This window comes from Accumulibacter sp. (genome assembly GCF_029255145.1).
Classification (GTDB): Bacteria; Pseudomonadota; Gammaproteobacteria; order Burkholderiales; family Rhodocyclaceae; genus Accumulibacter.
Genome location: NZ_JAPUVQ010000145.1, coordinates 1 through 56,145 on the forward strand (window position 1 = coordinate 1; position 56,145 = coordinate 56,145).

The 56,145-nt window shown below is 63.6% G+C and carries 58 protein-coding genes and 1 tRNA gene (1 of these 59 only partly in view); 34 read left to right on the forward strand and 25 right to left on the reverse strand.

Annotation, left to right across the window (positions count from 1 at the left end):
* Positions 1-120: 120 nt before the first annotated feature.
* The 5 genes from ilvN to Q1L50_RS17975 form a co-directional block, all read right to left on the reverse strand.
* On the reverse strand, positions 121-429 hold the full coding sequence (gene ilvN, locus Q1L50_RS17955) for an acetolactate synthase small subunit (protein WP_300341448.1): 309 nt from the start codon (positions 427-429) through the stop codon (positions 121-123).
* A gap of 3 nt (positions 430-432) precedes the next feature.
* Positions 433-2,115 (reverse strand): acetolactate synthase large subunit, encoded by a 1,683-nt coding sequence (gene ilvB / locus Q1L50_RS17960; protein ID WP_300341450.1) that lies wholly within the window; start codon positions 2,113-2,115, stop codon positions 433-435.
* A 431-nt stretch (positions 2,116-2,546) separates the two neighbouring features.
* Positions 2,547-3,821, reverse strand: a complete 1,275-nt coding sequence (locus Q1L50_RS17965) for a cation:proton antiporter (protein ID WP_300341452.1) — start codon at positions 3,819-3,821, stop codon at positions 2,547-2,549.
* 367 nt (positions 3,822-4,188) lie between these two features.
* A complete protein-coding gene (locus Q1L50_RS17970) occupies positions 4,189-4,650 on the reverse strand; it encodes a CBS domain-containing protein (RefSeq protein ID WP_300341453.1) in 462 nt (153 codons plus the stop codon).
* A gap of 107 nt (positions 4,651-4,757) precedes the next feature.
* Entirely contained in the window at positions 4,758-5,393 is a 636-nt protein-coding gene (locus Q1L50_RS17975; protein ID WP_300341455.1) for a c-type cytochrome, read from the reverse strand.
* Positions 5,394-5,513: 120 nt separating this feature from the next.
* On the opposite strand from Q1L50_RS17975, the gene yihA reads away from it, so the two are divergent.
* Positions 5,514-6,224 carry a ribosome biogenesis GTP-binding protein YihA/YsxC gene (gene yihA, locus Q1L50_RS17980; protein WP_300341457.1) on the forward strand — a complete coding sequence of 237 codons (711 nt, stop codon included), beginning with the start codon at positions 5,514-5,516 and terminating at the stop codon, positions 6,222-6,224.
* Positions 6,225-6,405: 181 nt separating this feature from the next.
* A complete protein-coding gene (hemB, locus tag Q1L50_RS17985) occupies positions 6,406-7,422 on the forward strand; it encodes a porphobilinogen synthase (RefSeq protein ID WP_300341459.1) in 1,017 nt (338 codons plus the stop codon).
* On the opposite strand, the gene Q1L50_RS17990 is transcribed toward hemB, so the two are convergent.
* The 4 genes from Q1L50_RS17990 to argB all read right to left on the reverse strand — a co-directional run bounded on the left by Q1L50_RS17990 (position 7,419) and on the right by argB (position 13,490).
* Entirely contained in the window at positions 7,419-8,483 is a 1,065-nt protein-coding gene (locus Q1L50_RS17990; RefSeq protein ID WP_300341461.1) for an acyltransferase, read from the reverse strand. The two genes, hemB and Q1L50_RS17990, sit on opposite strands and share 4 nt — an antisense overlap.
* Before the next feature lie 6 nt (positions 8,484-8,489).
* The gene (locus Q1L50_RS17995) at positions 8,490-11,723 is read right to left on the reverse strand and encodes a PAS domain S-box protein (protein WP_300341631.1); all 3,234 of its coding nucleotides are present in this window, start codon (positions 11,721-11,723) and stop codon (positions 8,490-8,492) included.
* Positions 11,724-11,923: 200 nt separating this feature from the next.
* Positions 11,924-12,589, reverse strand: a complete 666-nt coding sequence (locus Q1L50_RS18000; protein WP_300341633.1) for a pyrimidine 5'-nucleotidase — start codon at positions 12,587-12,589, stop codon at positions 11,924-11,926.
* Between the two features lie 13 nt (positions 12,590-12,602).
* Positions 12,603-13,490 (reverse strand): acetylglutamate kinase, encoded by an 888-nt coding sequence (argB, locus tag Q1L50_RS18005; RefSeq protein ID WP_300341462.1) that lies wholly within the window; start codon positions 13,488-13,490, stop codon positions 12,603-12,605.
* Between the two features lie 16 nt (positions 13,491-13,506).
* Between argB and Q1L50_RS18010 the strand changes: the two genes are divergently transcribed.
* Positions 13,507-13,656 carry a hypothetical protein gene (locus Q1L50_RS18010; RefSeq protein ID WP_300341464.1) on the forward strand — a complete coding sequence of 50 codons (150 nt, stop codon included), beginning with the start codon at positions 13,507-13,509 and terminating at the stop codon, positions 13,654-13,656.
* Entirely contained in the window at positions 13,646-14,599 is a 954-nt protein-coding gene (gluQRS, locus tag Q1L50_RS18015) for a tRNA glutamyl-Q(34) synthetase GluQRS (RefSeq protein WP_300341466.1), read from the forward strand. The genes Q1L50_RS18010 and gluQRS overlap by 11 nt, the downstream gene beginning before the upstream one ends.
* On the opposite strand, the gene clsB is transcribed toward gluQRS, so the two are convergent.
* Complete coding sequence (clsB, locus tag Q1L50_RS18020; RefSeq protein WP_300341468.1) at positions 14,596-15,756, reverse strand: cardiolipin synthase ClsB; 1,161 nt, start codon at positions 15,754-15,756, stop codon at positions 14,596-14,598. The genes gluQRS and clsB overlap by 4 nt on opposite strands.
* A 543-nt stretch (positions 15,757-16,299) precedes the next feature.
* Here clsB and nirJ point away from each other — a divergent pair.
* The 6 genes from nirJ to Q1L50_RS18050 all read left to right on the forward strand — a co-directional run bounded on the left by nirJ (position 16,300) and on the right by Q1L50_RS18050 (position 22,315).
* Positions 16,300-17,496: a heme d1 biosynthesis radical SAM protein NirJ gene (gene nirJ, locus Q1L50_RS18025; RefSeq protein ID WP_300341470.1), complete on the forward strand. Its 1,197-nt coding sequence runs from the start codon at positions 16,300-16,302 to the stop codon at positions 17,494-17,496.
* On the forward strand, positions 17,493-19,094 hold the full coding sequence (locus tag Q1L50_RS18030; RefSeq protein WP_300341473.1) for a nitrite reductase: 1,602 nt from the start codon (positions 17,493-17,495) through the stop codon (positions 19,092-19,094). The genes nirJ and Q1L50_RS18030 overlap by 4 nt, the downstream gene beginning before the upstream one ends.
* A gap of 97 nt (positions 19,095-19,191) precedes the next feature.
* Positions 19,192-19,473 (forward strand): hypothetical protein, encoded by a 282-nt coding sequence (locus tag Q1L50_RS18035; RefSeq protein ID WP_300341475.1) that lies wholly within the window; start codon positions 19,192-19,194, stop codon positions 19,471-19,473.
* A 124-nt stretch (positions 19,474-19,597) separates the two neighbouring features.
* The gene (locus tag Q1L50_RS18040) at positions 19,598-20,035 is read left to right on the forward strand and encodes a DUF192 domain-containing protein (RefSeq protein ID WP_300341477.1); all 438 of its coding nucleotides are present in this window, start codon (positions 19,598-19,600) and stop codon (positions 20,033-20,035) included.
* Between the two features lie 26 nt (positions 20,036-20,061).
* Positions 20,062-20,658, forward strand: a complete 597-nt coding sequence (locus Q1L50_RS18045; RefSeq protein WP_300341480.1) for a chorismate lyase — start codon at positions 20,062-20,064, stop codon at positions 20,656-20,658.
* A 268-nt stretch (positions 20,659-20,926) separates the two neighbouring features.
* A complete protein-coding gene (locus Q1L50_RS18050) occupies positions 20,927-22,315 on the forward strand; it encodes a DEAD/DEAH box helicase (RefSeq protein WP_300341481.1) in 1,389 nt (462 codons plus the stop codon).
* 84 nt (positions 22,316-22,399) lie between these two features.
* Here Q1L50_RS18050 and Q1L50_RS18055 read toward each other — a convergent pair whose 3' ends face one another.
* From Q1L50_RS18055 to tpx, 9 genes are all read right to left on the reverse strand, one after another.
* Positions 22,400-22,924, reverse strand: coding sequence for a LapA family protein (locus Q1L50_RS18055; protein WP_300341483.1), 525 nt, complete (start codon positions 22,922-22,924; stop codon positions 22,400-22,402).
* Positions 22,925-23,060: 136 nt separating this feature from the next.
* Positions 23,061-23,756 carry a monofunctional biosynthetic peptidoglycan transglycosylase gene (gene mtgA, locus Q1L50_RS18060; protein WP_300341485.1) on the reverse strand — a complete coding sequence of 232 codons (696 nt, stop codon included), beginning with the start codon at positions 23,754-23,756 and terminating at the stop codon, positions 23,061-23,063.
* A 10-nt stretch (positions 23,757-23,766) separates the two neighbouring features.
* On the reverse strand, positions 23,767-24,591 hold the full coding sequence (gene aroE, locus Q1L50_RS18065; protein ID WP_300341486.1) for a shikimate dehydrogenase: 825 nt from the start codon (positions 24,589-24,591) through the stop codon (positions 23,767-23,769).
* A gap of 4 nt (positions 24,592-24,595) precedes the next feature.
* Entirely contained in the window at positions 24,596-25,480 is an 885-nt protein-coding gene (locus Q1L50_RS18070) for a TonB family protein (RefSeq protein ID WP_300341635.1), read from the reverse strand.
* Between the two features lies 1 nt (position 25,481).
* A complete protein-coding gene (locus tag Q1L50_RS18075) occupies positions 25,482-27,398 on the reverse strand; it encodes an RNB domain-containing ribonuclease (RefSeq protein ID WP_300341488.1) in 1,917 nt (638 codons plus the stop codon).
* 8 nt (positions 27,399-27,406) lie between these two features.
* Complete coding sequence (locus Q1L50_RS18080; RefSeq protein WP_300341490.1) at positions 27,407-27,979, reverse strand: YqiA/YcfP family alpha/beta fold hydrolase; 573 nt, start codon at positions 27,977-27,979, stop codon at positions 27,407-27,409.
* 1 nt (position 27,980) lies between these two features.
* Positions 27,981-28,805, reverse strand: coding sequence for an undecaprenyl-diphosphate phosphatase (locus Q1L50_RS18085; protein WP_300341492.1), 825 nt, complete (start codon positions 28,803-28,805; stop codon positions 27,981-27,983).
* Positions 28,806-29,089: 284 nt separating this feature from the next.
* Positions 29,090-29,971, reverse strand: a complete 882-nt coding sequence (locus Q1L50_RS18095) for an IclR family transcriptional regulator (protein WP_300341496.1) — start codon at positions 29,969-29,971, stop codon at positions 29,090-29,092.
* 108 nt (positions 29,972-30,079) lie between these two features.
* Positions 30,080-30,583, reverse strand: coding sequence for a thiol peroxidase (tpx, locus tag Q1L50_RS18100; RefSeq protein ID WP_300341637.1), 504 nt, complete (start codon positions 30,581-30,583; stop codon positions 30,080-30,082).
* Between the two features lie 272 nt (positions 30,584-30,855).
* On the opposite strand from tpx, the gene Q1L50_RS18105 reads away from it, so the two are divergent.
* Entirely contained in the window at positions 30,856-31,074 is a 219-nt protein-coding gene (locus Q1L50_RS18105) for a hypothetical protein (RefSeq protein WP_300341498.1), read from the forward strand.
* On the opposite strand, the gene Q1L50_RS18110 is transcribed toward Q1L50_RS18105, so the two are convergent.
* Positions 31,059-35,207 carry an autotransporter domain-containing protein gene (locus Q1L50_RS18110; protein ID WP_300341500.1) on the reverse strand — a complete coding sequence of 1,383 codons (4,149 nt, stop codon included), beginning with the start codon at positions 35,205-35,207 and terminating at the stop codon, positions 31,059-31,061. The genes Q1L50_RS18105 and Q1L50_RS18110 overlap by 16 nt on opposite strands.
* 28 nt (positions 35,208-35,235) lie before the next feature.
* Here Q1L50_RS18110 and Q1L50_RS18115 point away from each other — a divergent pair, with 28 nt between their 5' ends.
* Positions 35,236-35,439 carry a hypothetical protein gene (locus Q1L50_RS18115; protein ID WP_300341502.1) on the forward strand — a complete coding sequence of 68 codons (204 nt, stop codon included), beginning with the start codon at positions 35,236-35,238 and terminating at the stop codon, positions 35,437-35,439.
* Positions 35,440-35,592: 153 nt separating this feature from the next.
* Complete coding sequence (locus Q1L50_RS18120) at positions 35,593-36,453, forward strand: alpha/beta hydrolase (protein WP_300341503.1); 861 nt, start codon at positions 35,593-35,595, stop codon at positions 36,451-36,453.
* A 26-nt stretch (positions 36,454-36,479) separates the two neighbouring features.
* On the opposite strand, the gene Q1L50_RS18125 is transcribed toward Q1L50_RS18120, so the two are convergent.
* The 3 genes from Q1L50_RS18125 to Q1L50_RS18135 are packed head-to-tail and all read right to left on the reverse strand — an operon-like array spanning position 36,480 to position 38,808.
* Complete coding sequence (locus Q1L50_RS18125; protein ID WP_300341505.1) at positions 36,480-37,040, reverse strand: 3'-5' exoribonuclease; 561 nt, start codon at positions 37,038-37,040, stop codon at positions 36,480-36,482.
* A 31-nt stretch (positions 37,041-37,071) separates the two neighbouring features.
* Entirely contained in the window at positions 37,072-37,551 is a 480-nt protein-coding gene (ssb, locus tag Q1L50_RS18130) for a single-stranded DNA-binding protein (protein ID WP_300341507.1), read from the reverse strand.
* Positions 37,552-37,593: 42 nt separating this feature from the next.
* The gene (locus Q1L50_RS18135) at positions 37,594-38,808 is read right to left on the reverse strand and encodes an MFS transporter (protein ID WP_300341509.1); all 1,215 of its coding nucleotides are present in this window, start codon (positions 38,806-38,808) and stop codon (positions 37,594-37,596) included.
* A 94-nt stretch (positions 38,809-38,902) separates the two neighbouring features.
* Here Q1L50_RS18135 and uvrA point away from each other — a divergent pair, with 94 nt between their 5' ends.
* The 4 genes from uvrA (at position 38,903) to Q1L50_RS18155 (ending at position 43,139) form a co-directional block, all read left to right on the forward strand.
* Positions 38,903-41,788: an excinuclease ABC subunit UvrA gene (gene uvrA / locus Q1L50_RS18140; protein WP_300341639.1), complete on the forward strand. Its 2,886-nt coding sequence runs from the start codon at positions 38,903-38,905 to the stop codon at positions 41,786-41,788.
* Between the two features lie 195 nt (positions 41,789-41,983).
* Positions 41,984-42,265: an HU family DNA-binding protein gene (locus Q1L50_RS18145; protein ID WP_300341641.1), complete on the forward strand. Its 282-nt coding sequence runs from the start codon at positions 41,984-41,986 to the stop codon at positions 42,263-42,265.
* Positions 42,266-42,364: 99 nt separating this feature from the next.
* Positions 42,365-42,970, forward strand: coding sequence for a hypothetical protein (locus Q1L50_RS18150; RefSeq protein WP_300341511.1), 606 nt, complete (start codon positions 42,365-42,367; stop codon positions 42,968-42,970).
* 93 nt (positions 42,971-43,063) lie between these two features.
* Positions 43,064-43,139, forward strand: a tRNA-Ala gene (locus Q1L50_RS18155).
* A gap of 263 nt (positions 43,140-43,402) precedes the next feature.
* On the opposite strand, the gene Q1L50_RS18160 is transcribed toward Q1L50_RS18155, so the two are convergent.
* Positions 43,403-44,359 (reverse strand): hypothetical protein, encoded by a 957-nt coding sequence (locus Q1L50_RS18160; protein ID WP_300341512.1) that lies wholly within the window; start codon positions 44,357-44,359, stop codon positions 43,403-43,405.
* Positions 44,360-44,362: 3 nt separating this feature from the next.
* Complete coding sequence (locus Q1L50_RS18165; RefSeq protein ID WP_300341514.1) at positions 44,363-45,598, reverse strand: hypothetical protein; 1,236 nt, start codon at positions 45,596-45,598, stop codon at positions 44,363-44,365.
* 239 nt (positions 45,599-45,837) lie between these two features.
* Here Q1L50_RS18165 and Q1L50_RS18170 point away from each other — a divergent pair, with 239 nt between their 5' ends.
* From Q1L50_RS18170 to Q1L50_RS18250, 17 genes are all read left to right on the forward strand, one after another.
* On the forward strand, positions 45,838-46,179 hold the full coding sequence (locus Q1L50_RS18170; protein ID WP_053842333.1) for a helix-turn-helix transcriptional regulator: 342 nt from the start codon (positions 45,838-45,840) through the stop codon (positions 46,177-46,179).
* Positions 46,180-46,182: 3 nt separating this feature from the next.
* Complete coding sequence (locus Q1L50_RS18175; protein ID WP_300341516.1) at positions 46,183-47,112, forward strand: ImmA/IrrE family metallo-endopeptidase; 930 nt, start codon at positions 46,183-46,185, stop codon at positions 47,110-47,112.
* Between the two features lie 121 nt (positions 47,113-47,233).
* Entirely contained in the window at positions 47,234-47,983 is a 750-nt protein-coding gene (locus tag Q1L50_RS18180) for an OST-HTH/LOTUS domain-containing protein (protein WP_300341643.1), read from the forward strand.
* An 89-nt stretch (positions 47,984-48,072) separates the two neighbouring features.
* On the forward strand, positions 48,073-48,297 hold the full coding sequence (locus tag Q1L50_RS18185; RefSeq protein ID WP_300341518.1) for a hypothetical protein: 225 nt from the start codon (positions 48,073-48,075) through the stop codon (positions 48,295-48,297).
* Complete coding sequence (locus Q1L50_RS18190; protein ID WP_300341520.1) at positions 48,294-48,761, forward strand: DUF2924 domain-containing protein; 468 nt, start codon at positions 48,294-48,296, stop codon at positions 48,759-48,761. The genes Q1L50_RS18185 and Q1L50_RS18190 overlap by 4 nt, the downstream gene beginning before the upstream one ends.
* Positions 48,758-50,173: a recombinase family protein gene (locus Q1L50_RS18195; RefSeq protein WP_300341522.1), complete on the forward strand. Its 1,416-nt coding sequence runs from the start codon at positions 48,758-48,760 to the stop codon at positions 50,171-50,173. The genes Q1L50_RS18190 and Q1L50_RS18195 overlap by 4 nt, the downstream gene beginning before the upstream one ends.
* Positions 50,170-50,655 carry a hypothetical protein gene (locus Q1L50_RS18200; RefSeq protein WP_324577396.1) on the forward strand — a complete coding sequence of 162 codons (486 nt, stop codon included), beginning with the start codon at positions 50,170-50,172 and terminating at the stop codon, positions 50,653-50,655. Before Q1L50_RS18195 ends, Q1L50_RS18200 begins: the two co-directional genes overlap by 4 nt.
* Before the next feature lie 176 nt (positions 50,656-50,831).
* The gene (locus Q1L50_RS18205; protein ID WP_300341524.1) at positions 50,832-51,095 is read left to right on the forward strand and encodes a helix-turn-helix domain-containing protein; all 264 of its coding nucleotides are present in this window, start codon (positions 50,832-50,834) and stop codon (positions 51,093-51,095) included.
* A 12-nt stretch (positions 51,096-51,107) separates the two neighbouring features.
* Positions 51,108-51,587, forward strand: a complete 480-nt coding sequence (locus Q1L50_RS18210) for a hypothetical protein (RefSeq protein ID WP_300341526.1) — start codon at positions 51,108-51,110, stop codon at positions 51,585-51,587.
* A gap of 3 nt (positions 51,588-51,590) precedes the next feature.
* Positions 51,591-51,872 carry a hypothetical protein gene (locus Q1L50_RS18215; protein ID WP_300341528.1) on the forward strand — a complete coding sequence of 94 codons (282 nt, stop codon included), beginning with the start codon at positions 51,591-51,593 and terminating at the stop codon, positions 51,870-51,872.
* Positions 51,873-51,874: 2 nt separating this feature from the next.
* The gene (locus tag Q1L50_RS18220; RefSeq protein WP_300341530.1) at positions 51,875-52,633 is read left to right on the forward strand and encodes a Bro-N domain-containing protein; all 759 of its coding nucleotides are present in this window, start codon (positions 51,875-51,877) and stop codon (positions 52,631-52,633) included.
* Complete coding sequence (locus tag Q1L50_RS18225) at positions 52,633-53,451, forward strand: ATP-binding protein (protein WP_300341531.1); 819 nt, start codon at positions 52,633-52,635, stop codon at positions 53,449-53,451. Before Q1L50_RS18220 ends, Q1L50_RS18225 begins: the two co-directional genes overlap by 1 nt.
* 3 nt (positions 53,452-53,454) lie before the next feature.
* On the forward strand, positions 53,455-54,084 hold the full coding sequence (locus tag Q1L50_RS18230) for a hypothetical protein (protein WP_300341532.1): 630 nt from the start codon (positions 53,455-53,457) through the stop codon (positions 54,082-54,084).
* 9 nt (positions 54,085-54,093) lie between these two features.
* Positions 54,094-54,582, forward strand: a complete 489-nt coding sequence (locus Q1L50_RS18235) for a DUF6511 domain-containing protein (RefSeq protein ID WP_300341533.1) — start codon at positions 54,094-54,096, stop codon at positions 54,580-54,582.
* Positions 54,579-55,316 carry a PD-(D/E)XK nuclease family protein gene (locus Q1L50_RS18240; RefSeq protein WP_300341534.1) on the forward strand — a complete coding sequence of 246 codons (738 nt, stop codon included), beginning with the start codon at positions 54,579-54,581 and terminating at the stop codon, positions 55,314-55,316. Before Q1L50_RS18235 ends, Q1L50_RS18240 begins: the two co-directional genes overlap by 4 nt.
* Positions 55,313-55,552 (forward strand): DNA-binding protein, encoded by a 240-nt coding sequence (locus Q1L50_RS18245; RefSeq protein WP_300341535.1) that lies wholly within the window; start codon positions 55,313-55,315, stop codon positions 55,550-55,552. The genes Q1L50_RS18240 and Q1L50_RS18245 overlap by 4 nt, the downstream gene beginning before the upstream one ends.
* Positions 55,545-56,145, forward strand: the 5' portion of a protein-coding gene (locus tag Q1L50_RS18250) for a phage/plasmid primase, P4 family (RefSeq protein WP_300341536.1). It continues 1,667 nt past the right edge of the window; 601 of the gene's 2,268 nt are visible here — the first part of the coding sequence; it begins with the start codon at positions 55,545-55,547; its stop codon lies off the right edge, out of view. Before Q1L50_RS18245 ends, Q1L50_RS18250 begins: the two co-directional genes overlap by 8 nt.

Sequence of the window (56,145 nt, forward strand, 5' to 3'; positions counted from 1 at the left end):
CCCACAGTAGGGAAAATGAGGGGAAAACCCTCGGAAAAGCCGGAAAATCACGAAAATCCGGCTTGATTGTTGCGTATGGTGAAACGCGCCGGCTTAGCCAGCGTGAAGTCCGACAGGCTGCTAGAGGAAAAACTCTTCGAGCCGGACAAAGACCTCGTGCTCGGCACCGTGCCGACGGACGGCGAGAACGTCCTCAAGCTTCTCTACCTGCTTGACCATCTGGTCGAGGCGCTCGTCTTCGTTAACCAGCAACCAGATGCGACTGGTCACGCCGCTACCGACGGGCATCACCAGGATGCCCTCGACGTTGTAGGCGCGGCGAGAAAACAGACCGACGACGTGCGACATGACGCCGGCGTGATTGTTGACATCCAGTTCGAGCACCGTGCGAGCCACCGCCTGGTTTTCCATTCGTGAGATCGAGTTCATCAGTCAGCCTCCAATCATGTCCTTGTTGGCGGCACCCGGCGGCACCATCGGTAAGACCTGTTCGTCGATCGCGATGCTGACGTGGATCAGCATCGGACCGGGTGCCGACAGCGCTTTGGCCAGCGCCGCGCGCGGATCACTTTCCTGATCGAGGTCGACGGCTGCCACCCCGAAGCCCTCGGCGACCCTGACGAAGTCGGGCATACCCTTGAACTTCGACGCGTAAATCCGCTCGCCGTAGAACATCGTCTGCTGCTGGAAGACCAGACCCAGCGATGAATTGTTCATCAGCACGATCTTGACATTGACCTGCTCCTCGGCGGCGGTGACCAGTTCCTGGATGTTCATCAGGATGCTGCCGTCGCCGGTAAAACAGACGACCGTCCGGTTCGGCTCGGCCAGCCCCGCGCCGATTGCCGCCGGCATCCCGAAGCCCATCGTTCCCAGGCCGCCGGAAGTCAGCCACTGCCGCGGCCGGTGCAGGGGATACGCCTGCGCCACCCACATCTGGTGCTGCCCGACGTCGGTGATGATCGTCGCCTGATCGTCGAGGCAATCGGCCACCGCCCGGATCAGCCCATAGGGCGTGCGCGGGTTGTCGATCCCGGGCATGCGCAGCGGATACGCCTCTTTCAAGCTTCCGACGCGCGACAGCCAGACCTCTCGCCGGCGCGTCTCGATGCTCGGCAGCAGCGCCTGCAGGACAGCGCGGACGTCACCGGCGATACCGATGTGCGCGGTCTTGATCTTGTCGAGTTCCGACGGATCGATGTCGATATGGACAATCCTCGCCTGCGGACAGAAGCCTGCCACCTTGCCCGTCGCCCGGTCGTCGAAACGAGCGCCGACGGCAATCAGCAGATCGCACTCGTCGAGCGCGAGGTTGGTGCAGCGTGCTCCGTGCATGCCGAGCATGCCCAGCGACAACGGATGGTCGACGGCCATCGCACCGAGCGCCATCAAGGTCATCACCGTCGGCAGCCCGGCCTTTTCGGCCAGCGCCACGGCATCTTCGGAAGCACCCGAGTGCACTACCCCGCCGCCGAGATAAAGAATCGGTTTGGCGGCATCGTTGATCATCGCCGCGGCTGCGGCGACCAGTTCGACCGCCGGCGTGGGAACCGGCGCAGCGCCACCCGGCTCGGGCCACTCGCTGACTTCAACCAGCTGATTCTGCACGTCCTTCGGGATGTCGACCAGTACCGGGCCCGGGCGACCCGAGGCGGCAATCTGGAAGGCACGTGGAACGACGTCCAGCAGCTCCTCGGCCGAGCCGACGAGGAAGTTGTGCTTGGTGATCGGAATGCTCAGGCCATAGGTATCGACCTCCTGAAAGGCGTCGGTACCGATCATCGCCCGTGGCACCTGCCCGGTGATCGCGACCAGCGGAATCGAATCCAGCTTGGCGTCGGCAATCGCGGTCAGCAGATTGGTCGCACCGGGGCCTGAAGAAGCCATGCATACCGCCGGTGTGCCGGTGGCGCGGGCCATTCCCTGCGCCATGAAGCCCCCCCCTTGCTCATGCCGCGCCAGAACGTGATGAATCAGCGCTGACTTGGACAAGGCGTCATAGATCGGCAGAATCGCCCCGCCGGGGATGCCGGCCAAGGTTCGAATGCCCTGCCGTTCGAGCAGGCGCACGACGATCTGCGCTCCGGTCAGGGTTTCGGGTGTTTGCGTGGACAAGGGACTCTCCTTCAAGAAGAACTGCTGCGGTCGCCGGGCGTTGGTCCAGAAATGCGAAACCCCCGCCCGGCTTGCACCGGCGGGGGTTTCTGGAATCTGCTGTCGTTTGCTGCGTCTCGACTTATTTTTTCCCGGCCCGCCACGGTGCGTCAGGTAGTACGCGTACGGAAGCTACCGAGCACGAAGCCGCAACGACGAACACGGAAGCTGCCGAAAGCTGGAAAGCGTCAAATCCCTCGGAGCGCAGCATGGAAGTCAGGTGGAAGCCAACAAGGCGAGGGCACAATTAGAACCGAGCACCAGGAAAAATGCAAGCACCTTGGTGACCGTCGATGGCCACCAAAAGCGCACGAGCAAACCGGCGCGGCTGAAAGTCCCCCCTACGCTCGTTGACCACACCGGCGCTCGCCGAGCAGCTGCCCCAGACCGGCTCACGCCCGCTCGCCCGACTCCCGAATGACTTCGGCGCCGGCCGTAGGGGGTGCCTGGTCAGCGGGGGATGGCAAAGACCGCACTTGACCTGGCGGACGGACCGTCTGGCGGCGACCGACCTGGAAGCTGGCGACCAGAATCAGCGCCGACGAGATCAGCACCACCAGCATCACCGAGCCATTCAGATAGCTGGGCAAGGAAAAGGCCTCCCGGACATGCAGAAAGAGCAGGACGGTGATCAAGCCGCGTGGGGCGATCCACATCAAGGGCCGCGCAGCGGCCGCACCCACTATCACCCGCAGCAGCAGCAAGCGGCTGCCATAGACCACCGCCAACACCAGCGCCGCGGCGATCCATGCGGACGGCGAAGCGAGGTCGGACAGATCGGTCCAGTAGCCGAGCAGCACGAAGAAGAAGCCGCGAACGACAAAGGTCAGTTCGACCACCAGCGTCCTGAATTCGGACAGAGTGGATTCGTAATCGTCACTGACCCAGGCTCTGATTGGCCGGAAGCGAGTGACCAGCGATGGCTTGTTGAGCAGCAGCCCCAGGAACAACACCATGATCAGGGGCGAGAGGTGCAGCAGTTCGCCCGTGGCATACAGCGCGAACAGGCCCGCCAGTAGCGGCACGAAGCGGATCGGACCAGCGACGCGCAGCAGCAGTACCATCAGCGCCAGCGCACAGAGCACGGACAGCAGCAGCGACAGGATGCCTCCGCCCAAGAGCGCCAACACCGCGCCCTGGACACTGCCGTCCGAATGCAGCAGCGAAAAGAACACCAGAACGCCGATGATGTCCGACATCGAACTCTCGTAGACGATGAGTTCGCGCGCCTTCGGCGGGAGGAAGGTGCTTCCCGGGATGGCTACGGCGCTGCTGATGACTGCTACGGAAGTTGCCAGCAGCACCGCCTGTACCGCGCCGAGCCCCAGCACCAACCTGCCGACACCGGCGAAGACAAGTACGCAGATCAGATAGCCGGCGGTCGCCAGCATGAAGGTGGCGCCGATCAGGCGCAGGCGCTGGCGCCGCAATTCGATGTCCAGAGCCCCTTCCAGCACGATCAGCACCAGGCCGATGGTGCCGATGATCGGCACCAGGGTGCCGGCCCAGCCAAGCGTCACCCCAAGGGAGTCGAGGATCGGTCTGGCCAGGAGGCCGCTGGCGACCAGAACGATGACCGATGGTACGCCCCACCGCCGACAGAGTCGCTCGACGGCGAACACGATGAGCAGGAATATGGAGGCGCTGAGGATGGTGGGATAAGTCATGGGTCGATTCGATGGACATCCGCGAGCGACGGTGCCGACGCGCCGCCAACGCGGTGCTGCCGGTGGTCAACGAGCAGGCGATTCCGGTTACTCCTGGCCGCCGCCAAGGGGAGCGCTATGGTCGTCTTCTGCGGCAACGTGGGTCCGGCTTCAGGGCTTCACCTCGGCCCCGGCAGGGTGTGCTGCCCGTCACGGACTGGTGGTGGAAGGGGAACGGCCGGCGGCCACGCGCCTACCCCTCAAAACGGGACGTTGTTGCCACGGCGAACGGCCCGGCAGAAGTGCGACACAAGAATTGTGTAGAACCGCGCCCCACACCAGCGCTCGTGATCCGCGCGACCGTCTGCGGCGGCGGCCCGCGACAGCGCTAGTCCGGGAGTATGGGCTCGGAGATCGCAGAGCCGCTGATGTACTTGCCCAACTCGTCGATCAGGAACTGCTGCGCGCTGATCGTTTCCTTGACCACATCGCCGATCGAAACAACGCCGAGAATCCTGCGGTCGCCGTCGAGAACCGGCAAGTGACGGAAGTGCCGGTCGGTCATCAGCGCCATGCACTCGTCGACCGTCCGGTCCGGCGTCACGCACAGCACCTTGTCGGTCATGATCTCGCGAATCGGGGTTTCTTTCGAGGACTTGCCGAAGAGGATCATCTTGCGAGCGTAATCACGCTCCGAGAATATGCCGAGCAGGTGGTCCCCGTCGACCACCAGGACCGCACCGACGTTGTGCTCGGCCATCACCTGCAAGGCCTTGAAAACCGCGTCGTCTGGCGAAACGGTTACCAACGGCCCACTCTTGCTGTCGAGGATTTGCCTGATTGTTTTCATTGAGCGTCCTTTCTGGTCAGGAAGTCAGCAGTACCATACTAGAGCGTCCGGCGCTCAATGCCAAGCGGCGTCAATGCGCCATCGCCACTGACCAGCGGCAGCTGCTGCTAGCGCAAGCCGGCAACGTACTCGGCGACGGCATGGATCTGAGCGTCCGACAACTTGCCGGCAATGACTCGCATCATTTTTTCCGAATCGTTGGCTCGCTCGTGGCTTCTGAAGGCCATCAGCTGACTCACTGTGTATTCCGCGTACTGTCCGGCCAGCCGCGGATACTGTACCGGCAGGCCGGCGCCGCTCGGGCCGTGACAGCCAGCACATGCGGGGATGCCCTTTTCGAAGTCGCCCTTGCGCCACAGCGTCTGGCCCTCGGCAAGCAGTTTTTCATCCTTGGCCACCGAGGGTTTCATTTTTTGCTGGGAAAAATAGACTGCCAGACTCTTCATGTCTTCGTCCGACAACGCCGCGACCATGCCGCCCATGATCGCGTTATTGCGTACCGGCGGCTTTCCGTCTACTGACTGGAAATTGCTCAGCTGCTTGTGCAGATACTCGGGGATCTGGCCAGCAAGGATCGGATTGGGCGCTGCCGGGCTGTTTCCGTCGGCGCCGTGGCAGCCGACACAAACGCCCTCGGCAATTTCCTTGCCTTTTGCCGGGTCGACCTTGGCTTTGGCCGGTTCTGCTGCGAGGGCGGGGAAACTGGCGGTCAGGATCACCGCTAGTGCCATTGTACGAATCATGTCCAAACTCCCATTGACAACGGTGACTGATCTTGGCCCGGAGAAGGCAGGCAACAAACCTGATATTCTATATCAGTTTGCTGTTTGCACGTGCCCGTCCCTCCTCACTCCGGTTACTCGATGCCACTCTTTCAGACAGCCGTTTTCACGACGACCGTTGCCGACTTGCGCGATCTGCCGACCGATTCGCAGTACGAAGTCGCGTTCGCCGGGCGCTCGAATGCCGGCAAGTCGTCGGCGATCAACACCCTGGCCAACCACACGCGTCTGGCGTTCGTCTCCAAGACACCGGGACGCACGCAGCATCTCAATTATTTCCGGCTTGAGGAAGGCAAGTACTTCGTAGATCTGCCAGGCTACGGCTTCGCCAAGGCGCCGGAAGAAATCCGTGACCAGTGGGAGGGCCTGCTTGCCCCGTACCTGCGCTATCGTGAAGCGCTTTGTGGTCTGGTGCTGATCATGGACAGTCGCCATCCGCTGACCGAACTCGACCTGCAGATGCTCGGCTGGTTCGCGCCGACCGGCAAGCCGATTCACGTCCTGCTGACCAAGGCTGACAAACTGAGTCGCCAGCAACAGGTGCTGACCTTGCGCGAGGTGCGGACGGTGCTGACGGGAATCGCCGGCAACTGCACGCAGCAGCTGTTTTCAAGTCTGAAAAAGTCGGGCGTGCAGGAAGCGGAGACGATCCTCGGTGCATGGCTGGGCCTGGCGAGCAGGGGAGAGCGGCCACCGCCGACCGGGCTGGCCGGCGAGAAGACGGCACGCCCGAAGAAGCGCAACGCCATCGGCTGGAGCGCGCGACGGCCCTGCAGCAGAGGCAAAGGGTAAAAAAAACCCCCGGCCAAGGGGGGCCGGGGGCAACATGCCTTACAGGAATAAGGCACCCGCTCAGGGAGGTGAAGCGGGGGATGGCGAGGCCATCCGAGTGATAAGAGCAGAGGGCCCGGCGATAGTTCCCTGCCCGGCCGGTCTTTTTGTCAATTGTCTCGATCTTGTCGAAACGGATTCCATGGACAGCAAAGGAAACTTCCCCGGTACGCGCCTGCGCCGCATGCGCCGTGACGATTTCTCGCGTCGCCTGATGCGCGAGTCGCGGCTGACGGCAGACGACCTGATCTATCCGGTGTTCGTTCTCGACGGCGCCAGGCGCCTCGAGCCGATCGCCTCTATGCCCGGCATTGAGCGGCAAAGCCTGGACCACTTGCTGAAGACAGCGGAACAGATGCTGGCACTCGGCGTCCCGGCACTGGCCGTGTTCCCGGTGATCGACGCTGCCGGCAAGACTCCGGCGGCCGAAGAGGCTTACAACCCGGATGGCCTGGTGCCGCGGGTGGTCACGGTGCTGAAGAAAGAGTTTCCCGAGCTGGGGGTGATTACCGACATCGCTCTCGACCCCTATACCAGCCATGGGCAGGACGGGCTGATCGACGCTGACGACCCGTCGGGTTATGTGTTGAACGATGAGACGCTGGAAGTTCTAGCCAGGCAAGCACTGGTGCATGCACAAGCGGGTGCCGACATCGTCGCGCCTTCGGACATGATGGACGGCCGGGTCGCCCGGATTCGCCGCGAACTTGACGCGGCGAAGCTGGTGCACACGCGCATCCTGGCGTACTCGGCCAAGTACGCTTCGAGCTTCTACGGTCCGTTCCGCGACGCCGTCGGTTCGGCTGGCAACCTTGGCAAGGGCAGCAAGCACACCTATCAGATGGACCCGGCAAACACCAACGAGGCGCTGCGCGAGGTCGCGCTGGACCTGGCTGAAGGCGCTGACATGGTGATGGTCAAGCCGGGGATGCCTTATCTCGACATCGTCCGCCGCGTCAAGGAAGAATACCGGGTCCCGACCTACGTTTATCAGGTCAGCGGCGAGTACGCGATGCTCAAGGCCGCCGCCCAGAACGGTTGGCTGGACGAGAGAGCGTGCGTTCTCGAGAGCCTGCTGGCCTTCAAGCGAGCGGGTGCCGACGGCATCCTGAGCTACTTTGCGTTGTCTGCCGCCGCGTGGCTGAAACCTTCCTGTTAAGTGGCCACCCATCGCAGTCGCCGAAACCCGCGTTGCGCCGGGCTTTCGACGAAACGGTAGAACAGCCCCCCGGCGGCCAGGCTGGCCAGCCAGGCGACCAACACGCCAGCCAGTTTGACCGTCGGATCGGGCATGCCAAAGCGCGAGAACAGCCCGTTGATCACCAGGCAGACCGGAAAATGGATCAGAAAGACGGAATAGGAGATCGTTGCCAGGTAGGCGACCACCCGCGACCTGGGCCAGCTTTCGAGAACCCCGCTGCGGCGGGCCAGGCCTAGCGCCAGGCCAACCAGTAAGGCCACGGCGATCCGCGAGCGGTAGTCGACGAACAGTGCGGCAACCACGCTGGCGCCGATCAGCAGCAACCATCCCGCCGCCCGTTGCCGATTGCTCGCCCAGTAGGTCAGTGCCCCCAAGGCATAGGAACCGAAGAAGTAGATCGCCCAGGCGTCCCAGGCCGAATCGCGGTTGAAGTGGTACAGCGACGCCAGCGCCACCAGGCCTACCAGCAGTGCGCCGACCAGTGGCGCGCCGACCCGGCGACCCAGGCGGCGGGCCAGCCACAGGATCCCGAGCAGCAGCGCAAACAGCTGGAAGTCGATCGCGATGTACCAGACTCCCGCCGACAGTCCTTCATAGCCCAGAACGTCCTGCAGCAACAGCGCGTGCGCGGCAACCTGCGGCAGCGTCGGTCGTCCGGGAATCGAGTCATGCGTCATCAGCAAGCGGGCGATCGCTGCACAGGCGATGGCCACCAGAACCGCCGCCAGATACGGGGTGACCAGCTTCAGGTAACGTTTGCGCAGCAGCCCCAGCGGCTGCGACGATAGCAGCGTGCCCGCCGGAGCGAGACTGCGCGCGGCAAGAAATCCACCAATGACCAGAAATGCCTGCACCGCGCTGCGTGCGTCCTGGCTCAGCCAGGAAAACAGGTCAGGAGCCAGCGAGTAGGCCTGGTCGGACATCGGCCCGTAGAATGCCAGATGGTGCAAGACGATCAACTGCACGGCCACCGCCTTCAAGGCGTCGACAAACGCCAGCCGCGAAACCGTTTCAGCCATCGGTGCTCATTCCCCGAGGAAACGCTGCTGGTAGTCGTCGAAAGGCATTGGCCTGCCGCACAGGTAACCCTGCATTTCGTCGCAGGCTTCGCCAGTCAGGAAGTCGCGCTGCGCGTCGGTCTCGACGCCTTCGGCGATCACCGTCAGCTGCAGACTGTGGGCGAGCGCGATGACCGCCCGGCTGATCGCCTGATCTTCGATGTCCGCCGGCAAGCCGCGAACGAAACTCTGGTCAAGTTTCAGCTTGTTCAGCGGCAGGCGTTTCAGGTACGCGAGCGACGAGTAACCGGTGCCGAAGTCGTCGATCACCAGGTTGAGCCCCATTGCGCGCAGGTTGTCAAGAACCTGAACGCTGCTCTCCGCGTGACTCATGATTGCACTTTCGGTAATCTCCAGTTCGAGAAAATGCGCTGCCAGCCGCGAGGATTCGAGCGTCTTGCGGGCGGATTCCTGGATGCGGCCGCGCGCGAACTCGGCGCCGGAAACGTTGATCGATAAGACCCCGGGGTTGAGGCCGGCGTCGACCCAGGCCGCCCACTGGCAGCAGGCGGTGTACTGGACCCATTCGCCAATTGGGACGATCAAGCCCGATTCCTCGGCGAGTTTGATGAATTCCCCCGGCAACACCAGCCCATGTTCCGAATGCTGCCAGCGCACCAGCGCTTCGGCGCCGACCACTTTGCCGGTGGTCAGCGAGAACTGCGGCTGCAGGAACACCCGCAGCTCGCCACGATCGATTGCCCGGCGCAGGTCGGTCTCCATTTGTAGACGCGCCAGCGACGACTGGGTCAGATCCTTGGTGAAGAACTCGTAGGCGTTGCGGCCACTATCCTTGGCCCGGTACATGGCCACATCGGCGTTCTTCATCAGTGTTTCGCCGTCGTCTCCATCCTGCGGAAAGAGGCTGATGCCGATACTGGCGCCGACGAAGAACTCATGCTCTACCGTCACCGGCGAACCCTGCAGGGCGTTGAGAATCTTGTCCGCGATGTGCGAGACGGCCGAAGGCTCGACGAAGTCCTCGATCACGATCAGGAACTCGTCGCCGCCGAGGCGCCCGACGGTGTCCGCTTCACGCATCAGTCCACCAAGGCGTCGCGCGACCTCGCACAGCACGCGGTCACCAACCTCGTGACCGAGCGTATCGTTGATATTCTTGAATCGATCGAGATCGATGAAAAGGACCGCCAGCCCCTTCCCGTCGCGGCGGGCGCGTTGCAGGGCCTTGCGCAATCGGTCACCGAGCAGCAGCCGGTTGGGCAGGCCGGTCAGCGAATCATGGTGTGCCTGGTGATCGAGCTGATCGTGAGCCCTGCGCAGTTCGGTGATGTCCGAAAAGACGCCGACGTAGTGCGTGACCTGACCATCATGGCCCTTGACGGCACTGATCGTCAGCGACTCCAGGAAGGCCTGGCCATCCTTGCGCCGGTTCCAGATTTCGCCCTTCCAGCGCCCGCTGGCGACCAGCGTCCGCCACATCTTGCGATAGAACTCGGCATCCTGCAGTCCTGAATGCAGCATCCGCGGGTTGCCGCCGACGACTTCGTCTTTGGCGTACCCCGTGATCTCCGTAAAAGCGCGGTTCACGTTGACGATATTGCCGGTCGGGGAGGTGATCGTGATTCCTTCGGCACTGCAGTCGAAAACCGTCGCCGCCTGCTGCAGGTCGGCCTCCATCCGCTTTCGCTCGGTGATATCGAGCATGATCCCCACCAGGCCGCCGCCGCACTCCCCGGGCGAGCCATAGATCGCCTTGTGGAAGACGACATCGCGGTACTCGCCGTCGGCGCGCAGCACCCTCGTCTCGTAAACCTGCGAGCCGGAACGCTGAAACAGCTCCTCGTCGGCTGCCCTATAGCGGTCGGCGAGTTCACGCGGCGCAACGTCGTAGACCGTCGCCCCGACCACGGCCTCGCGGGGCTTGCCGAGCATTTCGAGGAAGGACTGATTACAGCCCAGATAGCGCCCAGCGCGGTTCTTGTAGAACACCGGCCCGGGAATTGCCTCAACCAGCTGCTGCATGAAATGCAGTTGCCTCGAGAGTTCAAGAGTACGCTCGGCCACCCGTCTCTCGAGTTCGAGATGGCTTTCGCGCAGAGCCTGCTCGGCGGCGCGGCGGGCGGTGATGTCCTCGAACAGCCAGACGTGGCCTTCGTCCGCGTTTTCCGGATCGAGCAGGCTGCCGGTGACCTGGCACCAGATGGTCGTTCCATCCGCCTTGCGGTACTCGATCTCGCCGATGAACCTTCCGGACGCGGCAATCGCCGAGTACACCCGCTCGCCCGCTTCGAGCCATGCGCTTTCGCTGGCGAAGCAGACGCGGGTGGAGCGACCGAGCATTTGCCCCGGCAGATAACCGAAAATCCTCTCGAAACTCGGATTGCAGCGCTGGATGACGCGTTCGCGAACAAAGGCGATGCCGATCGGGGCGCGTTCGAAGATCAGCGTCTGCTCGCGCAGCAAGGCATCCATCGCCCGGCTCGCCCGGCGCTTCTCGGTTACGTCTTCGTAGAGCCAGATGTGGCCGTCGTCAGGCTTCGCCGGGTTGATCATGCTGCCGGTGATGTCGCTCCAGATCGGCGTACCATCGCGGCGATAGAAGGCCGTCTGCCCGCGGTAGATACCGGTTGCAGCGATCGCCGCATACGCCCGACGGCCGGTTTCCAGCCACGCCTCGTCGCTCGGGTAGTAGAGTCGGGTCGACTGGCCGACGAGTTCGTCCGGCGTGTACCCCATGATCTCGGCAAAGCGACGATTGCAGCGCTGGATGACGCGCTCACGCAGGATCACGATGCCGGTCTCGGCGTTCTGAAAGATGAGCTGCTGCTCGCGCAACAGGCGCGCGTTCGCCTCGCGTGCTGTGGCTTCATGCGTGATATCGCGAACAATCCAGACCGACCCTTCGCTCGGCACGTCGGGGTCGATGGCACGCGCAACCAGGTGGGCAATAAACGTGCTGCCGTCACGGCGCGCCAGTTCGGTTTCGAGGTCGAGGGTCTTGCCATCGCGCAACAGCTGCCTGGCCTTCCGGCGCAGCGCATCGCAGGCCTCGCTGTTCGCATAGAACACCAGGTCATCCTGACCAACGAGTGTTTCCGCCGGCCAACCGAAAAGCTCCTCCGCGCGCGGGTTGCAGCGATATACCCGACGATTGCGCGTGCACACCACCGCGATCCCCGAATGTGCGAGGATCGCCTGGTGTTCAAGCAGCTGCTGTTCCAGTGAAGCCGAGTCTCGCATGTGCACCGACCAAGAGTTGCCTCGCGCGAAGTGTACACGACAGCGCCGGCCATCGTGTGCGGAACGTCACGCCATCGGCCGCACCCACTGACGCGCACCGGCACGAGCTTTGACGGATGGGCCAGGCTCGCGGCGAGCCAGGGGACCTGTGGACAATCGTCGATGGCGACTGTGCTCTGGCCCTTCTCGCTACGCACTCCTCAAGCCAGCGAATCCCGCCGCCACAAGCGTGGCAGATGACGCGGCAGGTCGAGAATCGAGACCAGTCTGACGTCCACCCACCCCGGCAGGCGCGTCGCCGCACTTGGCCAGACGGTCTTCATGCCGAGCCGTTTGGCGGTTCGGAGATTGGATAGCACATCGTCGACCATGATGCAGCGCCGTGCGTCAAGCCCTTCGCTGCGCAGCAAGCGACGGAAGCCCGCAACCGCTGGTTTGGGTTGAAAGCGGATGCGCTCGACCGAGTACACGGCGTCGAAGCAGCTCCTGATTCCGGTCAGTTCGAGCACCGCCTCGCTGTAACGCGCCGGCGCGTTGGAGAAAACGATCTTGCGCCCCGGCAGGCGGCCAAGCATCGCCCGCAGACCACGGTCGAAGACCAGCATCCGCCGGAGGTCGGGAAACTGATGGGTATGCCAGAGAAAGTGCCGCGGATCGGCGCCGTGATGCCGCATCATGCCGAGCAGGGTCGCGCCATAGCGCTGCCAGTAGTCCTGGCGGATGCGGGTCGCTTCGTCCTCGTCAACTCCCAGCGACTCGCGGATGTACGCCACCATCGAGCGGTTGATGTGCGGGAAAATGTGCGGACTGGCGTCGTGCAGCGTGTTGTCGAGGTCAAACAGCCAGACCGGTGGCGGGCTGCTCAGCGGGATCTCCTGGTCAGTGCGAGTTGATCATTGTCCCGACCCCGTGATCGGTCAGGATTTCGAGCAACAGCGCGTGTTCGACCCGGCCATCGATGATGTGCACGCTCCTGACGCCATTGCGCGCCGCGTCGAGCGCTGAGCTGATTTTGGGCAGCATGCCGCCGGACAGCGTGCCGTCAGTGACCATCGCGACAATCTCTTTCGGTGTCATGCCGGTGATCAGCTTGCCGCTCTGATCAAGGACGCCAGGGGTGTTGGTGAGCAGCACCAGCTTCTCGGCCTTGAGGATTTCGGCAATCTTGCCGGCGACGACATCGGCGTTGATGTTGAAGGTTTCTCCGCCCTTGCCGACACCGATCGGCGCGACGACCGGGATGAAGCCACCTGCCTCGAGGTGCCCGATCAGCGATGGATCGATCTGGGTGATGTCCCCGACCTGACCAACGTCGATCAGGTCGCCGGTATGGTCATCGTTCGCCAGCAGCAGCTTCTTGGCGCGAATGAAACTGCCATCCTTGCCGGTCAGCCCAACCGCCTTGCCACCGGCCTGATTGATCAGGTTGACGACGTCCTTGTTCACCTGACCGCCGAGCACCATCTCGACAATCTCCATCGTCTCGGCATCGGTGACGCGCATTCCCTGGACGAAGTGACCCCTCTTGCCGACCCGGGCAAGCAGGCTTTCGATTTGCGGCCCACCGCCGTGCACCACCACCACGTTCATTCCGACCAGTTTGAGCAACACGACGTCACGCGCAAAGCACTGCTTGAGATGCTCGTCGGTCATCGCGTTGCCGCCGTACTTGACGACGATCGTCTTGCCGTGGAAACGTTTGATGTACGGGAGAGCCTCGGCGAGAATGGCAGCTTCGTTGGCAGGGGTGAACAAACGACCGCTCATGGCTGGAGTCCTTGTAATGACCGGCGGATCTTACGCGGCGGCGGTGGAAAAACAAAGGCGCCCGGTGATCAGTGCCGAGCCGCGCCCCGGGACGGCCACCCGGCGCGCGGCGAACAAATCGGCTGGCGACACGAGTGCCAGCCAGGAACGTGACGATGACTTCTGAGGAACGCGCGCAGAGTGGCCACGCCGCAAGTGGCGAAGGTCCCCGCTCACCCTATCGCGGCCGTTTTGCGCCTTCGCCGAGCGGCCCCTTGCACTTCGGTTCGCTGGTCGCTGCCTTGGGCAGTTATCTCGATGCCCGCGCCAACAACGGCCAGTGGCTGCTGCGCATCGAAGACGTAGACCAGCCACGGACGGTGCGCGGTGCAGCGGACCACATCCGGCGGACGCTCGAACGCTTTGGCTTTGCCTGGGATGGCGAAGTCCTGGTCCAGAGCCGTCGCCTCGACTTCTATCACGCCGCATTGGTACGCCTGCAACTCGACGGCGACGTCTACCCCTGCGCCTGCTCGCGGCGCGAGATCGCCTCGCACTCGCCACCGCGCTCGGTCGATGGCGCGCTGGTCTACCCCGGAACCTGTCGTGCTGGTCTGGTCGGCGGACGAGCGGCGCGCGCCTGGCGTTTGCGCCTGCCGGACCAGGTCGTCGCCTTTGACGATCGGGTGCAAGGCCCCATGCAGCAGAACCTCCAACGCGCGGTCGGCGACATCATCCTGCTGCGCGCCGACGGGCAGTATGCGTACCAGCTGGCGGTGGTCGCCGACGACGCGGCACAAGGGGTCAACGCCGTCGTCCGCGGCGTCGACCTGCTTGATTCGACGCCACGCCAGATCTGGTTGCAGCGGCGCTTGGGGCTGCCGACGCCGACTTACGCCCACCTGCCGGTGGTGACCAATGCGGCGGGCGAGAAGCTTTCGAAACAGACGCGGGCAAGCGCAGTCGACCCGGCGGCGGGCAGCGCGCTGCTATCGGCGGCGCTGCATTTCCTGGGCCACCCGGTGCCGGCGGAAATCAGTGCCGGACCGCTTGGCGACTTCTGGCGCTGGGCGATCGCCTCCTGGTCGATCGATCGCGTACCCGCGTTACGCGGCGTTTGTCCCGGCTAACGCTTGCCACCGTAGCCGACGATACCGACCAGTACTCGCACCAGGTTGTAGCTGACCCAGCGCAGCAGGCGGGAAGGCCACGGCAAGCGCTTCCAGCTGTCGACCGGCAACTCGCGCGCACCATTCAGCATTGCCTGATCAAGACTCTGCCGCAGCGTTTCGGCAAACACTGGATCCTTGACGACGATGTTCGCCTCCCTGGCCAGCAACAGGCTGAAGGGGTCGATATTCGACGAGCCGACGGTTGCCCAGTGGCGGTCGATGACCGCCACCTTGGCATGCAGGAAACTGCGCCGGTACTCGAAAATGCGGATGCCGGCTCCCAGCAATCGGCCATAAAGCGCCTGCGTGGCATAGTGCAGCAGGCGGTATTCGATCCGCCCCTGCAGCAGGATGACCACCCGCACGCGACGCTTCGCGGCGCTCTGCAGCGCTTTCCGGAAGCGCCGCCCGGGCAGGAAATAGGCGCTGGCGAGAAGGACGTCCTCTTGCGCCGCGTCGATTGCCTCGAGGTAGGCCTCCTCGATGTCACGCCGGTGGAGAATGTTGTCGCGCACCAGAAAGGCCGCGGTCTGCTCGCCGCGCACCTCCGGGTCGATCGGCGAGCTACGGGTCAGGCGATAGCGGCGATTGAGCTTCGCCCACAGCACGATTTCCCACAAGCGGTGCTGCGCGTGCTGAATCGGCGTCAGTAGCGGCCCTTCGACGCGAACCGCATAGTCGTAGCGTGGCGGGATCTGGTACGGGGTATTGAGATCGTCGATGACATTGATCCCGCCGACGAAAGCGATTTCGCCATCGATCGCCGCCAGCTTGCGGTGCAGACGACGCAGTCGATGGCGCCGCAACTGAAAGCGGGCAATGTCGGGCCGGTAGATCATCGCCTGGACACCGGCCTCGACCAGCGCCGGCTGCAGGCGATCGGCAAACTCGCGGGCGCCGAAACCGTCCACCAGAACGCGCACCGTGACCCCGCGGCGCGCGGCATTGCTCAGGGCCTCGGCGACCGCGCGGCCGGTGGCATCATCCTCGAAAATATAGCTTTCGAGGTGCACGTCACGTTGCGCCCCGTCAATCGCCCGGATCAGTTCCGGAAAGTACTCGGCGCCGCTGTTCAACAGCGTCAGCCGGTTGCCCGATATGAATTTAGCGGCCATCGGGACGGTGGCAGCGCGCGCAGTACTTGGTGACCATCATGCGCCAGGTTAACGTCGAAAAGCCTTCATGAAACGGCAGGTTGCTACGCGCGAAGGACTCGCCGTCGGGGTCGGCGAGGCAATGCGATATTTACAACAGTTCAGCGGCGCTCGTCCAGCCCTGTGCACGGCTGCGGCAGCACCAGAAGACAGCAATCGCAGCCAGCGAAGCAAGGGGCCAAACTCGGAGCGGTACTGCAGGGCTGGCTACTGCCGACGGGAGGGGTCCTTCGCAACCCTTGCGGTCGTCTGACGGGCGAGGGACGGCCGATATCGGATCGGCGCGTGCGGAGAACGAGCGGCGAGCGAAGTGGCCAGCACAACGGGTGCTTGCCCGCCGGGGACGCGCGGGGGAGAATACGTCGTCGGGGCTGCCGCTTGCTAGCCGGCGGTCGCGGACACCGGCCAGGCGCCCGACGCCGGATCAGGTGAGGCTTGATCCACGTCAAGGCCACCCGGCCGGGCCTGCTCTCTAATACGCGGTCTTCTATCAGGGGCTGAACGATGTTTCGGATCTCCCAGTACATGCAGGAACTCGGTGCTCCAAGGCAGCCCGGCCCGAAGCAGAACCCGCCGGCGCCGGTGGTGATCTGGAATCTCATCCGCCGCTGCAACCTGACCTGCAAGCACTGCTATTCGATTTCCGCCGACAAGGACTTCCCCGGCGAGCTGACGACTGACGAAATCTTCATCGTGATGGATGACCTCAAGCGCTTTCGTGTGCCGGTGCTGATTCTGTCCGGCGGTGAGCCCTTGCTGCGACCGGACATCTTTGCCATTGCGCAGCGGGCCAAAGCGATGGGCTTCTACGTCGGTTTGTCGTCGAACGGGACGCTGATCGACGCCTCGAACATCGAACACATCGCCGCGTGCGATTTCGACTACGTCGGCGTTTCGCTCGACGGCATCGGTGCCACCCACGACAAGTTCCGGCGCATGGAAGGCGCCTTCGACGCCTCCTTGAAAGGCATCCGCCTGTGCCGCGACCTCGGCCTGAAGATCGGCGTTCGCTTCACGATGACCCAGGACAACGCGCATGACCTGCCACGGCTGCTCGAACTGGTCGAGGACGAGGGGATCGACCGCTTCTACTTCTCGCACCTCAACTATGCCGGCCGCGGCAACAAGAATCGCAAGGACGATGCGCAGCACAAACTGACGCGGTGGGCGATGGATCTGCTCTTTGACACCTGCTGGGAATACCAGCAGCGTGGCCTGCACAAGGAGTTCACCACCGGCAACAACGACGCCGATGGCGTCTACTTTTTGCACTGGGTGCAGAAGAAATTCCCCGACAGGGCGGCCAACATCCGCGCCCGCCTGGCGCAGTGGGGCGGTAATTCGTCCGGCGTCAACGTGGCCAATATCGACAATCTCGGCAACGTCCATCCCGACACCATGTGGTGGCATTACAGCCTGGGGAACATCCGCGATCGACCGTTTTCGGAAATCTGGATGGATCTTTCCGACCCGCTGATGGCCGGTCTCAAGCAGTCTCCGCGCAGCGTCTCGGGACGCTGCGGCGATTGCCAGCACTTCGACATCTGCAACGGCAACACCCGCGTCCGTGCCCAGCAACTGACCGGCGACGCCTGGGCCGAAGATCCCGGCTGCTATCTCGACGATGAGGAAATCGGCGTCGAATCGGGCCACGAGCGCCTGCGCGTCAGCCCCTACATCCGCTTGCGGAGGGCTTCATGACCTGGCTGCGGGGCTTTTCCGTCTGCTGTTGGGCGGTGTTTCTTGGCGGCGCCTCATCACTGGCCAGCGCCGCGGGACCGACCGGCAACGCCGCCGCACTGTATCAGGAACATTGTGCCGCGTGTCACGGCGAAAGCCGCTTTGGCGGCATTGGTCCGGCGCTGCTACCGGAAAGCCTCGAGCGACTGCGCAAGCCGGAAGCGCTGAAGGTCATCGGCGAGGGGCGGGTGGCGACCCAGATGCCGGCTTTCGGCGACAAGCTGAGCGCCGACGAGCTGGCGCAACTTGGCGACCTGATCTACAGCAAGGTGACCCCGGCGCCGGTCTGGGGCGAAGCGCAGATCCGCGCTTCGCAGATGGTCAACGCTGACGCCGCGAACCTGCCGGCGCAACCCGGCCCCGGGCTGCGGGGAGCCGACCCGCTCAATCTCTTCATCGTCGTCGAGACCGGCGACCATCATGTGTCGCTGCTCGACGGCGACAAGCTCGAGCGCCTGTACCGCTTTCCCAGTCGCTACGCGCTGCACGGCGGGCCGAAGTTCTCGCCAGACGGGCGTTTCGTCTATTTTGCTTCGCGTGACGGCTGGATCACCAAGTTCGACATCTACAATCTCATGGTCGTCGCCGAGATCCGGGCCGGCCTCAACACGCGCAACGCGGCCGTCTCGGGCGACGGCAAATGGGTGATGGTCGCCAACTACCTGCCGCACAGCCTGGTGCTGCTCGACGCCGGGGACCTCTCGCTGGTGAAGGTCATCCCGACACTGAATGCTGCAGGCGACAAGACTTCGCGGGTCTCGGCGGTCTATGACGCGGCGCCGCGCAAAAGTTTCGTGGCGGCCTTGAAGGACGTTCCCGAAGTCTGGGAGATCAGCTACGACCCCGAGGCCGAACCGGTTGCCGAAGGACTGGTACACGACTTCCAGTACAAAGAGGGCCACTTTACGCCCGGCATGTTCTACCCGCGGCGAACCCTGCTCAAGGACTATCTGGACGACTTCTTCTTCACCCAGACCTACCACGAGATCCTCGGCGCGTCGCGCTCGGCGAGCAAGGGACAGGTGATCTTTCTCGACGGCCGCAAGAAGATCGCCGACCTCGACCTGCCGGGAATGCCGCATCTCGGCTCCGGAATCACCTGGAAGTGGAAGGACCCGGCTGGTCGCGAACGGACGGTAATGGCCTCACCAAACCTAAACGAAGGGGTGATCACCGTCATCGATCTGGGAACCTACCAGATCATCAAGGAAATCAAGACCCTCGGACCGGGTTTCTTCCTGCGCAGCCACGAGAACAGTCGCTATGCCTTTACTGACTCGATGATGAGCAAGGAACACAAGAACGCGCTGCAGGTGATCGACAAGCAGACCCTGGAGGTGGTCGGCCAGATCGAGGCCGCGCCCGGGCAGACGCTGGCGCACGTCGAGTTCACCCGCGACGGCCGCTACGCGCTGGCCAGCCTTTGGGAGTTGGAAGGCGCGCTGATCGTGATCGACGCCCAGACCTTGAAAGAGGTGAAGCGCATCCCGGCCAAAAAACCGGTCGGCAAGTACAACGTGTGGAACAAGATATCGCGCTCGGAAGGCACCAGTCATTGACGGCGCCCGCGTCACGCCTGGCGTCGGCGCGCCGCGAAGTGCGCTCTGCCTGCCCAGCGACGACGCTTACTGGAGCAGATGCGTTGAAAGGACCATCATGAGCAGGACCATCGACCGCTTGCTGCCTGGATTGGTGGCCGCGGGATTGCTGTTTTGCTCGGTGACCACGCTGGCCGTCCCGAAGGCAGCCGAGGACCAGGACGCGCCAGTCAGCTTCGGCGAAGCTGGTCCGCGACCGAAGCCGGCAGCGAAGCACGCGCCGCCGCCAGCCAGCAAAGCGAAAGCAGCAAAATCGGGCACTGCCGGCAAGACAGCGCCGTCCGGGAAGGTTTCCGGGAAAACCGGGAAAACCGGGAAAAGTACCGCAAAGAAGAAATAGCGCGCGGCTGACCGCCGGCCGGGACCTCGTCCGGCTGCCGTCGGCGGGCGATCGGCAGATTGCTTGGCCGCTTGACGGCTAGCTGCCCCGCGCCTTGATTGGACAGTCCACGCTGGAGTTGTTGATGTCTTGTTCTTCGCTGCTTCCCCTGATCGTGCTTCTGGCTTCTTCGCCAGCGGCCGCGCAGATGCCCGTGCTCGAACTGACCGCCGGTTTCCACCGAATCGAAGCCGAAGTGGCAGCGAATGACGCCAATCGAATGCGAGGTCTGATGAATCGCCGCAGCATGCCAGCCAACCACGGGATGCTTTTCGTCTTCGTCGTGGCGGCACGCCATTGCATGTGGATGCGCAACACCAATCTGCCCTTGTCAGTGGCATTTCTCGACGACGACGGGCGTATTCTGAACATCGAGAACATGCAGCCGCAAACCGAGAACTCGCACTGTGCGCCGAACGCTGCACGCTACGCGCTCGAAATGAACCTCGACTGGTTCTCCAGCAAGGGAATCCAGCCGGGAACTCGAATTGGCGGCCTCGAAAAATCTCCGCGTCCGCAGTAAGGCGTCGCCGCAAGCCGGTTCCAGCAATGCCTAGCGGACACCACCAGCGATGGCACAGCAGGCTGCTGCGCACGGCCGGGAACGTCCCCTTCAAGTCGTGGCTACGCGACCGAGGGTCGTTGACGGCGCGCATCCAGGCCAGAGGACGCTTCACCGTCCGGGTGCTCCGCCAGGGCCTGGGAATTCCGACGGCCGATGAGGCGCGCGCGCTGGGAATCGCCCCCGGTACGCTCGCCTGGGTCCGTGAAGTGGCCTTGCTCGCTGACGATCAGGTGGTCGTTTTCGCGCACACCGTTCTCCCGCGCCGGCCGCGAGGGCCGCTGCTGCTCTGGCTGGCACGCCTGGGCAACCACTCGCTTGGCGCGCTGCTCTTCTCGCAAGCAGGGTTCACGCGCGGCGCGATGCAGTTCCGGGCGCTGGATCAGCGCCATGCGTTGTTCGCGCCGGCGCGACGCGCCCTGCAACTGGCGGGCCCTGCTCCGGACCCCTTGTGGGCACGTCGCTCGTATTTCGGCTTTGGTGTTCAGGCGGTGCTGGTGACCGAAGTCTTCGCGCCGCGGGTGCTGCACTTGGGCGACGCCGGTGAAAATGGCGCCAGGAAGACCGGTTGCGACCCGAATTGATGCTATACTGCGCGGCTGCACTTGGCGGACACAACGCGAAGTGCCAAGAGCATCGCGAACCTGGCCGTAACTCTCAAGCCCCCCTGCCTCCTGGTGTCGATTCAGTCAGCACCGCCCTGGCACAAAGCTTTTGTGCCGATTGCTGCTGACTTCTGTGAATTGATCACGGTTTCTCTCAGCTTTTTCCTTGGTTGGCGTTGCATTTTCATTTGCCAGCGCGTCGCGCCGTGACGGTCGCGCGAGGCGCATCCAGACCAAAAAGAGAATCATGACATTTACAGAAATCGGCCTTCACCCAGCCATCCTCAAAGCACTCACCGACTCCGGTTACAGCGACCCGACCCCGGTCCAGAAGCAAGCCATTCCGGCGGCCCTCGAAGGCCGCGACCTGATGGTTTCGTCGCAGACCGGTTCAGGCAAGACCGCTGCCTTCATGTTGCCGGCGCTGCATCGCTTCGCCCTGCAGGAGCGCCCAGCCGACCCGGAGCGCCCGGCAGAACGGCGGCCGGTTCGTGGGCGCGGCAACGACCGCCAGCGCTTCCAGCCGGCGCAGCCGAAAATGCTGGTGCTGACGCCAACCCGCGAACTTGCCCTGCAGGTCACCGCCGCGACCGAGAAGTATGGCCGGCTACTGCACAATGTGCGGGCGGTGGCGATCCTCGGCGGCATGCCTTACCCGAAGCAGATGGAGCTTCTCGGCCGCAACCCGGAGATCCTGGTCGCCACACCGGGGCGTTTGATCGATCACATGAGCTCGGGCAAGATCGATTTCTCGCAGTTGCAGGTGCTGGTCCTCGACGAAGCCGACCGAATGCTGGACATGGGCTTCATCGAAGACATCGAGCGGATCGTCGCGGCGACCCCGGCCTCGCGCCAGACGATGCTGTTCTCGGCGACACTCGACGGCACCGTCGGCGAGATGGCGCAGCGGATGACGCGCGCGGCCTTGCAAATCCGCGTCGACGTCTCGTCGACGCGCCACGACAACATCGAGCAGCGGATGCATTTCGTCGACGACCTGTCGCACAAGAATCGCCTTCTCGACCACCTGCTGCGTGACTCGTCGATCGATCAGGCGCTGGTGTTCACCGCCACCAAGCGTGACGCCGATACCGTCAGCGACCGCCTGAACGTCGCCGGCCTGAACGCCGCGGCGCTGCACGGCGACATGCACCAGGGCGCCCGGAACCGCACCCTCACCGCCATGCGCCGTGGGCAGGTACGGATCCTGGTCGCCACTGACGTCGCCGCGCGCGGCATCGACGTACCGACCATCACTCACGTTTTCAACTACGATCTGCCGAAGTTTGCCGAAGACTACGTCCATCGCATCGGCCGTACCGGCCGCGCCGGCCGCAATGGTCTGGCGATCTCGCTGGTTCATCACGCCGAGCACTTCAACGTCAAGAAGATCGAGCGCTTCACCAAGCAGCCGATCCCGGTCGCCGTCGTTGCCGGACACGAGCCCACTCGCCGCCCGGCACCGGCAAAGCCTCGCCCGACCGGCAAACCCGGCTGGAAGGCTGGCGATAACCGCTCGAACAAGCCCTCGTCAGCTCCCCGGCGCGAAGGCCTGCCGCGCACGCCGTACCGCGAAGCGGCCAAGAGCGCCCATGGCGCCGCCAACACCGGTCGCCGGACTTACGGCGATCGCTGATCGCTGCCGGTCATGACCGCAAAGCCCGCCGTGTGCGGGCTTTTTCCTGGCCGCCAGCATCCCGCGTAGGTGGCGGCAAAGCGATCAGACGCGACTCTCCGAGCGCACAGTCTGACCGCGTTCGCCCCGTTCGAGGCGATCCTCGATTTCGCCAAGAGTGGCGGCAAGACTGTTTCCCGACTGCTCGACGGCTGCCAGAACTTCCTTCTCGATGCGATCGAGTCTGGCCAGCATCACCGAGTCCGATGACGCCGAAGATTCCGTGTTTTCCCTCTGCCTGCCCAGCTGCTGCAGCTCGGTGGTGATGAAGCTGCGCAGTTCGGTGAACCGCGAGGCCTCGGCCTTATCGGCGAGTTCCCGGTTGGCCTGCAGTTCCTGGGCGTGGCGCCGCGAATCGAAGAGCGCCGCACCCTGGACGTAGATCACGAAGACCAGGAAGTAGGCGGTCAGGAAAGTCACCACGCCGAGCATGATCACCCCGATCGGCGCCTCAACATCGGCCACCCCCAGAGACAGCGTCGTCGGGGTGATGAAGGCATCCCAATTGAGCGCCGAAAAACCGGCGGTAGTGCCGAGGACGAGCAACAAAAACAGGGTGCGATACTTCATGACTTGATTTCTCCTTGGCTTGTTTCCGGAAAGACCCTGGCGCGGCACCGACCAGAAGTCGATAGTATCCCAGGATCGTTGCGAGGTCTCTACCCGGCAGCTCAAACGCGCTCCCGCACCAACGCTGGTCGAAGGCTCACGGAACGTCCGCCGAGCGCATCCGCGCCAGAATGATCGCCGTTTTCCTGGCCAGCCCCGGGGCATTGCGGTTCCGGTCGTAGAAGCGCGGACTGGGGACCATGCCTGCCAGCCGCGCCGCCTGCTCGGCCGAGATCTGTGCCGCCGAAATGCCGTAGTAGTGGCGAGCGGCGGCTTCGGCGCCGAAGACGCCGTTGCCCCACTCGATGACGTTCAGGTACACCTCGAGGATCCGCTGCTTGCTCCAGACGGTTTCGAGCATCAGCGTGATCACCGCCTCCTCGGCCTTGCGCCAGGGAGTCTTCGACGGGGTAAGAAATAGATTCTTGGCCAGTTGCTGCGAGATCGTCGAGCCACCGGCGACGATCCGTCCCTGCTTCTGGTTTTTCTCGATCGCGTTCTGGATCCCTTCCCAGTCGAAGCCCTCGTGATCGACGAACTTGGCGTCCTCGGCGGCAATGATCGCGCGCTTCAGGTTTCCCGAGATGTTCTGGTAGGCGAGCCAGCGCTTCTGCAACTGCGCTTGCGGGTCCTTGACCCGCAACTCGGCGAGGCGAATGCTCATGAAGCGCGTGCTGTCCGGATTGACCCAGTTCCACCACAGCACCCAGCCGAACAGCCAGAACTGGTAGAGCAGCAGCAGCGCCAGCAGGCCGACAAGCACCCTCTTCAGCCAGACGCCGAGACGGCTCATGGTCGTCTCGCTACCCCCGCTCGGTGCCGCGCAGCATGGCGACTACCGGCGCGCTGTTGGGGCGGACGCCGCGCCAGAGATAAAACGCTTCGGCCGCCTGCTCGACCAGCATGCCTAGCCCATCGGCCAGACGCGCCGCGCCGTGCTCCCTGGCATAGGCGAGAAATGGCGTCTCACCTTGCCCGTACATCATGTCGTAGGCCATACTCCCGGAGGCGAAGGCGCCTGCCGGCAAAGGCGGCAGCTCACCGGCCAGGCTCGCCGAAGTGGCGTTGATCACCAGGTCGAAGGCTTCGCCTTCGAGTTCCTGATAGGCACCACCAGCGAGCGCACCACGACCGGCAAAACGCTGCGCGAGATCACTCGCCCTGGCGGCGGTACGGTTGGCGATCCACAGCAGCGCCGGGCGAGCGTCGAGCAAGGGTGCGACGACACCACGCGCGGCGCCGCCCGCGCCCAGCAGCAGGACGCGTTGCCCGGCAACGCGGCAGGCCAGGTTGCAGGTCAGATCGCGCAGCAGACCGGCGCCGTCGGTGTTGTCGCCGAGCGTCTCGGCGCCCGCGAACAGCAAGGTATTGACGGCGCCCGCCAGTTCGGCACGGACGCTCAGCCGGGTCGCCAGCCGCCAGGCTTCTTCCTTGAACGGCAGCGTGACATTGGCGCCACGGCCACCCGCCGCGACGAAACCGCGGACACTGGCAGCAAAGCCGTCCCTGGGCGTCAGGATCGCCCGGTAGCTGATCTGCTGGTGGCACTGGACGGCGAACGCTTGGTGGATGGCCGGCGACTTGCTGTGGCCGACGGGGTTGCCGAAAACCGCATAACGGTCGCGCATCGTTTCACCTCGCCTTGGTTTCGAGGCTGTCCCGCTGGGTGAAGCGCCAGCTGCGGGTGATTACCAGCAGGTCGGTGTCGCGCCGGATCGCCGGCGGGAAGTCGGCGAACGGCGCGGCCATCGAAACGATTCGCCGCGCCGCGTCGTCGAGGATCTTGTGGCCCGACGAGCGATTTATTTCAACGCTGGCGACCGTCCCGTCGTTCCTGAGAGTCACCGTCAGAACCAGTGTGCCGTAGAGCTTGCCCCTAGCCGCCTGGGGATAATTGAGCGTGCCGACGCGTTCGATCTTGCTGCGCCACTCCTCGACGTATTGGGCAAAGCGGTATTCGTCGGCGCGCGTGCCGATGAACTTCTTGCGCGGTCGCTGGTTGTACTCGTCGAGCTCCTTGCCGATCGCGCCTTCGAGGCGGGCCATGGCCAGCGCGCTCGACGCCAGATCGCTGCCGCTGATCGCCGGCGAAGGTTCGGGCTGCACCTCCTGCTCTGGTGTCGGGGCGACCACCGTCCGGTTGCGCGCCTGCGCGGCGAGTCGCTGCTGTCGTGCTTCGAGTTCCTGAACGCGTCGCTGCGAGTGCTCGAGGTCGCTGCCATCATGATGCACGCGTGCTGGTGGCAAAGGCGTCGTCGCGATATGCTCCTGCTCGGTGTTGCCGCCGCCGTCGAGACTGGCTTGCGCCAGCACCTGCGCTTCGGCAGGCTTTCTCGCCGACCGGCTATTGACCAGCACGATCTCGAGCGCCCGGTTCTGGAAGGCCCGCGACGCGTCCGGGAAGGTGAAGTGCAGCGACAGCAGCAGCGCGTGCGCCAGCAGCGAGACGGCCAAGGCCAGCCACAGACTGCGCGTGGCGAGTGGGGATGGGTAGCGTTCGCGGCCGCCGGCATTCACCTCAATCAATCGCCTCCAGTACCCCGTCGCTGGGATCCTCGAGGGCGACCGCCTCAGGGACGATGGTTTCGAGGTAACGACAGGCGAGTTCGAGGGTCAGATCGTCGATCGATTCGATCCGCAGCCGGATCTCCTGGCCGGGTTTGAGTTCCGGTGCCGACGGCACCCGCTGCAATAGCGGCAGGCCGTCGAGCCGGGCCAGATTTTCGCGGCCGATGATCGTCGCCTTGATCGTTTCGGCTCGCTCCTGACGCAACCAGCGCAGGCACCAGTAACGTTCCATGCTGCGCTGGAACTCGGCGTAGGCGCCATAGGTCAGTTCAAAATCGCGCAGCGCGGCGAACAGCGCGTCCGAGCGGGCCGCAAAGGGCGGCGTTTCGCCCTTCAGGAAAGCGACCAGCTGCCACTGGTTGATCAGGTCCACGTAGCGGCGCAGAGGCGACGACGACCACGCGTACTGCTTCACTCCCAGCCCCTCGTGCGCCTGCGGCGACGTGCTCATCCGCACCTTGCCGCCGGACTGGATGCGGTAGATCGCCGCCACTCCCTTGCTGGCCAGCAGACCACCCCAGGTGCTGTTGGCGACAATCATCAGCTCGGCGACCAGCTTGTCGAGCGGGCTGCCACGCCGGCGTGCCGAGATCTCGACCCGACACGCCTCGGCGTCGCCGAGGTCGCCTTCGACCCGGAAGTTGAAGTCGTGATTGCCCTGCATCGCCGACGGCTTGCCGCGCCTGCCTTCGCAGGAATTGGCCAGCTGCCAGAGGGTCAGCAGTTCGTCGCGGAAGGCGAACTCCGGCAGTCCGGCGGCGATCGTGCGCTCGTTGAACAGCGGTTCGATGTCGTGGTGACGCAGATTGGCGACCACTGGAACGATTTCGACGCACGACTCATGGGCAGTGATCTCGAAGTCGGAGGTCACCGTCAGGTACAGCGAGACGGCCGCGCAGTCGCGACCGCTGCTCAGCGTGAAGCAGTCCACCACCGGATCCGGCAGCATGGTGATCTTGCTGCCCGGCAGGTAGACCGTCGATAGCCGCTCGCGAGCGATCTGGTCCAGCGGCGACCCCGGCGCGATGCCCAGCGAAGGCGCCGCGATGTGGATGCCGATTTGCCAGCCGAGTCCGGGCAGCGCCTGCACCGAGAAGGCATCGTCAATTTCGGTGGTCGTCGCGTCGTCGATCGAGAAGGCGCGCACGTCGGCACGCCGCAGACCAGCCGGCGGCAGCGGCGGTGCCGTGACCGGAAAAGCGGTGCCGTGCGGGAAGTAGTCGACCAGGAAGCGCTGCAGGTGATAGTCATGCGCCGAGCGGAACGCGCCGCACTTCTGCAGCAGCTGCGGCGCCGACAAGCCGGTCTCGCTGCACGCCGCTTCCAGTGCCTTGGTCTCGCTGCGGTTGCGGTCGGGCTTGTAGAGCAGCTGCGCGACGATCGGCGCGAACTCGGGTGGCAGCGTGCCGGCTTTCAGCTCGCCGACCATGCGGACGATGCTCAAGGCCAGCTGGCGCTTCTTTTCAAGGCCGGTCAGGGCGGCCTGGAGAATGTCGGCCGGCGCCCGGCGAAAGCGGCCCTTGCCCTTGCGATGGAAGTACATTGGCGCGGCATGCAGCGCCAGCAGCAGCGCCGTGGCTTCGACCGCGCTGGCGAGGTGGCCGAAGTACTCGCTGGCAAAGTCAGCAAAGGAAAAATCGCTGTCGTCCAGGCACTCCCAGAGGAAATCGTGCTCGATACCGCTCGCCAGCGCCTCAGCCTGGTCGAGCAGGGCGGCCGGTGCCGGCTCGCCATAGCGCAGGAGGACGTTCGCCGACTTGATCTTGCTGCGCTTCCCGGACGCCGTCTCGACCTGCAGCGAGCTGTCGTTGTCGGTCAGCACGGTAGCGGTGCGGAAGGCCCCGTCTTCTTCGAATAGAACATGCATCAAGGCGATTATAACCCGCAGAATTCAATGATTTGCGGCAGGAACTCGGGGAAGCGCGTGAAGCTGTGATCACCGCCTTCGACGATCAGCTGCCGGCACCCGGCGTAGCGCCGGACGGCCTTGCGGTAGTCGAGCACTTCGTCGCCGGTCTCGGCCAGCAACAGGTAGCGTGACGGCATGACGCGCGCGGGGTCGAGCAGATGCAGTTGTTCGAGGTGCTCGGTGGTGAACTCGAAACGCTGGCCGCTGTGAAAATTGGTGTGGGTGCCGACCAGACCGGCAAGCTGTTCGGGGACCATCACCGCGGGGTTGATCAGGGCCGCTCGCAGGTCGTGTTTTTCGGCCAGCCAGGTCGCGTAGTAACCGCCGAGCGAGCTACCGACCAGCGTCGTCGGGCCGTCGTTGGTGGCTAGCAGCGCCTCGACGCAGGCAATCGCCGCCAACGGCACCGGTGACAGCACCGGGCAGGCGAAACGATCGCCCAGACCAGCGCCATTCAGCGCTTCACCGAGCAATCTCGCCTTCCATGAGGCCGGCGACGAGCAGAAACCATGCAGGTAAATGATTCGCGGAACGTCCATCTCAGCCGCTGGTCCAGGAAACGGCGCCGTAATGCCAGGTCAACAGCACAACGATGCCGAAAGCGATGCGATACCAGGCGAAGATCGAGAAATCGTGCGTGCTGATGTAACGCAGCAACCCGCGCACTGCCCAGAACGCCGAGACAAACGCGGCGACGAAGCCGACGACCCACATGCCCAGGTCGTCCAGCGCGAGCAGTGCGCGCTCCTTGTAGAGTTGATAGCAGGTCGCGCCGATCAGCGTCGGGATCGCCAGGAAGAAGGAAAACTCGGTGGCGGCGCGGCGCGACAGTCCGAACAGCAGACCGCCGATGATCGTCGCTCCCGATCGCGAAGTTCCTGGAATCAGCGCCAGTGCCTGCGCGCAGCCTAGTTTGAAGGCATCGCTCAGCGACAGATCGTCGACCGACTCGACGCGGATCCGATGCTCGCGGCGTTCGGCCCAGAGAATGATCAAACCACCGACGATGAAGGCGGTGGCCACTACCGGCGGGTTGAACAGCGAAGCCTTGATCGCTTTGCCGAAGAGCAGGCCGATGATCGCCAGCGGCAGGAATGCGACCAGCACATTGAGCGCAAACCGCTGTGCGCCGCGCTCGCTCGGCAGCCCACGCAGCACCTGCATGATCTTCGCCCGGAACTCCCAGCAGACCGCCAGGATGGCGCCGGACTGGATGACGATCTCGAACAGTTTGCCGCGTTCGTCGTTGAAATCGAGCAGCGCACCGGCGAGGATCAGGTGACCGGTCGACGATACCGGCAGAAACTCGGTGACGCCTTCGACGACGCCGAGAATCAGGGCTTTCAGGAGCAGCAGCAGGTCCACGCGCGACTTTCAGCAAAAAGTCGCATTCTAGCACTCAGGGTCGGGTTGCCTGTTCCAGAGCCGACAACCAGACCATCGCCTGCTGTCGATTCTCGCCGCACATCTCTTCCGACGGCCGCAGTCCGGCACAAAACGGCGGCCGCTCGGCGCGACCCCACAAGCGGCAACGCCGGTCGGCGGTCAGATTCGCGCAGGTTTCGCCAGCCCCTTTGCCGTCGGGATGGCCTGGCATCGCCGTGGTGACCGAGGGCGCGATGCAGCAGGCGCCGCACCCCGGCCGGCAATCACCCAGCCAGACCATCGCCAGCGGCTTGCGCGTCTACACGGGGCGGATTCGGTGTCTGCTGCTCCGCACTGCTGTCGCTGCTGCCATAGCCGAGCCGCCGCGAAAGTGTTGCCGCCGCTTCCCGGGTGCCCTGGGCAATCGGGCTATCCCAGTCGATGTTGAAGCCGCCGATGAGGCCTAGCGAAGTCACCGCGGCGACCATCCGGCCGGTGTGGCCGAAGACCGGTGCGCTGCAGCCGTTGATCCCCGGCGTCATGCTGCCCGACGCGCGCGCAATACCGTGGCGACGGATTTCGTCGAGGCGCAGCACGAGCTCGGCGGTCTCCGCTGCCGGCGTCGTTCCCGCCGCCTCGGCAATCGCCCGCACCTCGGCCTCGAGCATTCTCTTCAGGTATGGCGAGCGGTAGAAGGCGGAAAAGGCCAGCCCGGTAGCCGAGGTGGTCAGCGGCAGGACGACGCCAGTGCGCAGGGTGACGGTAACCGCGCCACCGGCCTCGACCCAGCGCACGCAGGTCGCCCCGTGGTTGCCCCACATCGCCAGCGCGACCGTTGCGCCGATCTGCTCGCAGAGGTCGTCGAGCACCGGCCCGGCGAGGCGCACCGGATCGAGCCGCGCCAGGCTGGCCAGCCCCAGTTCGAGCGAAAACTCACCGAGATCGTAGCGCCCGGTATTGGCATCCTGCTCGACCAGCCCCATGCGCATGAAACTGACCAGGTAGCGACGAGCCTTGGCTGCCGGCATGCCGGCGTTGCGCGCCACGTCGCGCAGCATCATCGACCGTTGACTGGCGGCCAGGGCGCGCAGCAGGCGCGTGCCGACTTCGATCGACTGAATGCCTTGCCGCTGGCGCGCGAGCTCGGTGCTGTTGGTTTCGGTCATTGGCCTGCTTCACGTGATGATGGTGTTGCGCCGTTGGCTGCCGGCAGCGGTCACCGCGGGCGAGACAGCGATGGTCGACCGCGCGTGGATCGAATCGACGCCTTGGCCTCAGGCGAGCGCCTGGATCGCCGCCTCGTAGTCGGGTTCGTCCTTGATCTCGGCAACCAGCTGACTGTGCAAGACCCGGTCACTGCCATCGAGCACCACCACCGCGCGTGCCGCCAGGCCAGCCAGTGGGCCGTTGCTCAAGGCAACGCCGTAGTCCTCGAGAAACTCGCGGCCGCGCATGGTCGACAGCGTGACCACCGAGTCCAGACCCTCCGCGCCACAGAAGCGGCTCAGGGCGAACGGCAGGTCGGCCGAAATGCACAGCACGACGGTGTTGGCCAGAGCGCTCGCGCGCTCGTTGAACTTGCGCACCGAAGTCGCACAGGTCGGCGTATCGACGCTGGGAAAGATGTTCAGCACTTTGCGCTGGCCGGCAAAGCTGCTTAGCGAAACGTCGGCGAGATCCTTGCCGACCAGCGTGAAAGCGGGCGCCGCCTGCCCATTTTGCGGAAAATCGCCGTTGACCTGAAACGGGTTGCCGCCTAGCGTCACTGTGCTTGTCATCATGATTCCTCATCGGGATTGGCGTCTCGGAAAATCCGCGACGCTGCTGACCTCTGGCCAGCGGTCGTTGGGCATTATTCCACAGCGCAAGTTCGCGGTGAAGCGATCGTCATGACGCCTGACGCCGACGGCCGCACGGCGGGTAGGGCGCCGGCCCGGGGATCAACGCCGCTGCAGCTCGTCCCGCAGCCACCCGCCAGCCGCGAAGGATTGAGGATGCTGGCAAGCACCCGGGTACTCGGGTGCTGCGGGTCCAGCTGGCACACCAGCTCATGCGGTCGCTGCGCCTGCTGCTGATTGCCCTGGGCGTGGAAGTGGCGCGCGACCAGGCTGTGAAAGGCAAACACCTTGGTCAGGTGAAAGCGCGATCGATCGGGGTAGCGCGGTTTGAGATCGAACTTGCCAGCAAGAATCTCACTGACTTTCTCCAGTTTGCCGCGCGTCAGGCGCTCCTCGGCCCACGCGATACGTCCGATCAGAATGGCATCTGAAGTCTGACCGAGGCCGTGTTGTTGATGTACGACTCGCGGGCCTCGAAGTCGTAGCGCAGCGCAAGCTCCATCGCCTTGCTGTCATTGACCACCAGACCGATACCGCCACGTACGATCCACGGGGCAAGATCGAGACCACGGGTGGTAAATTGCGCACCGCCACCGGCAAATGCCGAAACGATCGAGGTTTGTCGGGCCATGGTGTCGTAACCGGCGCCGAGATTCGCGATCAGCGTGGTGTTTGGCGTCAGGGCTTGCGTCAGCTTGGCGTTGCCAAACAACACGAACTGTTCGAGCGTTTGTGGCTTGACGATCAGGTTCAGTGCGCCCGCACCGGTTTCACTGTAACCGTCCGCACGGAAGTAGACATAGTCGGCGCGTAGCGAAGGAGTGACGGTGGTAGCCGGTGAGAGAAGATAATCTCGGCTCAGGCCCGCGCCAGCGTGCGCATTCCAGCTGTCGTAATTGGAACTGGCGATGCGATCAACGGTAGCGAAGCTGATATGACGGCGTCCCTTGGTGTCGCCAAGGCCAAAGTCTACCTGGAAGTCCACGCGCATGCGTTCGTCGAGCTGATGTTCGCCGTAGCCGATCAGGCGATAGCCATTGACTGTGGCGTCCTGATCGGTCGCTGAACTACTGAGGCTGATATCGCTATTGGCGTAAGCAAACGCCAGCCCCAGGTTCATGTGATCCGATACCTCGCCGTCGGCGCCAAGCAGCAGGCCATAACTATTCGCCTTGTAGCCCGGGACGTCATTCACCTCGCCCTGCCTCGCCCAGGAACCGATCGGCTTGATCCAGAACTGGCGATTGGCGAGAAAATGGTCGCCCGAGGACAATCCGCGTCGCGCTGCATGACGGGCCTGGATGACACGGTCGTTGGCATTGAGATTGCCGACGATCGCAGTCGGCACCGCTCCGAGCAGCAGCGGCAAGAGGTTGGTGACCGCGTTCGACACCTGCGCCTGCGAAGTCAGCGGCTGGAAGAGGCTGCTGATCGGACCCGTGGGGTCCAGCGCAATGAGCGAATCGATGACTTGCGCCGCACCAGTCCCTGCAGGATTGCCCTGGCCGCTTACGGCGTCGAGGACGCCGTTTGCCGAATTGGCCGCGATCGTCAGATCGACGGCGTTGCCATTCCGCGCGGCGCTGAAGTCGAACAAGGTGCTGTTGTCGCTTACGGCAAATGTCGAGGCGTTCAGGGTGCTGGCCTTGATTACCTCGGGAAGGACGGTACCACTGGTCAACGCAGGCGAGCCGACGACATCGACAGCGATCTTTGCCGCCGCTGGCAGGGTCGCGGTGCCGGTGATTTCCAGCTTGCCGAACCGGGTATTGCCGGCGACAGCGGTCTGGAAGACGCCAGCAGAAGTCTGCGTGTAATTGCCGGTGATCGTCGCCGTGTTGCCAGCGGCCACCGCCAGCGTCCCCGCGTTGTTGAATGCCGAGGCAGCTGCGTTGTGGACGCTGACGCCATGGGCCATGTTGAACACGCCGGTCTCGGCGATGTTGAAGGTATCGACGCTGAATTGCCCTTCGCTGCTGAAATGGGCGCCACTGGTGACCTTGAAGGCTGCCATCGGCGCGTGAACGTCGCCGACCAGTCGGGCGCTGCGCCCGACGATGTCGATACTGGCCAGCGAACTGTCGTTGGTGAGCGTGCTGTCGGCAAAGATCGAATAGCGGCCACCCGAAATCGTTCCGCTGTTGACCAGCGATCCGGTGAGCACGGCGTCGCGCATGAAGTAGATGCCGTAGTCGCTGCCGCTGACCAGTCCCTGATTGGTTATCGACGTCGAAGTCCCGGTCAGCACGTTGATTCCGGAAGCTGCGCCGGTGATCGAACCGCCAGGCGCTACGGTGAGTGTCGGCGAATCGAAGGCGACTTCGCAGGGTCCACTCCTGGCCCTGGCAACCGTCCGGCCGCAGTAGGCGGCGTTGTCGACCGCGATCAGATTGACGGCGTTACCGGCGACTGCCCCGCTTTGCATGAACGTCGGCACACCGGCCCCGGAGTCGACGACTTCCGGGGTGAAATTCAGCAGGGCGCTGTTGTCCGCGATCTCGAAACCCCTCGGGGCGGTCAGCGTGCCGGCGGTGACCACATGCACCAGCGTCTCACCGGCCACCAGGGCATGCGCTGGATCGAGGCTCACGGCCAGCGTATTGCTGTCGGCGAAGTTGGCAACTCCGCCCACTGCCAGCGAGGCGTAGCGAGACGTGCTTTGAGCAGCCAGCTCTAGACGCCCACCGGCGCGCTGCGTGTAGTTGTCGCTGATAAAGGTGCCGGCGAGGCTTCCGCGTTCACCCTCACCAACGTTCAGCGCCGGAATCAGGATGCTCCCGGCGTTATTGACCGGCACCGCCCCGTCAATCTGCAAATGACCTCGAACCAGGCCGCCGGCGAGGTTGTCGATCCTCCCGGCGCCGCGGCCGACGGCAATCGCGACAGCCTGGCTGTTGCCGGTTGCGTTGGCCGTGGCCGAAATCAGTCCGGAGTTGGCGAGTGCACCGTCGAACTGCATAATGTCGACGCCATGCGCCGTGGCGTCGCCCTGGTAGGGGTCATCAGTCGCGGTGGCGGTGGCCCTGATCTTGCCGCTGTTGACCAGCGTGCCATCGAGTCGCCAAATCCGAACGCCATAGGCCGTGACGTCGCTCTGGTAGCTACCACCGCCGCCGATGGCGGTGGCGTTGATCGTGCCGCTGTTGAGCAGCGTGCCACCAGGCCGAAGGCCGTCCATCGACACCCCAGAGGCCTTGGGGTAATAGGTGGCGGTTGCGGTGGCGTTGATCGTGCCACTATTGGTCAGCGTGGCGCTGAGGTCACTGCCCACCAGTACGCCGACGGCCTCGGAATACGCGGTCGAGCTTGCTGCGGCGTTGATCGTGCCGCTGTTGGTCAGCGAGGCATCCTTCGTCGGAGCGCTGTAAAACCCGCTGTAAGCCCTGTTGATGGACACGCCAGCGGCATGAGCAAGAGCATAATAGCCGGCCGTACCGGTCGTTGCAGCCGTAGCGCTGATCGTGCCACGGTTGGTCAGCGCGCCGCTCATCCCCGCCATCTCGCCGCCATCGCTATCGACCGACACGCCACGAGCATAGGCTTGCGACCACTCGCTGCCAGTCGTTGTGGCGGTGGCGGTGATCGTGCCGTTGTTGGTCAGCTGGCCGTTGAAATCACCCCCGAAGTACACGCCGTCGGCATCGGAATACTGGGCGTCGGTCGCTCGGGCATTGATCGTCCCAGTATTGGTCAGCGTACCGCTCATCGTCGCCGTCTCGCCGTAGTCACCATCGACCGAGACGCCCGCGGCAAGCGCATAGGAAGAATACTTGGCGTTGGCGGTTCCGGCCGTGGCGTCGATCGTGCCACTGCTGGTCAGCGTCCCGCTCAGATCGCCCTTGACGGACACCCCCGTGGCGTAGGCGAAGGCCGTGGAAGTCGCGGCGGTCCTGATTGCGCCACTGTTGGCCAGGACCCCGCTGAGCACACCATCGACGTGTACACCAGCGGCTTCAGCACCCGAATATTCGGCGGCAGCTGCAGTGGCCGCAGTGTTGATCGTGCCGCTGTTGATCAGCGTACCGCCAAGGGTGCCGTCGATGTGTACACCGGCGGCGTGAGCGCCAGAGTATTCAGGGGCAGTGGCGGTGGCTGTCGCGTTGAACGCGCCACTGTTGGCCAGCGTACCGATGAGATTGCCAAAAATGTGCACCGCCAATGCTTTCGAGTAGCCGCTGGCCGCAGCCGCTGTCGCGTTGAGCGCACCGCTGTTGGTGAGCTTTCCCGCCAGGTCCAGACCCAAAGCGATGCCTGACGCTTCGGCATCCGAGCCGTCAGCGGCAGCGTCGAGGACGCCGCTGTTGACCAGCGTCCCGGACATGGCCGGGACACCGTAGATATTCTCGCGAAGCCCGAAAGCCTCGGAGTATCCTTCGCTGCTGACGGTTGCTCTGATCGCGCCGGAATTGGTCAGCATGCCGAGCAGTTCGTCCCTGACGAGAACGCCGGTAGCGCCGAAATACTCGTAAGGCCCGTACCCCAGCTTGCTACCCCAGGCCTGGACCAACCCCTGATTGCTCAAGCGCCCCGAAAGGCCGAGATCGCCGTCGTATGAGATTGCCACCCCCGCTCCGGAAACCGTACCGGACGAAGTGATCGTGAAGTCGGCATCGGCGCAGGGCGACTTGGCGGATACCGCGCTGGAAATGGTTGCCGAACCAGAGCACTGCGCATGTGCCGGGGCGATCACCACGGCATTGGCGAAAGCGAGCGCGACGGCACTGCTGATAGCGTTGCGCTGCCAGCCGGACAAATCCGGCTCCGTGGCGCTGATCATCGTTGACCCCTTGGATTGATAGCAATCGGCTGTGTAATTGCGCCGGCGACGATACTCAATAGCGAGCGACAAATCAACGGGATTAGTATCGGCATGGGTGAGTGCCGAACCCCCCTCAAGGTGGCGGCAAACGGTGACCAGACTTGACGGAAGGCAACAAGGAAGGATACGAATGTTCCTGGCGGTTTCGCCGCGTTCAAGAGGCGTTCTCTTTCTTGCCATGCTGCTCCTCGCCGCCTGCGTTGGACGCGGGCTCGACGATCGCCGGGCAAGTGCCGCGACGCTGGCTGCGGCCAGAAATTGGCAGTTGCTGCGACTCGCCGTCTCGCCCCTGCCCCTGGTCGCCTACGTCCCGGGGTCGGTCATCGCCACAGAGACGCTGACGGTGTACATTGAGGGAGATGGGCTGGCCTGGCTGGCGCGCGGCGCCGCTTCCGACGACCCGACTCCGCGCCGCGCGCTGGCCCTCGAAATGGCACTGAAGCATTGGCCGGGAACTGCCGTTTACCTCGGACGCCCCTGTCAGTACCTGCAAGCCGCCGAAATGGATGATTGCGATCCGGCGTACTGGACCCATCGTCGCTTCGCGCCCGAGGTGCTCGACTCGACCGACCACGCCATCAGCTTGCTGAAGCGACGTTTCGGCGCGACCAGGCTGGTTCTTGTCGGCTACTCCGGGGGAGGCGCGATTGCTGCTCTGGTGGCGGCACGACGCGACGATGTCGTTCGGTTGGTGACCGTTGCCGGCAACCTCGATCACGCCCGCTGGACCCGGCATCACCGCGTCCCGCCGTTGGCCGGCTCACTGAATCCGGCCCTTGAATGGCGGCGCTTGCGCGGGGTTCCGCAACTGCACCTCGTTGGCGCCGACGACGCCAACGTCCCCACCTGGATCGCCGAGAGTTACGCGTCGGCCTTTCCGACGAGTGAACGGCCTGAAGTACGGGTGCTACCCGGATTCGACCATCAGTGCTGTTGGGCCGAACGCTGGCCGGAGCTGTCCTCGGGCGCAGACCTGCAAGCTGAGCGGTGATCAGGGCTGGGCCGCGATCAGGGTGTTCATGTCGTCGACGCGAGATTGACGCGCAGCATGTTGCAGAACAGGCGACCCTGCTCAAGCGCATCGTCGAGCGCCACGTGGCTGTGCGCGACGGGGTCGAACCACTCGGCCGGCATCGACTGCTTGCCGCACGCACGATACGGTTGGCGCAGCATGGCCATGGCGTAGGTCTTGATGTCGATCGCCGAATAGCCGAAGGGATTCTCGCCCGCGAACCGTGTGAGGTACCAGTAGACGAAGGAAAAATCGAAGGCCGCCGGATAGCCGACCAGCACCGGCCTGCCGGGGAGAGCCTTGAGCCACGCCAGATAGCGCATCATGGCGTCCCGCGGATGCTCCAGCCCGGACCTGCAGGCCGCCCAGGCGTCAGGCTGGGTCGCCCACCAGGCGGCCGTGCTGGCGTCGGTGCTCAGTTCCGGCAGCGCTTCGAGATTTGCCGAGAAAGTCGCCAGCAGCGTCTTGTCGGCCGCATAGGCGGCCGAACCGATGCTCAGCATGGAGTGTCTGCCAGCCACCGGTCCGTCGGTTTCGACATCGGTGCTGACGTAGATTTCCTGCACGGGAAGCGCCGCCCGGTTTGCCGAAGTGCTGCTAGAACGGGATGTCGTCGTCCATGTCGTCGAAACTCGGCTTCTTGGCGGGCGCCGAACGCGCGGTGCCGGCGCTGGGGCCAGCGGCCGATGGCATGCTGCCGCCGTAATCGCTTTCTTCGCTGGAAGGCGGCGACCCCATGCCTTCGCGGCTGCCGAGCATTTTCATCTCGTTGCCGACGATTTCGGTGGTGTAACGCTCGTTACCATCCTTGTCTTGCCACTTGCGCGTCTTGAGGCTGCCCTCAACGTAGACCGACGAGCCCTTCTTCAGGTACTGGCCGGCGATCTCGGCGAGGCGCCGGAAGAACACAATGCGGTGCCACTCGGTCGCTTCCTTCTTGTCGCCGGTCTGCTTGTCCTTCCACGATTCGGTGGTGGCGACCCGGATGTTGCAGACGGCGTCGCCGTTCGGCAGATAGCGCGTTTCCGGATCGGCGCCAAGATTGCCGACGAGAATCACTTTGTTGACCGAAGCCATGTTGCCTCCCTGGAGGTGGTGGACGAGACGAGTAAGGCGCGATTATAGAGCTTGGGCGGGTACCTGCCGCCGGCGCAGCGCCGGCATCGACATGGTCGTCGACAGCGACAGCCAGATCACCGTCAGTAATGCTCCGCAACCCCAGACGGCGCCCGGGCCGAGGTGCTTGGCCAGCGCGCCACCGAGCACGCCGCCGACGAACAGCCCCAGCGCCTGGGTGGTGTTGTACACCCCGAGCGCGGCACCTTTGGCGTGTGGGGGCGCGATTCGCGAAATCAGCGAGGGCTGCGTCGCTTCGAGAATGTTGAAGGCGACGAAGAACAGCGTCAACCAGAAGGCCAGTCCGACAATCCCGGTCGAGAACAGGCCAAAACCGACCTGCACGACCAGCAGCAGCGCGACCGCGGCATTGAAGATCAGCTTCATCCGGCCGAAGCGCTCGGCGGCGACGATCGCCGGAACCATGATCACGAACGACACCAGCAGCGCCGGCAGGTAGACTTTCCAGTGTTCGGCGACCGGCAGGCCGCCGGTGGTGATCAGCTTTGATGGCAACAGTACCCACATCGCGGTGAGCATCAGGTGCAGCGCGAAGACGCCGAAGTTCAGGCGCAGCAGTTGACGATTGGCAAGCACTTCGACAAAGCTCGGCCAGGTCGGCTGACGCGGCACCGCCGGCGCCGCCGGAACCACCCTGAGGACGACGAAGATCGCCAGCAAGGCCAGTCCGCCGGTCAGCGCGAAGATCCCGGGCATGCCGATATGCACGAAGAGCAGCGGCGCGGCGACCATCGACACCGCAAAAACCATGCCGATCGATGAGCCGATCATCGCCATCACCTTGGTCAGGTGCTGCTCGCGGGTGAGATCGGCGGCAAGTGCCGTGACGGCCGCCGAAATGGCACCGGCACCCTGCAGCACCCGCCCGACGATGACCATGTAGATATCGCTCGCCGAAGCGGCAACGAAACTGCCGACCGCGAACAGAACCAGCCCGAAGACGATCACCGGCTTGCGTCCGAAACGATCCGACGCAGCGCCGTAGGCAATCTGCAGGAAGGACTGCGTCAGGCCGTAAGCGCCGAGCGCGATGCCGACCAGCGCGACGTCGTGCCCCGACGGCAGATCCTGCGCGTAGATCGCGAAAACCGGCAGGATCAGGAACAGGCCCAGCATGCGCAGGCCGAACACCGCCGCCAGGCTGATCGCGGCGCGCTTCTCCTGGCTGTTCATTCGGTCGAGGGTTGGAGCGGACATGGGATTATCGAATCGGGGAGCTTGGTGCCGGACTGCGTAATTGCGTATATTAGCAGGTTTGCTCAAGCCCTCAGGCTGGCAACCCATGGACGAGATCAGAGAAATACGGATCCGCGGTGCGCGTACGCACAACCTGAAGAACGTCAATCTCGACTTGCCGCGCAATCGGCTGATCGTGATTACCGGGCTTTCGGGTTCCGGCAAGTCCTCGCTGGCTTTCGATACGCTGTACGCCGAGGGACAGCGCCGTTACGTCGAGTCCTTGTCGGCCTACGCCCGGCAGTTCCTGCAGCGCATCGAGAAGCCCGACGTCGACTCGATCGAGGGGCTGTCGCCGGCGATTTCGATCGAGCAGAAAGCGACCAGCCACAACCCGCGGTCGACGGTCGGCACGGTCACCGAAATCCATGACTACCTGCGCCTGCTGTTCGCCCGCGTCGGCACGCCGTACTGCGTCGAGCACCAGCAGGCGCTCGAATCGCAGACCGTCTCGCAAATGGTCGATCACGTCCTGGCCCTGGGCCAGGACAGCCGGCTGATGATCCTGGCACCGGTGGTCGCCAACCGCAAGGGCGAACAGCTCGAGCTCTTTGCCGAGTTGCGCGCACAGGGTTTCGCCCGCCTGCGGGTGGACGGACAGATCCACGAGATCGACGCCCTGCCGAAGCTCGCCAAGACACGCAAGCACACCGTCGACGTCGTCATCGACCGCTTGAAGGTACGCCCCGACATCCGCCAGCGGCTCGCCGAATCATTCGAGACGGCGCTTCGCCACGCCGACGGCCGAGCCATCGCCTACGAAATGGATAGCGAACGCGAGCATTTCTTCTCGGCCAGGTTTGCCTGCCCGGTGTGCTCGTACTCGCTGCCCGAACTCGAACCGCGGATTTTTTCGTTCAACAGTCCGCTCGGCGCCTGCCAGAAGTGCGACGGACTCGGCGTCATCCAGTTCTTCGATCCGAAGCGGATCGTCGGCCACCCCGAGCTGTCGCTGGCAGCCGGCGCGATCCGCGCCTGGGACCGGCGCAACCCCTTCTATTTCCAGATGCTCAGCTCGCTGGCCGCACACTACGGCTTCGACGTCGAAACGCCGTTCTGCGAACTGCCCGAGAACATCCGGCAAATCGTCCTCTACGGTTCCGGTCACGAGCAGTTGCCGTTCGACTATCTCAACGAGCGTGGCCGGCACACCGTCCGGCAGCACGCTTTCGAGGGCATCGTCGTCAATCTCGAACGCCGCTACAAGGAAACCGACTCGCAGGCTGTTCGCGAGGAACTGGCGCGGCTGATCAGCAACCAGACCTGTCCGTCGTGCCACGGCAGCCGCCTGCGCGAAGAGGCCCGCAACGTACGCGTCGGCACGCGCGCCGGCGCGCGCACCCTGCACGAACTCAGCCGCCTGCCGCTGGCTGACGCGCGCGACTATTTCGTCGCGCTGAAACTGCCCGGCAACAAGGCGCAGGTCGCCGAAAAGGTGCTCAAGGAGATCGTCAGCCGCCTGCAGTTCCTGATCAACGTCGGCCTCGACTACCTGTCGCTGGACCGTTCGGCCGAAACGCTGTCCGGTGGCGAAGCGCAGCGTATCCGCCTGGCGTCGCAGATCGGCTCGGGGCTGACCGGCGTGATGTACGTCCTCGATGAACCGTCGATCGGCCTGCATCAGCGCGACAACGAACGCCTGCTGAAGACGCTGAAGCAGTTGCGCGACATCGGCAATACGGTGATCGTCGTCGAACACGACGAGGAGGCGATCCGCAGCGCCGACTACGTGGTCGACATCGGCCCTGGCGCCGGTGTCCATGGGGGGTTCATCGTTGCCGAGGGTACCCCCGATGCGATTATCGACAACCCGGCGTCGCTGACCGGCGACTACCTCGCCGGCCGCAAGCGGATCGGCCTGCAGGGCCGACGACGCCGGGCCGATCCCGGCCGGCTGCTGGAGATCGTCGGCGCGCGCGGCAATAACCTGCGGAACGTCACGGCAGCCATTCCGGTTGGCCTGTTCACCTGCGTCACCGGCGTTTCCGGGTCGGGCAAGTCGACGCTGATCAACGACACCCTGTATGCGGCGGCGGCCCGGCACCTGTACGGGTCCAGCGCCGAACCTGCCGCGCACGATCGCATCGTCGGCTTCGATCACTTCGACAAGGTGATCAACGTCGACCAGAGCCCGATCGGCCGCACGCCGCGCTCCAATCCAGCCACCTACACCGGCTTGCTGACGCCGATCCGCGAGCTGTTTTCGGGAATCCCGGAAGCGCGCGCGCGCGGCTACGGCCCCGGCCGTTTCTCGTTCAACGTCAAGGGCGGCCGCTGCGAGGCCTGCCAGGGCGACGGCGTGATCAAGGTCGAAATGCACTTCCTGCCCGACATCTACGTCGCCTGCGACGTTTGCCACGGCAAGCGCTACAACCGCGAGACGCTCGAAATCCTGTACAAGGGCAGCAACATTCACCAGATCCTGCAGATGACCGTCGAGGTGGCATGTGCCTTCTTCGACGCCGTACCGGTGATCGCCCGCAAGCTGCAGACGCTGGTCGATGTCGGCCTGAGCTACATCACGCTTGGCCAGTCGGCAACGACGCTCTCCGGTGGCGAAGCGCAGCGCGTCAAGCTGGCGCTCGAACTGTCGAAGCGCGACACCGGCAGAACTCTCTACATCCTTGACGAGCCGACCACCGGGCTGCATTTCCAGGATATCGAAATGCTGCTTGCGGTGCTGCACCGCCTGGTCGAGCACGGCAATACCGTGGTGGTCATCGAGCACAATCTCGACGTCATCAAGACTGCTGACTGGCTGCTGGACCTTGGCCCGGAGGGCGGCGCTGGCGGCGGCCGGATTCTCGCCGCCGGCACCCCCGAACAGATCGCGCTGGTCGAGGATAGCCACAGCGGCCGCTTTCTGCGTGCGCTCCTGGCGCGCCCGGGTCAGAGCGCTGCCACGACGGCTTTCGCTGGCAGCGTGCAAGGCGGCGGATGACCGGCGGCGCTGCGCCGCTGGCGGCGTCCGGACGCCCGCGCGGCCAGCCATTCGCTGGTCAAGGCCGCCAAAAACTTGTTTGGGACGAGTCGAAACCATGCCAGAATTGCAGCCTTTGAGGCCCGTACCCAAGCGCGCCGCAACTATTACAGCACTTCGCATCAACGAAGGTTCTTAACCACCAAAGGAGATAATATGAACAAGTCTGAAATGATCGACGCCATCGCCGAGCGCTCCGAACTCTCAAAAGCAGGCTCCGCGAAGGCACTGGACGCCATCATCGAAACGATCGTCGAAACGGTTGCCAAGGGAGAATCGGTGACACTGGTTGGTTTCGGCTCCTTCAAGGCCAGTTCGCGTGCCGCGCGCGAAGGAAAAAACCCGAAAACTGGCGACAAGATTCAGATCCCGGAGACCGTCGTTCCGAAATTCGCTGCCGGCGCAACGTTCAAGGCGCGAGTCTCTGGCAAAGAGTGAGCTGCTCGCCAGCGCGGCAAGAACCTGGCCGACTCACACACGCCCTTCTCGAATAACTGTCCTGCTCTTTTGACACCTCAACCCACCGGAGTCAAGTCCATGCGTATCCGTACCGCCATCGCCACCGCCGCACTGGTTGCACTTTTCCCGTTTGCCGTCTCCGCACAACAGACGCCCGCCACCGAAGCGCTGACTGCGGTCGGACCGGGCAAGTTTGTCGGAGTAGTCGAGTCGCAGGTGTCGCTGGTCGTCGAGGCCATCGACCCGGCGTCGCGCGGCATCGTCCTCAAGGACGCCAATGGTGAAAAAATGGCCATCATCGCCAGCGACGCGGTCAAGAATTTCGACCAGATCAAGGTCGGCGACAAGGTCGTTGCCAGCTACACCCAAGGGCTGGAGATGACCCTAAAGAAGGGTGGCGGCGCGCTGCGCGAACGAGTTGAAAGCAGTTCGGCTGGCTCGGCCAAGCCGGGAGACAAGCCAGGTGCCTACGTGGTGAACGAGGTTGCCTTCATCGCCGACGTGACGGCGGTCGACCGCAAGAAACAGACAATTACCCTGCGCGGCGCTGAGAGGACCGTCAAACTTAAGATCAAGGATCCCGAGCAGCTCAAGCTGATCAGCAAGGGGGACCAGGTCGAAGGGATGTATGCCCAGGCGGTTGCGGTCTCGGTCGTCCCGGCTGGCGCCAAGGCCAAGAAATAGGATGAACTCGGCGCGGCAGCGTGACCGACCCCGCAGCCCTCTGCTCGCAGGATTGACGCGCCAAGTCGCTCCACGTAGAATCCGTGCGGTTTCGGGGGCATAGCTCAGCTGGGAGAGCGTCTGGTTCGCAATCAGAAGGTCGGCGGTTCGATCCCGCCTGTCTCCACCAAAATTCAGCGCCCAACTGTTCTCAGTTGGGCGTTTTCATTTGTGTTTCCCGCATGACACGCGGGGTTCCCGCACATTCTGCGTGTGCCAGGGGGTGGTCAGACACAGTGCCTATGGCGGCCAGTTCGACCCTTTTCTGCCCTCTGTTCTCTCGGAATCTCTGCCAACTTTTTCGCCGTAGCACACGCACATCGCCTTGCGCGACAACGAGTTGCGCGTGTGTCGATTTTTCGAGTTCGACAACCTGCTTGGATAAGCAAACCATCAGGCAGACGCCAAGTTCGGGGACGCGCACGGCATCCAGTACAAACCCTCGCGTTTATGGCACTCCACGAGCACTTCGTAGGCATGGTGCTGGGCCTCGTATTGCGGCTTCCCTTTGTCGCGGGGCCTCACCTTGAAAAGGTCGCTCGGCTTGTCGCTGCTCAGGCCGGCTCGGCTCATGATCGCTTCAGCCTTAACCTGTTGCCCCTTGAAGCCCCAGAGCGCACCGAAGACCGCCGCCTGGCCTTCTGAACAATGGATAGGTTCTGGGCGATCGGACAGCGTTACCCACCTGAAGTCCGCCGAGAACGGCCCGTAGACCGGTGTCCTGGGGTCGTCTGCAGCGACTGCTTCCGGACTCACGCCCGACGGGATATAGGCGATGCCACCGCCGTAAAACGTGAAGCGCTCCTCCAGAGGTAGCCACTCGACTCCAGAGGCAAACGGAGCACCGCGCATCTGGGCGGCCCTGGGTGCGATAACTCGGATACCAGCGCCGGCCACACGGACCCGATCGAAGAGGGACGGGTCAGCCCATAAACGGGACAGACACCTACTCAGCAAGACAGGCTCACGCCGTGCCTCACCGAGTCTCCAGACGCCGTCACCGAGATCGGTGACACCATCCCGGCTCTCGATCTCCAGCGCTATACGCATCTTCAACTTCAACCAGGTTTCGTCCAGCCTCACTGCAGCCCGATCGTCAGCTGCGAGCGGAATGGGGCCGCAGTCAGGACACTGGCAGATCTGCCCACCCTGACCATCGCCAAAAATCTGTCCGCTGTGCAACTGGCAGTATGGGCACAGCGTGAACGTGCGGTTGATGACAGTCGGTTTGATCGCCGGCCCCAGGGTGGCGCAAGCCACAATCTCGGCCGGGGACAGGGCGCCCCGAAACACCGGCGTGCCGCCCGCGAACAGGCGGCAGACCAACGACCACGCTTCGTGAGTCGACATCGGTCAGTACTCGAAGGCCGGTTGCTGTTCCGTTGCGTCGGCGCTGGGTGGTGTCTCCTGCGCGTTGAGCGTCTGCCCTTTCTGGAGGATGCCCAGTTCGACAAGATAACCCTCCAGCTGTGCCTGCAGGGCAGCGTCGAACTTGTGCAGGTTCAGCCGCCCCTTCCGTGTGACCTCGATCGTGACAACCTTTGCCCTGGCCTTGCCCGGCTCGGGAGGGTAGTACAGGTTGATGTGTGCGGCTGTGACGAGCCAGTTCTCAGCCAGTGGGCCGGGCAGCTTTTCCGCCAGCAGGTCAGTGACGCAGCGGTGTTCACTCGACGACATTGCCGTGCAATCGATCTTCAGTTGCGTGTCTGGGCTGAGCAGGCTGATCGACTTCACCTGCAGCACGTTGAACCCATCGACTTCCGCCTGCGGCACATCGAAACCCAGCCGCAGCACGGACAGATCCAGCGTTGGCGGCATCAGGCGGTGGGCGTCGAGCTTCACGTGCAGCAGGTGCTCGGCGAAAGCCTTCAGCAGCATCTGGTGGTACTTGGCCCCGCCTTTGACCAGAGAGCGGGTGACACCCGTGGCGGAGGAATATTCCAGCACCGAGTGGATGTTCGGGTTGCCGACGCGGCGCTTCAAGTCATCACCCTGAAACTCCAGTTGGACCATGGACAAGTCCTTGACGTGGACGCTCAGCAGGTAAACGCCCGGGCTGCGCTCGACCACGTACGCCTTGCTGCGGTCTCCGCATTGCAGCTCGCGCTGATAGAAGGCCGAGACGTCGGCGCGCATTGCCGCCAGCGCGGCATCCGATGTGTCCGGGGTCTTTTTCACGCCAAGGTCATGCTGCTGGGCCTGGGCGACTTGGCGCTCGAAGTGGTCAAGGTCACCGGCCCGATCGAACAGCTCTGGGTGCTTCACGTAGAGCCAGAACGAGCGATGGTTGTCGCTCTTGCAGGTGGCCAGCCCCGTCAGAGCGGCACCATTACCGGTGGCCACCTGGAACATCGCCTGCGTTCCGGCGGTGTCCCCGAGTGCGACGCTGGCGCGCAACTTGGCTGCCACCGCATCGCGCACGGCGACATCTGGCCAGGTGAGCAAGGCCTCGATCAGGGTCTTTGTGGTGTCCGGCTTATCAGTCCATGCGAAATCATCTGGCATGGCCAGCCCGTGGCCAGTCAAGAATTCACGCAGGGTGGCGTCCACCGGCAGCTCATGCAGCAGATCAATCCAGGTCTTTTTCACGTTCGCGGTCCTTTCCGAGGAAGCGTCGGAGGTCTGCGGACCGATGGTCTGGGTGCGCTGGCCGGCGACGGTGGTTACTAAACAATGATCCCGTCAGAGTAAAGTGGCGAGATACAGCGTGATTGTGTCTCCCGGATTTCCTCTTGTCAATCCGCATGCCACACCTGGTGCTATTTGGTATCTCGCTGCTATACTCGCAGGCTGCATTCATTTACTGACAACGAGATAGGAGCATCGCCATGGCTTCGGTATTCGGAGCACGCCTGCGGCGCTTCCGTGAGGCGAAGAATCTGACTCTGCAGCAAGTCGCCGATGCGGTCGGCTGCACCAAGGCCTACGTCTGGGAATTGGAGATGAAGGAGGGCCAGCGCCCTTCGGCAGAGCGGGTGCGTGCCTTGGCTAAGGTGCTGGGTGTAACGATGGAGGACATCATGGGAGAGCCTCTCACGGATGTTCCGCAGGCCAGTCCAGAGGATGTCGCTTTCTTCCGAGAGTACGCAGGCATGACGGACGAAGAAAAAGACCGCTACCGTCAAGCTCTGCAGATCATGTTCCCCGACAAGGGCAAGAGCGGAGACTGAGCTTTGAACGCGGCGCAAGCTCTTACCGGATCGATCGCAGCCAACACAGTCCAGAAGTGGTTGCGGGCATGGCATCAGGGGGACATGCCTGATGCCATCGACCTGGAAATCGTCCGTCAAATGTTGCCCGATACGCCCTACGGCGCTGGTGTGCGTGAGATCAAGACTCCGATGGCGCTTGGCATCGACAGCTGCGAAGGCATGCTGGTGTGCAACCCCAAGGACGCCACCGAGTGGGGGATCTTTTTCAACGGCAAGGCCAGCTACGAACGCCAGCGCTTCACCATCGCTCATGAACTTGGTCACTTCATCCTGCACCGCAACCAGCGACCGAGCTTCAGCTGTGACAAGGAAAGCGTGTACTCCGGCGCCGACAACATGCGAGCGATTGAGCGGGAGGCGGATGACTTCGCGAGCAACCTGCTGATGCCGGGCGATCTGCTGCGCGACTGGATCTCCAGTCAGCGGATCGACCTCCATGTAATCAGTGCCATCGCTCAGCGCTTCGAGGTGTCGTTTGAGGCACTGTGCATTCGTTTCATCAAGTTCACGCCGCTGCGAGCCATCCTGGTTTATTGGGACAACGGCTTCGTAAAGTACGAGTGGCGCAGCAGCAGTGCCGTCAGAACGCGGGCGCGCATACGTCGCAACGGTGATCCTGCGGAGCCGCCGCCCGGCACCCTTGCTGCTGATCCTGACGTTGAGCAGGAGTGGGATGGTGAAGAGATGTCCGCGGCGATCTGGTGTGCGGAGGAAGCGCCACATATGAAACTGCGCGAGTTCAAGCACAGCTATGGGGCGCGTGACCGTGTCCTGACGCTACTCCTGCTTGAAGGCGCAGAGCCACGAACATGGGATCGTTCGTGGCACGACGAAGAAACCACCGACAGCTTTGACCAGTTCGTTTCGAACGGTCAGTTGCCAATACGGTGATTGGCGCGTCATGACAGGCTTGCCGATCCAGCCCATAGATGAAGAACTGCAGACGTTGCAACGCGAGGTGCAGCGGATGCTGGGCCGTTGTCTCTTGCGTCTGCAGCAGTATGAGCAATTGATGAAGGCCATCGTGGCACACCACGAAATCTCCGCGTCAGGATCACCCTTCGAGTCGAACCAGGCGGAGCGCATTGCGGTTGCCGCGAGCAAGACCCTGGGCACATTGGTTGGCACGCTACTCGGAACTTATGTCACCAGTGGCGAACAAGAAGAGGTCACCGAAACAGATGCGCCAGACAACATCATTTCGTTCAAGATGAAGATGAGCTTGCGTATGTCGGCCGACGATTACGACAGGACGCAGAACGATCTGAAGGAGTTGGTACTGCTGCGGAACAACCTCGTGCACCACTTCATCGACCAGCATGACCTTTGGAATCTGGACGGATGCCGTGGTGCGCAAGAGTCCTTGGTGGCGGCCTACAGTCGCATCGATCAACATTTTGAGCAACTGCGAGGCTGGGCGGAGCACATGGATCAGGCCCGTCGCCTGGCTGCGGAGTTTGCCCAGTCCGATGCCTTCCACGATCTGGTGGTCAACGGCATAGCGCCGGATGGCTCGGTGGATTGGCCTGCCGCCGGAATTGTCAGCGCACTACGCGAGGCGGCTGGCGAATTGGCAGTCGAGGGATGGACGCCCGTGGCCACCGCTGGACGATGGATTGCAGATAGGCATCCAGACCAACTACCGGCCAAGTATGGGTGCAGTAGCTGGCGGCAGGTCGTACACGAATCCCGCCTTTTCGAGCTTCGGTACCGTGAAACCAATGGCCAGCGCGCGGCCTGGTACCGGGCCAGAAAGACATAGCGCCAAAACCGCGCACTTCCTCTAAAACACGTTACGCGAAGTGCCCTTGGTTTTTAGCATGAGCAGCGTTTTCCACTTAAACGCCTGCCATGCACAACGACGAACCAATCTTCTGCGCGAACGCCGATCGGCCGCGCCACCCCCATCAAGAAATCGCTGACCTGCTCGCTGTGGCGCTCTTGCGCCTGCGCGACAAGGATTCAGCGTTCAATCATTCGACCGGCTCAGTCACAAAAGACGAGGTTGGCCTTGGCTTTACTGCCCACCAGCGCGTGAATACGAACCCTGATCAGCAACAAGGAGTTCGCACATGAAAACACACGCACCACAAGTCGATACCGCCAGCGTGGCGGCACGGGTCGCCCAACTTCCCCACCTCCCCATGGACAGCCTGTGGGCGCTTTGGGACGAGCATTTCGATGAGCGCCCGAATCACCATCACCGCACCTGGCTTGAAACCCGACTGGCTTACAAGATCCAGGAGCGTGCCTTTGGCGGCCTCAAGGGATCCGTGCGCCGCAAGCTGGAGGAGATCGGTGAGACGGGCATCCTGCCGCCCCGGTTGCGCCGCGAAGCAGATCGCCTGCTGCCGGGCACGATCCTCACGCGCGTCTATGACGATGTCGAGCATCAGGTGTTGGTGCGCGGCATGCGCGACTTCGAGTATCGCGGGCAGCGGTTCACGAGCCTCACGGCGGTGGCCAAGGTGATCACAGGCTGTCCGTGGTCGGGCCCTCTGTTCTTCGGCCTCAAGACCAAGAAGAAGGAGGCAGCATGAAGTCTCATCGCAACATGCCGGCGGCACCGGTGCTCGCATCCCGCAAGCGCTGCGCCATCTACACCCGAAAATCAACTGACGAGGGGCTGGACCAGGAGTACAACAGCCTCGAGGCTCAGCGGGATGCTGGACTCGCCTTCGTGTTGAGTCAACGAAGTGAGGGATGGACTGCAGTGCAGGACGGCTATGACGACGGCGGCTACTCCGGCGGCAATCTGGATCGTCCTGCGCTCAAGCGCTTGATGGCGGACATCGAGGACGGTCGCATCGACATCGTGGTCGTTTACAAGATCGACCGCCTGACGCGCAGCCTTCCGGACTTCGCCAAGCTAGTGGAGGTGTTCGACCGTAACGGGGTCAGTTTTGTTTCTGTCACGCAGCAATTCAACACGACGACCTCGATGGGTCGGCTGACGCTCAACATCCTGCTGTCCTTCGCACAGTTCGAGCGCGAGGTCACGGGCGAGCGCATCCGCGACAAGATCGCGGCCAGCAAAGCCAAGGGGATGTGGATGGGCGGCACACCACCTCTCGGGTACGACGTCGTCGAGCGCAAGTTGGTGATCAACGAGCCGGAGGCAGACCTGGTGCGTTACATCTTCCGGCGCTATGCCGAGCATGGGTCGGCGGCCGAGATTGTGCGCGAGTTGGCGATCGAGGGACGGACTACCAAGGCCTGGCAGACGCAGGGTGGGCAGTTCCGCGAGGGCAGGCCGATCGACCAGCAGTACCTTTTCAAAATGCTGCGCAACCGGATCTACCTCGGCGAGATCCAGCACAAGGGCACCAGTTTTCCTGGCCAGCACGAAGCCATCATCGACCAGGATCTCTGGAATCTCGCCCATGCCTTTGTCGAACGCCGCAAGCAAGGTCCGCGCGAAGGCGTCACGCAGCATCCGGCGCTGCTCGCTGGATTGCTCCACGCGCCTGATGGTCAACTGATGATCCACACCTACACGCGCAAGAAAAACGGTCGGCTCTATCGCTACTACGTTCCATACCTGCACAAGCGACGTAATGCGGGGGCGACGCTTGCACCCGGGGCCACTGACATCGGTCCTCTGCCCGCTGCCGAGATCGAAACGGCAGTCCTGGAACAAATCCACCAGGCGTTGCGTGCGCCGGAGTTGATGCTGGCGACTTGGCGTTCGTGCCAGAGGCACCCCAGGGGCGCCCAACTTGAGGAAGCGCAGGTGGTTGTGGCCATGCAGCGCATCGGTGCGGTGTGGGATCAGTTGTTCCCCAAAGAGCAGCAGCGGATCACACAGCTGATGATCGAACGGGTCCAGCTCCACGAGCGCGGTCTGGACATCCTCTGGCGCGAAGACGGATGGTTGGGGCTGGGTGAAGACATCGCAAGCCACCCGCTCGTTGAAGAAACCAGGGGCGCCGAAGCGGAGGTCCATGCGTGAAATCGAACACCACTCCAGGGATGTATCCGGACAACCCCAAACAGCGCAACGTCCGCATCGAGATTGGTGAGGAGGCACGAAGCTACGTCACCGGCCAGCAGCGCGTGACGATGGTGCCCCTGACCATTCGGCGCAAGCAGAACCGCAAAGTCATGACCCCGCCACCCGGGGAGCGGTCTGTGCTCGGTGCGGGCGGCGAAGATATCCCCATGATCCGGACGCTGGGCAAGGCCTTCTACTGGCAGAAGCTACTTGATCAGGGTAAGTACGCCACCATCCGGGATCTGGCTTTGTCGATGAAGCTGGAACAGGGCTGGGTTGCCGAAGTGCTGCGGATGACCACGCTGGCGCCGGACATCATTGAAGCGATCCTCGACGGTCAGCAACCCCGCCATCTCAATTTACAGACGCTGCGTGGTCGGCATGACCAGATGCCTCGGGATTGGCAGGAGCAGCGCCAGGCGCTCGGGTTCACGATCTGACCTGCTGACCGGATCGGCACCACCAGGACGGCGAGCCATGTGCTCGCCGTTCTTGCGTTGAGGGGGCCATTGGCGAACCAGGAGTTTCCGCGTGGTTCGCCAATGCGTCCCTCCTATGTTCGCCACCCGAATTCTCCAATGACACCTGTTCCTCAACAACGTCAAAGGAGTCTTCCATGCCGACACCGGCAACCCCAAATCCCCCGTCGCCCCGCGAGGCGATCAACAGCATGTCACCCGGCGATCGTCGGGTGCTCAACGAGAACGAACTGGCCCAGCGTTGGGGCATCAGCCCCAAAACTTTGCAGCGCTGGCGCAGTGAAGGTCGTGGCCCGAAGTACTTGAAATTGTCCAAGCGGGTCAGCTACCCGCTGGAGACCGTCATCGAGTTCGAGGCCAACGCGCTGCACGACTCGACATCCGAACGCTCGGTTCGCTGATCGGAGAAGGCGATGAACGAAATCACCATCTTCCCCGAGCAATTGTCCGCGATGTCGGACGCCCAGTTGGCATCCCTGCCGCCGGCCCAACTCTGCGAGGTCCATCACAACCTTGCGCAACTGGTCGACTGGGTCAAGAAGGCGCAAGCCAAGGTCCACGCTGCCATGCAGCGCCGGTACGCCGAGCAGGAGCGCGCAGTTCGTGCCGAAGCCGGTAAGGACTTCGGCACCGTTCGCTTCAACGACGGACTGGTTCGCATCACCGTCGACACACCGAAACGCGTCAGCTGGGACCAGAAGCAGCTCGCCGCGATTGCCGAGCGGATCGCCGCTTCCGGCGAACGGGTCCAGGAGTACGTGGACATCGAGTTCAGCGTTCCCGAGTCCCGCTTCAACAACTGGCCGGCTGCGCTGCGTGAGCAGTTCGAGCCCGCCCGCACCGTCAAACCCGGCAAGTCGTCCTACGACCTGGCCATCGATTCCGAGGACTGATCCATGAACACCAACAACCTCTCCACATTGCGCAAGCACATCACGCCGTTTTACGGCGACCACCTGCCCGAGCAGATTCGCTACCGCGACCGCGCTGGGCGCGAGGTGGTCATCCCGACGCACACGGCCACGCTCGATGAACTGGCGTTCGCCATCCAGATGGCATCCGAGGAGCAGTCCCTCGCTAGCCGTCGCCGCGCCGCGCTCGACGAGCTCTACCTCAATGCCCGCAAGTCCGGTGCCATCGGCGCCGACCGCATCTCCGACATCGGCTGGAAGGAGTAACCATGAGCACGATCATTCCCTTCCAATTCGAGACGCACGCTCTGCGCGTGCAGGTCGATGACGCCAGCCAGCCGTGGTTCAACGCCAACGACGTGTGCGAGGCGCTACAGCTTGGCAATGCCCGTCAGGCACTTGAGTCCCACGTCGATGCCGATGACGTCCAGAAATTGGACACCATCGACAGTCTCGGCCGGACCCAGCGAGCCAACCACGTTAACGAGTCGGGCCTGTACGCGCTGATTCTCGGCAGCACCAAGGATGCCGCAAAGCGGTTCAAGCGCTGGGTCACCAGTGAGGTACTGCCGTCGATCCGCAAGACCGGTGCCTATGCGACGCCTGCCGTGGCTGCTTTGCCGGCGCCGACGCAGGACCGCGTTTCCTCGCTGCTGCTGATCGGCGACGCTGTGGCGAAGGTTCCCGGTGTGAAGGCTGGTATCGCCATGGCAGCCACCCTCACATGCATCCAGGAGAACACTGGACTGGTGATCGAAACGCTGCGCCGCGCGCTACCGGCAGCCAACGAGCCGACTTGCTCGCACAACGCGACGCAACTGGGCAAGTTGGCCGGGTCGTCGGCCAAGGCCGCCAACCAGCGACTGGCGCTACTGGGCTTCCAGTTCCGCAACGAACGCGACGAGTGGGAACTCACCGACGCTGGCAAGGCATGGGCCGAGGCCATGCCGTTCTCGCGCAACGGACACAGCGGCTACCAGATCCTCTGGAACCCGGCTGTTGTTAATCAGCTTAAGGAGGTTGCGTGATGGCACTTCCGATCATTACTGCTGACCAGCGCTTGCGCGAGAAGAAGGGCGTGAAGCTGGTGCTGCTCGGAAAGAGCGGCATCGGCAAGACCACCCAGCTCAAGACGCTGCCCGAAGCCTCGACCTTGTTCGTCGATCTCGAAGCCGGCGATCTCGCGGTCAAGGAATGGCGTGGCGACTGTGTGCGGCCGACCACCTGGCCGGAGTTCCGCGACCTGGTGGTCTTCCTGGCCGGTCCGAATCCGGCACTGCCGCCGGAAGCGCCGTTCTCCGAAGCGCACTACCAGCATGTGTGCGAGCGCTACGGCGATCCGGCGCAGCTGGCCAAGTACGACACCTACTTTGTCGACAGCATCACGGTGCTGGCCAGGCTGGCGCTGATCTGGGCCAAGACGCAGCCGCAGGCCCTGTCCGAGCGGACGGGCAAGCCCGACACGCGCGGCGCCTACGGGCTGCTCGGCACCGAGATGCTCGGCTCGCTCATGCACCTTCAGCACGCACGCGGCAAGCACGTCGTGTTTGTCTCGATCCTCGACGAGCGCATGGACGACTTCAACCGCAAGGTGTTCGTCCCGCAGATCGAAGGTGCCAAGACCTCAGCCGAACTGCCCGGCATCGTCGACGAGGTTGTGACGTTGGCCGAGATGAAGGCCGAGGACGGCTCGTCGTACCGCGCCTTCGTCACGCAAACCATGAATCCCTATGGCTACCCGGCCAAGGACCGCTCCGGCCAGCTCGACTTGCTGGAGCCACCCGATCTGCGCGCACTCATCGAGAAATGCGCCGCCGCCACCCAACCCAAAAACAGCAAGGAGTAACCCATGTCCGCCTGGAATGATTTCAACGATGCCGAACAGCAACAGACCTTCGATCTGATCCCCAAGGGGACGGTGGCCAAGGTACGCATGACCATCAAGCCCGGTGGTTACGACGACCCCAATCAGGGCTGGACCGGTGGCTACGCGACCCAGAGCTTCGAGACAGGCTCGATTTACCTGTCCTGCGAGTTCGTCGTCCTGGAGGGGGAGTTCGCTCGCCGCAAGATGTGGAGCAACGTTGGCTTGCACAGTGCGAAAGGTCCTGCCTGGGGAAACATGGGGCGCACCTTTGTGCGTGCTGCTCTCAACAGCGCCCGCAACATCCGTCCGCAGGACAACTCTCCCCAGGCCGCAGCAGCCCGGCGCATTTCCGGTTTTCATGAGCTGGATGGGCTGGAGTTCGTAGCCCGCATCGATGTCGAGAAGGATGGTCGGGGCGACTTGCGCAATGTCGTGAAAAACCCTGTTGAGCCGGATCACCCGGACTACGCCCGCGCGACCGGCACGGCCTCGCACCCGGCGCAGGTCGCATACACGCCAGTGGCGCCGGTGGCATCCCCGGCTGCAACGCCGACGGCTGCGTCACAGACACAGCGTCCGTCCGTGCCGGGCAAGCCTGCTTGGGCGCAGTAAGGGGGATGCGTGAAATGCTGGGTCTGCAAACGACAGGCTCGGGGGTACGGCCATACGGACAACCGTCGTGGCATCGGCAAACCCGAGCGCTACCCGATCGACTGGGTTTTCTGTTCGCGCCGTTGTCAGGATGCGTTTCACGCGCTCTATGGCAACTGGGCGCGCGTGAAGGACGGCATGAAGGACATCAAGGAGGTCAAAGTGATCGATCCCTCTGATGTTGAACGCGCAGCGATGCGCAAATGCCTCAAGTCCTTCGGCGAGGCAGCTGGTGAGATTGGTTTCGACAAGCCCCTGGGGCAGTACTCCGAAGCGGAGGCCCTCCAGGTCATTGACGCAATCGTCACCTGCTACACCGATGCGATGGTTGAACACCACGAGGAAACCAAGTTCCCGCCCGTGCGGGGCTTGGCATCCACGCCCGACCCCATGGCCAACCCGTTCGCCGATCTGGAGGACGACTTGCCGTGGGAAGAGCCGAAGGGAGCGAAGCCATGATCGATTTCAACTCCTCTTCGAGCGTCTCCGGCCAGGTCTCCGCGCTGGTGGATGCTGGTCTTCAGCAGACGCGTTCGACACAGACGCCGCGTCAGTATCTCGGCGCCTCGCGTCTGGGAGCGGCGTGCGAGCGTGCGCTGCAGTACGAGCTCGCCCAAGCACCGGTCGATCCGGGCCGCGAAACCGAGGGACGCATCCTGCGCATCTTCGAGCGTGGCCATGTGATGGAGGATTGCATGGTCACGTGGCTGCGGGCCGCAGGCTTTGACCTGCGCACGCGCAAGGCCGACGGTGATCAGTTTGGTTTTTCCGCTGTTGACGGTCGTCTGCGGGGCCACATCGACGGCGTGATCGTCGGTGGTCCTGATGGCTTCGGATACCCGGCACTGTGGGAAAACAAGTGCCTGGGATCGAAGTCCTGGCGCGACTTGGAAAAGAACCGACTGGCCGTGTCCAAGCCGATCTACCACGCGCAAGTCGTGCTTTATCAGGCCTACCTGCAATTGCACGAACACCCGGCGATCTTCACGGCGATCAACGCCGACACGATGGAGATCTACACCGAGTTGGTTCCCTTCGATGCGGCGCTGGCGCAGCGCATGTCCGATCGCGGTCTGCGGGTGATATCTGCAACCGAAGCGGGCGAGTTGTTGGCGCGTGGATTCCACGACCCCACGCACTTCGAGTGCCGCATGTGCGCCTGGCAGGACCGGTGCTGGAGGGCCGCAGCATGACGAACTGCACCGTGAATGATGTTCTGCGTGAGCGATTGGTCGATGCGCGTGAGGCAGCGCATTGCCTGAACCTGCAGATGTACCTGCTCACCCATCCGAAGGAACGCGATCGTCTCCAGGTTCCGCATTACCGGGTAGGCAAGCTCCTGCGATTCAAACTGGGCGAACTGATGGTGTGGATGGAGTCCCAGCAAGCCGCAGCCACAACGAGCAGTCAGGAGGTCGTCGATGCTTGATTTCAACGACGATCCCGCTGAAGCAGCCATGGATATCGGCGCACAGCGCGATGCCGTGCGCTCCGACCTGTTGGCGCGACTGGAGTCCGTGCTCTTCACCTTGTTCCCGGCTGGCAAGAAGCGCCGGGGCAAGTTCCTGATCGGCGATGTGCTGGGCAGCCCGGGCGACAGCCTCGAGGTGGTGCTCGACGGCGAGAAGGCGGGCTTGTGGACCGATCGCGCGACAGGCGATGGCGGTGACATCTTCGATCTCATTGCTGCCTATCTCGGCGTCGATGTGCTGCACGATTTTCCGAAGGTGTTGCAGCATGCCGGTGATCTTGTCGGGCATGTACCTGCTATGCCCGCACGCAAGGTAAAGAAGGAAGCGCCTGTCGATGACCTCGGCCCGGCCACCGCCAAGTGGGACTACCTCGATGCCGCAGGGCAACTGATCGCGGTCGTCTACCGCTACGACCCGCCCGGGCGCAAGAAGGAGTTCCGGCCCTGGGATGCCAAGCGTCGCAAGATGGCACCGCCCGAGCCTCGCCCCCTGTACAACCAGCCCGGGATGGTGGCGGCCAACACGGTCGTCTTGACCGAAGGCGAGAAGT

Excerpts from the sequence above, each read along its gene's own strand:
- ilvN (WP_300341448.1), bottom strand. The coding sequence starts at position 429 with ATGAACTCGATCTCACGAATGGAAAACCAGGCGGTGGCTCGCACGGTG.
- Q1L50_RS17965 (WP_300341452.1), bottom strand. The coding sequence starts at position 3,821 with ATGACTTATCCCACCATCCTCAGCGCCTCCATATTCCTGCTCATCGTG.
- Q1L50_RS17970 (WP_300341453.1), bottom strand. The coding sequence starts at position 4,650 with ATGAAAACAATCAGGCAAATCCTCGACAGCAAGAGTGGGCCGTTGGTA.
- Q1L50_RS17975 (WP_300341455.1), bottom strand. The coding sequence starts at position 5,393 with ATGATTCGTACAATGGCACTAGCGGTGATCCTGACCGCCAGTTTCCCC.
- yihA (WP_300341457.1), top strand. The coding sequence starts at position 5,514 with ATGCCACTCTTTCAGACAGCCGTTTTCACGACGACCGTTGCCGACTTG.
- hemB (WP_300341459.1), top strand. The coding sequence starts at position 6,406 with ATGGACAGCAAAGGAAACTTCCCCGGTACGCGCCTGCGCCGCATGCGC.
- Q1L50_RS17990 (WP_300341461.1), bottom strand. The coding sequence starts at position 8,483 with ATGGCTGAAACGGTTTCGCGGCTGGCGTTTGTCGACGCCTTGAAGGCG.
- Q1L50_RS17995 (WP_300341631.1), bottom strand. The coding sequence starts at position 11,723 with ATGCGAGACTCGGCTTCACTGGAACAGCAGCTGCTTGAACACCAGGCG.
- argB (WP_300341462.1), bottom strand. The coding sequence starts at position 13,490 with ATGAGCGGTCGTTTGTTCACCCCTGCCAACGAAGCTGCCATTCTCGCC.
- Q1L50_RS18010 (WP_300341464.1), top strand. The coding sequence starts at position 13,507 with ATGACCGGCGGATCTTACGCGGCGGCGGTGGAAAAACAAAGGCGCCCG.
- gluQRS (WP_300341466.1), top strand. The coding sequence starts at position 13,646 with ATGACTTCTGAGGAACGCGCGCAGAGTGGCCACGCCGCAAGTGGCGAA.
- clsB (WP_300341468.1), bottom strand. The coding sequence starts at position 15,756 with ATGGCCGCTAAATTCATATCGGGCAACCGGCTGACGCTGTTGAACAGC.
- nirJ (WP_300341470.1), top strand. The coding sequence starts at position 16,300 with ATGTTTCGGATCTCCCAGTACATGCAGGAACTCGGTGCTCCAAGGCAG.
- Q1L50_RS18030 (WP_300341473.1), top strand. The coding sequence starts at position 17,493 with ATGACCTGGCTGCGGGGCTTTTCCGTCTGCTGTTGGGCGGTGTTTCTT.
- Q1L50_RS18035 (WP_300341475.1), top strand. The coding sequence starts at position 19,192 with ATGAGCAGGACCATCGACCGCTTGCTGCCTGGATTGGTGGCCGCGGGA.
- Q1L50_RS18040 (WP_300341477.1), top strand. The coding sequence starts at position 19,598 with ATGTCTTGTTCTTCGCTGCTTCCCCTGATCGTGCTTCTGGCTTCTTCG.
- Q1L50_RS18045 (WP_300341480.1), top strand. The coding sequence starts at position 20,062 with ATGCCTAGCGGACACCACCAGCGATGGCACAGCAGGCTGCTGCGCACG.
- Q1L50_RS18050 (WP_300341481.1), top strand. The coding sequence starts at position 20,927 with ATGACATTTACAGAAATCGGCCTTCACCCAGCCATCCTCAAAGCACTC.
- Q1L50_RS18055 (WP_300341483.1), bottom strand. The coding sequence starts at position 22,924 with ATGAAGTATCGCACCCTGTTTTTGTTGCTCGTCCTCGGCACTACCGCC.
- mtgA (WP_300341485.1), bottom strand. The coding sequence starts at position 23,756 with ATGAGCCGTCTCGGCGTCTGGCTGAAGAGGGTGCTTGTCGGCCTGCTG.
- aroE (WP_300341486.1), bottom strand. The coding sequence starts at position 24,591 with ATGCGCGACCGTTATGCGGTTTTCGGCAACCCCGTCGGCCACAGCAAG.
- Q1L50_RS18075 (WP_300341488.1), bottom strand. The coding sequence starts at position 27,398 with ATGCATGTTCTATTCGAAGAAGACGGGGCCTTCCGCACCGCTACCGTG.
- Q1L50_RS18080 (WP_300341490.1), bottom strand. The coding sequence starts at position 27,979 with ATGGACGTTCCGCGAATCATTTACCTGCATGGTTTCTGCTCGTCGCCG.
- Q1L50_RS18095 (WP_300341496.1), bottom strand. The coding sequence starts at position 29,971 with ATGACCGAAACCAACAGCACCGAGCTCGCGCGCCAGCGGCAAGGCATT.
- tpx (WP_300341637.1), bottom strand. The coding sequence starts at position 30,583 with ATGACAAGCACAGTGACGCTAGGCGGCAACCCGTTTCAGGTCAACGGC.
- Q1L50_RS18105 (WP_300341498.1), top strand. The coding sequence starts at position 30,856 with ATGCGGTCGCTGCGCCTGCTGCTGATTGCCCTGGGCGTGGAAGTGGCG.
- Q1L50_RS18120 (WP_300341503.1), top strand. The coding sequence starts at position 35,593 with ATGTTCCTGGCGGTTTCGCCGCGTTCAAGAGGCGTTCTCTTTCTTGCC.
- ssb (WP_300341507.1), bottom strand. The coding sequence starts at position 37,551 with ATGGCTTCGGTCAACAAAGTGATTCTCGTCGGCAATCTTGGCGCCGAT.
- Q1L50_RS18135 (WP_300341509.1), bottom strand. The coding sequence starts at position 38,808 with ATGTCCGCTCCAACCCTCGACCGAATGAACAGCCAGGAGAAGCGCGCC.
- Q1L50_RS18145 (WP_300341641.1), top strand. The coding sequence starts at position 41,984 with ATGAACAAGTCTGAAATGATCGACGCCATCGCCGAGCGCTCCGAACTC.
- Q1L50_RS18150 (WP_300341511.1), top strand. The coding sequence starts at position 42,365 with ATGCGTATCCGTACCGCCATCGCCACCGCCGCACTGGTTGCACTTTTC.
- Q1L50_RS18160 (WP_300341512.1), bottom strand. The coding sequence starts at position 44,359 with ATGTCGACTCACGAAGCGTGGTCGTTGGTCTGCCGCCTGTTCGCGGGC.
- Q1L50_RS18170 (WP_053842333.1), top strand. The coding sequence starts at position 45,838 with ATGGCTTCGGTATTCGGAGCACGCCTGCGGCGCTTCCGTGAGGCGAAG.
- Q1L50_RS18180 (WP_300341643.1), top strand. The coding sequence starts at position 47,234 with ATGAAGGCCATCGTGGCACACCACGAAATCTCCGCGTCAGGATCACCC.
- Q1L50_RS18185 (WP_300341518.1), top strand. The coding sequence starts at position 48,073 with ATGCACAACGACGAACCAATCTTCTGCGCGAACGCCGATCGGCCGCGC.
- Q1L50_RS18190 (WP_300341520.1), top strand. The coding sequence starts at position 48,294 with ATGAAAACACACGCACCACAAGTCGATACCGCCAGCGTGGCGGCACGG.
- Q1L50_RS18195 (WP_300341522.1), top strand. The coding sequence starts at position 48,758 with ATGAAGTCTCATCGCAACATGCCGGCGGCACCGGTGCTCGCATCCCGC.
- Q1L50_RS18205 (WP_300341524.1), top strand. The coding sequence starts at position 50,832 with ATGCCGACACCGGCAACCCCAAATCCCCCGTCGCCCCGCGAGGCGATC.
- Q1L50_RS18210 (WP_300341526.1), top strand. The coding sequence starts at position 51,108 with ATGAACGAAATCACCATCTTCCCCGAGCAATTGTCCGCGATGTCGGAC.
- Q1L50_RS18215 (WP_300341528.1), top strand. The coding sequence starts at position 51,591 with ATGAACACCAACAACCTCTCCACATTGCGCAAGCACATCACGCCGTTT.
- Q1L50_RS18220 (WP_300341530.1), top strand. The coding sequence starts at position 51,875 with ATGAGCACGATCATTCCCTTCCAATTCGAGACGCACGCTCTGCGCGTG.
- Q1L50_RS18225 (WP_300341531.1), top strand. The coding sequence starts at position 52,633 with ATGGCACTTCCGATCATTACTGCTGACCAGCGCTTGCGCGAGAAGAAG.
- Q1L50_RS18230 (WP_300341532.1), top strand. The coding sequence starts at position 53,455 with ATGTCCGCCTGGAATGATTTCAACGATGCCGAACAGCAACAGACCTTC.
- Q1L50_RS18240 (WP_300341534.1), top strand. The coding sequence starts at position 54,579 with ATGATCGATTTCAACTCCTCTTCGAGCGTCTCCGGCCAGGTCTCCGCG.
- Q1L50_RS18245 (WP_300341535.1), top strand. The coding sequence starts at position 55,313 with ATGACGAACTGCACCGTGAATGATGTTCTGCGTGAGCGATTGGTCGAT.